Consider the following 57,671-nt stretch of genomic DNA (forward strand, 5'->3'; position numbering starts at 1 on the left):
CAACTGGGTGCAAAATGCCGGTCTACTCAGCCCGAGCGCGCAGGATCGCACTGGCGCATGATCGCGGGCAGGACCTTGAAAAGGCGCTCGCCTTCGGACTGAGAGACATTGAAGCGCAGGAAGCCGTTGGCCGTGCCGGCATGGCTGAAGACATTTCCGGGTGCCAGCACGATCTCCTGCTGCAGCGCCTTCTGCGCCACCTCGGCCGCGTCGATGCCCTCGGGCAAATGGCACCAGAGGAACATTCCGGCCTGCGGCTCGATCCATGGCTCGATGCCGATATCGCCGAGCCGAGCCGCCGTTTCGCTCATCGCCCGCGCCAGCCGCTGGCGCAGCGCCTCCATGTGCTTGCGGTAGCTGCCATCCTTCAGCATCGAAAAGACCAGGTCTGCCGCAAGGCTCGGCCCGCCGAAGGTGGTGGCGATCTTCAGGTCGATGAGCCCTTCTATCCAGTCGCGTGGTGCGGCGATGAAACCGCAGCGGATGGAGGCAGAAAGGGTCTTGGAGAAGCTGCCGATCTGCACGACACGATCGAGCCCGTCGAAGGCGGCGAGCCGCGGCGCCGGCGTATGCTCGAAATCCGCGAAGATATCATCCTCGACGATCGTGAGGCCCGCCTGCTCGGCAAGCTTGAGCAGGCGGTGAGCAATGACGGGAGATAGCGTGGCGCTGGTCGGATTATGAAGCGCGGAATTGGTAATGTAGATGCGCGGTCGATGCGCCGTCAGCACCTCGGCAAATTTTTCGAGGTCCGGCCCCGTGGGCGTATAGGGCACGCTCACCACCTCGGCCCGATGGGCGCGCAGCAAGGCGTGGAAGTTGAAATAGCAGGGATCGTCGACCACGACCGTATCGCCGGGCTCAATCAGGAAACGGCAGAGAAGGTCGATCGCCTGCGTTCCCGATTCCGTCAGGATGATCTGGTCGGGAGATGCTTCGACGCCATGTTCGCCGAGACGTCGTGCCAGAAGCTGGCGAAGAGGCCGATGGCCAAGCGGCGTTCCATAGTCGGTCAGCCCGCTTGCCTCCAGCTTGGCCGCGGACTTGAGCGCACGCCGAATGGCGGTCTCGGGCATCCAGCTCGGCGGCAGCCAACCGCAGCCCGGCTTCAACACGCTGTCGCCGGTTTCCAGCGCCTGGCGCGACACCCAGAGCGGATCGACCGCCCGGTCGAGCCGCGGCCCGATCTCGGCCAGCGACAAAGGCGCCAGCGGCGCAGCGACGAAGAAGCCAGCGCCAGGCCTCGAGCGAATGACGCCTTCGGCCACCAGCCGTTCATAGGCTTCGACGACTGTGGATTTTGAAACGCGCATGGTGTTGGCGAAGGTACGGATCGATGGAAGCTTCGCCCCGGGCGTCAGGACGCGCCCCGCGATCCGCTGCCGGATGGTCGCCATCACACCTTCGAGCAGCGTTTCGCTGCCGATCTCCAACTCCTGGATCGTCATCCGTACTGCTCATCCACCCAATACAGTTTTGCAAAATTGTACCGTATTGTCTCTGGCGAGGCCAGCCTCTCCGAACGATACAGACGAAAAAGGAGAATGCTATGGACAAGACGGCAGACGGTTGGATGAGCGGTTTTCTCGGGGTGTTGATCTTCAGCGGATCGCTCCCAGCAACACGCGTCGCGGTCATGGATTTCGATCCGGTGTTCCTGACCGTGGCGCGCGCGGCGATCGCTGGCCTGCTCGGGCTCCTGCTGCTTCTCGTTTTCCGCCAGCCGCGCCCGGCGAAGGCCGACCTCGTTTCACTGGCGATCGTCGCATTCGGCGTCGTGCTTGGCTTTCCGTTGCTGACCGCTCTGGCCCTGCAGCATGTCACCTCGGCGCACCTAATCGTCTTCGTCGGACTTTTACCGTTGGCAACCGCGATCTTCGGCGTGTTGCGGGCAGGAGAGCGGCCGCGTCCGGCCTTCTGGCTCTTTTCGTCCCTCGGAAGTGCTGCCGTCGTCGGCTTTGCGCTGGTACAGGGTTTTGCCGCCTCCCCCGTCGGCGACCTCCTGATGCTCGGCGCTATCATCGTCTGCGGCCTCGGCTATGCCGAAGGGGCCAGCCTTTCGCGCAAACTCGGCGGCTGGCAGGTGATCTGCTGGGCGCTCGTCCTGTCGCTGCCGATCATGCTCGCGCTCACGCTTTTCACGCTGCCAGCCTCCTTCGCGACCGTCACGAACGGCGCCTGGACGGGTCTTGCCTATGTCTCGATCTTCAGCATGCTCGTCGGCTTCGTTTTCTGGTATCGCGGCCTCGCGCTCGGCGGCGTCGCCGGCGTCGGACAGTTGCAACTGCTGCAGCCCTTCTTCGGCCTGTCGCTCGCCGCGACGCTTCTCGGCGAGCCCGTCAGCTGGAGCATGCTGGCTGCGACCGGCGCAATCGTGCTCTGCGTCGCCGGCGCCAAGAAATTCTCAAAGTAGGGGCGTCACGCCTCAAGGCGGAGGCAGGCAGAAAGCGGCCCTGCCCGCTCAGAGACGGTCGAGTTTCAGCCGCTCTGCGAGCAGATCGAGAAAGTAGCGGATTTTTGCCGAAGGGCTCCGCCCCTCCAGCCAGAGTGCATGGATCGGCACCGGGGCGGGCTCGAAGTCCTCCAGCACGAGCTCCACCTTGCCCGCGTCGATCAAGTGCTTGATCTGCCAGAGCGGTGAATAGCCAAGACCAAGTCCCTCCTCCACCGCCGAATAGATCGCGTTCATCGAGTTGGTTCGAAACGCACCACTCACCTTGATTGCACGCGCGCGGCCGTCGATCGTGAACATCCACGCACCGGGTCGCTCGTCACCGGTGCGGGTGACGCAACTGTGCTCAGCCAGATCCAGCGGATGCAAAGGCCGGCCGAAGCGGGCGAAATAGGTGGGCGAGCCGAAGACGACGCGACGAAGCGCGCCCAGGCGCTTGCCGGTCAAGCCAGAATCCTGGAGATCCCCGATCCGCACGACCAGATCGAGCCCACCCCCGGCGAGATCGACAAAGGCGTCGGACAGGTCGAGATCGACCTCCACCTCAGGATACTTCGCCATGTATTCGGCAATGACGGGCATCAGGAACCGCGGCGCAAACAGATTGGGCGCCCCGAGACGCAGGATACCTGATGGCTCGGAGCGGCGTTGTGCCGCTTCCTCGCGCGCCTCGTGGATCTCCTCGACTGCCGGCTTGATGCGCCGATAGAAGCTCTCGCCCGCCTCGCTCGGCATCGAGCGGCGGGTGGTCCGATGCACCAGCTCCACACCGACATCGGCTTCGAGCATCGCGAGCGACCGGCTGACGGTCTGGAGCGGACGCCCGAGCCGTTTCGCCGCAGCCGTCAGGCTACCCTGTTCGACGATGGCCAGAAAAGCTTCCAGGTCCTCGATGCGACTCATGGCGATACTCCCGATTTTCGGGAGAATAAATCACAGTGCGCGCCAATTGTCCGCTTTATTGCGAGTCATTAGCTTGAGGCCATCACCTCGATCGCACGAAAGGGCAGGCCCAGATGAACCCGCGCTCCAACACCATCCTCGTCGTCGGCGGCAGCGGCCGCTTCGCCGGCCTCGTTGTCCCTGAACTTGCGCGGCGCGGCGCTACGGTTCGCGCCCTGACCCGCGACGAAGCGCGGGGCGCGCTTGCGCGAGCGCTCGGCGCATCCGAGATCGCCATTGGCGATCTCCGCGACCGGGAGAGCCTCGACCGGGCGATGGAGGGCGTTAACGGGATCTTTCATATCGGGCCGGCCTTCGCACCGGATGAAGCGGCGATGGGCGTGTCGATGGTCGAAGCCGCCGTGCGGGCCGGCGTCAGGAAGTTCGTCTTCTCCTCGGTCATCCAGCCGACCAATGTGCGGCTCAAGAACCATGCGGCAAAGATCCCGGTGGAGGACGCGCTCTATTCCTCGCCGCTCGAATACACCGTCCTGCATCCGGCCAACTTCATGCAGAACTTGCGTGCGGGCTGGGCGAGCGTGCTTGCAACCGGCACTTTCGCCGAACCTTTTCCCGCGTCGACGCGCATTGCCCGTGTCGACTACCGCGACGTTGCAGAAGTGGCGGCAATCGCACTCACCGAGGATCGCCTTGCCTATGCAACGCTCGAACTTTGCGCCGAGGGGCGGCACGATCGCGAGGAAATCGCCCGGATGATGAGCGAGGCACTCGGGCGGCCGATCATTGCCGGAACCATCGGCTTTCATGAATGGGCAGCGCCGATCCGCAGCAAGTACAGCGACCATCAACTGGAACTGCTGGCAAAGGTCCACGCCCATTATTCGGACGTCGGCCTCGGTGGAAACAGCCTGACACTCGGCGCAGCGCTTCAGCGCGAACCCCGCAACCTCGAAAGCTTCATCCGCGAATTGGCGCAAGCCTAGCACAAGAACGGTCCGGCGCCATGCCGACGGACATTCCCATCCCTTCAAAGCCTGGAGTTCACCCGCATGTCAAAGAAGCTTCCACACCGATATCAGGCAATCGTCATGCCGCTGGTCCTGTCCGTACTGATGTCCGCCATCGTCTCCTTCGTCTCGACGGCGAGCGGCAGCGGCTTTCAATCGGACCTGCTGTCACTTTGGCTCAAGGCCTGGATCTTTTCCTGGCTGGTCGCGTTCCCGAGCCTGCTCGTGGTTCTTCCTGTGGTGCGTCGGATCGTGGCGGCGACCGTGGAGCAGTCGCGGTAGCTCCTGAGATGGCAATGCGACACTCGCCGTTCACCCTTGGCGACCTTCCGCCAAGGGCTTGCCCTCGCCGTCTCCGGCTGCCGCCGTCATCGCGGTTTTTAGGATATCTAAAATCGATTGACAGGAAATCCGGGCGCACCCTAGCTTGAGGAGAGACGATAAGGGGACAGACTGTGACGACGGAACATGCCAGCGGTGCATCGAGCGGCGAGGCTGAGGCGCCATCGCTCGGTGATCGCCTGCGCCAACGGCGCAAGACACTGAAAATGACGCTTCAGGAGGTCGCCAACGAGGCAGGCTTTTCCGTTGGCTTCATTTCGCAGATCGAGCGCGGCATTACCGTCCCCTCGCTGACCTCGCTGATCGCCGTCTGCCGGACGCTAAAGGTCGAGGCCGGCAGCTTCCTCAATCCGCCGAAAGTCGCAACACCTTTCACCCGCCGCGAACACCGGCCGATCTATGGGCTGGGTGGAGAAGGCCGCAACGCCGTCTCCTACGAGCGGCTCTCCGCCTCCTTTCCCGGAAATGTACTGAGAAGCACCATCATTCACGAGCCACCGGGCCATCGCAGCGAACCGATGTCGCACGAGGGCGAAGAGATCTTCTTCATTCTCCAGGGGGCGTTGACGCTGGAGGTTGACGGCGAGCGTGTGGTGCTCGAACCGGGCGATTCCGCCCATTTTCCTTCGCTGCGCACCCACACGATGTGGAACCACACGGGTGAGCCCACCACCATTTTGCACACCTGCACCATGGATGTGTTCGGCGACGGCGATCCGTCGGGAAGCCCTGCCGACAGCCTGGCGGTCACCCGCGCCGAGAACCGGCTGGGCGCATCCGGAAAAATCGAAGGCGACCAGGGAAGCTGAGTGGAGACCGGTGGCGACTCCATGCCGTGCCTGTCGCCGGGCACCCCGGCACTCGCCGCCGGATCGGCGCCAAGACGACAGCTTGGTGCGCCTAACGACGCCCGTTGATAATACCAGTTTAAAACCGACGAAAAATTTTGCATAAGGACTCATCTCGAAAAGGTGATCCTCATGAGCGATCAGGCAACTCTCGATTTTCTTGCGCGTGCCATGTCTGGCGATAGCGGCGAGCCGCTCTACCGTCGCCTCGAAGAGGCGATCAAGCAGGCGATCAATGCGTCGACATTGCGCCGCGGCGCAGTCATCCCCAGCGAACGGGACTTGAGTGAGGGCCTTTCGATCTCGCGCGTGACCGTGCGCAAGGCGATCGAAGGCCTCGTCGCCGATGGCCTGCTCGACCGCCGCCAGGGAGCGAAGACCGTGGTTTCCTCACGCGTCGAGAAGTCGCTGGCGACGATGACGAGCTTTTCCGAAGATATGCGCTCGCGCGGCCTTGAGCCCGGCTGCACCTGGATTTCGCGTGAAATCAGCCGCCCGTCACCCGCTGAAATGATGGCGCTCGGCATTCCGACGGGAGAAAAAATCGTACGCCTTAGACGCTTGAGAACCGCCAACGACACCCCGATCGCGATCGAAACGGCATCGCTGCCTGCCCGTTTCGTGCCGGATCCCGGTGCAATCGGCGCATCACTGTACGAGTATCTCGCCGCCCACGGCGCCCTGCCAGTCCGGGCGCTGCAGCGCATGCAGGCAAAGCCCGCCAGCGAGGAGGAGCGGCGCCTGCTCGAAACGCCCGAAGATACGAGCCTGCTGGTCATGGAGCGGCGTTGTTTCCTGGCTGACGGGCAGATCGTCGAGTTCACCCAGACCAAGTACCGGGGCGACGTCTACGACTTCGTCATCGAACTGATGCGATAATACCAGTATAATTCCTGTTGCAATCTGGTCTTACACTGCTACCGTGGAGCCTCCATTGGGAGAGCCTGCGTGACCTTCGACATCCATAGCCTCAAGCACGGCCTGATCGTTTCCTGCCAACCGGTGAAGGGCGGCGTCATGGACAATGCCGCCATGGTTGTCGGTTTCGCGCTGGCGGCGCTCGACGGCGGCGCAACCGCCCTTCGCATCGAATCCGCAGACTATGTTCGCGCCGTGCGCCAGGCGACCGATCGTCCGATCATCGGCCTCGTCAAGCGCGACCTGGAGACGTCGCCGATCCGCATCACCCCCTTCATCGAGGACGTCGATGCTCTGGCGGCAGCCGGCGCCGATATCATCGCCTATGATGCCACTGCCCGCGAACGGCCGGTCGCGACCAAGACGCTGATCGAGCGCATCCACGCCGCAGGCAAGATCGCCATGGCCGATTGCTCGGTCATTGCCGACGCCGAGCACGCGCTTGCCGAAGGCGCAGAAATTGTCGGCTCCACCCTTGCCGGTTACACGGGTCCGGTCGAGCCGACGGAACCGGACTTCGCCCTCATCGCCGCCATGCGCAACCTGACCCCTCACGTGGTCGCCGAAGGCTGCGTGCGCACGCCCGAACAGGCCGCTCAGGCGCTTCAGGCCGGCGCCTTCACCGTTGTCGTCGGCTCCGCGATCACGCGGCCCGAGCACGTGACGGCGTGGTTCAGGCAGGCGCTCGATGAAACGCTTGCCGGAAACGAGGCCTGAAAATGGCGCAGACCCAAACCGTTCTCGCGATCGATGTCGGCGGCACGAAGATGCTGGCCGCCCTCGTGCGGGGAACTGAAATCGTCGACACGCTGCGGATGCCGACGCCCGGCAAAGGCGATCCGGCGCAGTGGCTTGCCGCACTCTTTGGGGCGATCGCGTCCTGGCGCGGTGCCTACGGCTCGGTCGGCGCCGCGGTCACCGGCATTGTCGATAACGGCCATTGGTCGGCGCTCAACCGCAAGACGCTCGATATCCCCGATGCCTTTGCGCTGACGGAAACGATCGAGCGGCTGGCAGGCGTGCCGGTGCTGGCTGCAAACGATGCCCACGCGGCAGCCTGGGGTGAATATGCCTTTGGCGCAGGCAACCGCGAAGACATGGTTTTCCTGACGATCTCCACTGGTATCGGTGGGGGCATCGTCCTGAATGGGCGCCTGCTCGGAGGGCTCGCCGGACACTTCGGCCAGTCGCGCAGCGCCGAGTGGCCTGGTGACACCCTCGAAGATCACGTATCGGGCCACTGGATCGCCGGGCAGGCAGCGCCCCACCAATCGGGCGCCACCGCGCGGGACGTCTTCGCCGCCGCTCGCGACGGACACGACTGGGCCAAGCGCACTATCGAAACATCCGCAGGGCGAACCGCTCTGCTCTGCCGCAACATCCTGCTCGCGCTGGACCCGAGACGCATCGTCATCGGCGGCAGCATCGGTCTGGCCGAAGGCTATCTCGCCGCCGTCGAACGCGCACTGGAACCGGTGCCGTCACGACTTCGTCCATCGCTACATGCCGCCGCCCTTGGGGAGAATGCAGGGGTGATCGGCATTGCTGATCTTGCAGAGCGTCAACAAAACTTGAGGGAGAACCAAAGATGACATTTGCGACCACGACAAGACGTGCGCTGCTCGCGGCAGCGAGCATTGCGGGCCTGCTTGCCGCCACCCCGGCGCTTGCGGAAGTAACCGTACTCGGCTGGCCAGGCGGCCCGGAAGAAGTGGCGCTGCGCGCCGCCGCCGACGCCTACAACGCCAAGTCCGACGTTGCCGAGAACGACAAGGTCGAACTTCTGTTCTTCAACCGCGACGGCTTCTGGGACAAGCTGCAGGCCGACCTCGCCGCCAGCTCGAAGGCCTTCGATCTCAACCTGCTCGCCACCTATTCGATCGGCCGTTACGCACCGTTCATGGAGCCGGTCGAGCTCTCTAGCGAAGCCAAGGCGGTCTATGGCGACTCCGTTCTGTCGACCATGCAGTACCAGGGCAAGCAATATGGCGTGCCGACCGATCTCTCGCTGCACTTCATGTACTTCCGCAAGGACCTGATCGAGGCCCTGCTGAAGGATGACGCCGGCAAGGCGAAATATGCCGAAATCTCGGAGAAGTACCTCGGGAAGAAGCTGGAGCCGAAGACCCCGGACGAGTGGACCTGGGACGATTACGCCGCCACCGCGCTCTATTTCACCCAGGCCGTCAACCCGGACAGCCCGACCCGCTATGGCACGGTGCTGCAGCTCAAGAACCTGCTTTTCAACATCATGGTCTGGCAGTCGGTGCCGCGCGCCTATGGTGCGAACTGGATGGACGACAGCGGCAAGATCACCGTGAACTCCGATGCCTATCGCAAGGGCCTCGAGATCTACAAGCTGCTCTATGACAACGGCGCGACGCCGAAGGACTCGCTATCCTACGAGTTTGCCGAGGCGAACGCCGCCTTTGCATCCGGCCAGGTCGCCGCCATGTTGCAATGGAATGCGGCAGCCGGCGATCTGACCAGCAAGGAGAAATCCCCTGCCGTGGCCGATGTGACCGAAACGGTCGCGCCACCTGCAGGTCCGGAAGGACGCTTCACCCATATCCACGGCCTCGGATTCGGTCTCAACAAGAATGCCGAAAACAAGGAGGGGGCGGCCAAGTTCCTGAAGTGGCTTTCCTCCAAGGAAGCCGCGCTGATCTACGCCAAGAACAACGGCGCACCGGCCCTGACGCCGGAGGTGGTCGCCGAGGTCGCAGACGCCCGGCCTGACCTGGTCAAGCTCGGCGAATTCGCTGGCAAGTATGGTTACGTCATGAACGGCGCCACCTCAGCCAAGGCGTTGTCGGTCTACGAACTGCAGGCCAAGGAGTTCACCGGCTACTGGTCCGGCCAGCAGTCGATCGACGATGCGCTCGCCAATACCGAAAAGGGCATGGCGGACCTGCTGAAGTAAGTGAAAGGGTTGCGGCATCCACCAGGAAGCCGCAACCCTGCACGACAAGCGGGTACCGAGGGAAGCTTCTCCGCCCCTCATGCCAGTGCTCTACACGTGATCCAGGTGCGCCGCGTCCGCGGTGCGAAAGAGCCTTTTCAGCTCAAGGGTTTGGGTTGGCTAGGGCTCCTGTAACAGGCATGGGAAAGAGGGTCGAGGAAACACCTTCCGTCACCTTACCCGTCCGACAATAGACACAGATCGGTGCCATGACGACAGCCAGACCGCAATCCAATGCCCCTGAGTTCCGGCTGCTCGCCACGCCGCTCGTCCTCTTCCTGCTCGTGTTCCTGGGGTTCCCGGCGCTCGTCAATCTGATCTATTCAGTCTCCGAGGTCTCCTTCGAGACGCTGCGCCAACCGAAGTTCACGGGGCTCACGAACTTTCTCTCGGTCTGGAGCGATGCAGCCTTCTGGCAGGCGAGCTGGTTCTCGCTTCGCTTCGGCCTGCTGACCGCCATTCTCGAATGTCTGCTCGGCCTGTTTCTCGCGATCTTCCTGTCGCCGCTGATCGAAAAGCGCAGCTGGCTGATGGCGATCCTGATGCTGCCGCTAATGGTCGCGCCGGCACTGGTCGGCCTCATGTACCGCCTTGTCCTGCACGAATTCGTCGGTCCGGTACCGTATTATCTCTGGACCTATTTTGGGGCCAGCATCTCGTTCCTTGGGCCTGGCTCGGCCTTCTGGACCCTGGTCGTCGTTGAGACGCTGCAGTGGACACCGTTTACGCTGCTGCTTTTCTACATGGCCTATCAGGCGATCCCCTCCGAGATTGCCGAAGCATCCGCCATGGATGGGGCACGAGGCCTGCAGCGCCTGTGGTTCATTGAACTGCCCATGATGGGGCCGACGATCGCCGCAGCCTTGCTCATCCGCTTCATCGACGGCTTCCGGGTCTTCGACAACGTCTATGTGCTGACCGGCAGCGGCCCGGGGGGATCGACGGCATCATTGTCGATCTACATCTACGAAGCCTTCTTCAAACAGGGCGCCATCGGCAAGGCGGTTGCCGCCTCGGTCGTCCTGTTCGTCGCCTCATTCGCCGTGCTCTACGGCCTCAACGCTCTCGCCAGCCGGCGGAAAGGAGCCAAGCGATGATCTCAGCGCTCCGTTGGTTCGTTTTCGCCATTTCCGCCATCGCCTTGAATTTTCCGGTGCTAGTGACGCTTTCCACCTCGTTCAAGAGCGCGCGCGAGCTCTCCGGCAATCCCGGTCTCTGGGTACAGGCCCCGACATTCGATAACTACCGCACCGTCTTTGAGGTCTCCGACCGGCTGAACATCTTCCTTTATCTGTTCAACAGCCTCGCCGTGGCGCTGATGGGCACGATGCTTGCCGTGGCACTGGCGCTTCCGGCGGCCTACGCGATCGCTCGCGGCAGGATCGGCGAACGCACACTTCTGCCCTTCATCGTCAATCTGCGCGCCGTGCCGCTCATTATCTTCGCGATCCCGCTCTACATGATGTTCCAGTGGCTGGCGCTGCTCGATACGCGCCTCGGGCTGGGGCTGATCCTCACGATCGTCAACCTGCCGCTCGCACTCGTCATTCTCGTCAATGCTATCCGGGACCTGCCTGCGGAACTCGACGAGGCTGCCCTCATGGATGGCGCGAACCGCACACAGATCCTCATCAAGGTCGTGACCCCGCTCTGCCGGCCGGCGATCGTCACCAGCCTGATCTTCGGCTTCATCACCGCCTGGAACGAGTTCCTCTTCGGCCTGATGCTGACGACCTCCAAGGCGGTGCCGGTCACGGTCGGCGCATCCTTCTTCTTCGCCGCAAGCGGCGGTGGCGTGCAGTGGGGCGTCGCCTCCGCGGTGATGATCGTCGGCGCGCTGCCGCCAATGCTGCTCGGCCTTGTCATGTACCGCCAGATCAGCGGATCAATGACCGCCGGCGCGGTCAAGGGTTGATATTCCAGGAGATACGCATGGGTACAATTTCGCTGAGGAATGCCGGCAAGCGCTATGGCGCAGTGGAGACCATCCGGGAGCTCGACCTAGAAATCGCCGACGGCGAATTCGTCGTCATCGTCGGGCCTTCCGGCTGTGGCAAGTCCACGCTGTTGCGAATGATCGCCGGCCTGGAGGCGACGACCGCCGGGCAGATTCTGATCGATGGCCGGGATGTGACGTCCGCTTCGCCGGTCGATCGGCAGCTCGCCATGGTTTTCCAGTCCTATGCGCTCTATCCGCATATGACGGTCCGGCAGAACATGGGCTTTGGCCTGAGGCTCGCCAAGGTGCCGACGGCAAACGCCAAGGCCAAGATCGAGGCAGCGGCAGAAACGCTCAAGCTTACGCCATTGCTCGACCGCTACCCCAGGGAGCTCTCCGGTGGCCAGCGCCAACGCGTCGCCATCGGCCGGGCGATCGTCCGTGAGCCGGTCGGCTTCCTCTTCGACGAACCGCTTTCAAACCTTGATGCGGCGCTGCGGGTCGATATGCGACTTGAGATCGCCAAGCTGCATCGCACCCTCGGCGCCACCATGATCTATGTGACCCACGACCAGGTGGAGGCGATGACGCTCGCCGACAGGATCGTGGTGATGAAGGACGGGCGGATCATGCAGCAGGGTACCCCAAGAGACCTCTACGAAAAACCGGCGAACCTTTTCGTGGCGCAGTTCATCGGCAGCCCGAAGATGAACCTCCTGCCCTGCCGGCGCGACCAGGGCGGTCGCCTCGACCTGAGCGGCGAAGGCAATCTGACGCTTTCCATGTCGGGGATGGCTGAACCCGAGCAATTGGGGGCGCGACCCGAGCACCTGGCGCTGGTTGCACCGGAGAGCGGTCACTGCCGCGGCGTCGTCGAGGCGAGCGAATATCTCGGCGGCAATATGAGCGTCTTCGTTCGCGCCGGCCGGCTCGGCCTGATCAATGTCAGCGCGCCGGCCGACACACCTTTCCGCGTCGGCGAGGCCGTCGGGATCCGGATCGACGAAAGCCGGTCCTCCCTATTCGATGGTACGGGCGCCGCGATCGGCGCCCGTCACTAGGCCGCGGTTCGAATGCGCGATGGACACTGCCCGCGCTAAGGCAGCAGCACCATGGCGCCCGTCGTCTGGCGTCCCTCGAGCCGGCGGTGCGCCTCGGCCGCTTCGACCAGCGGCAGACGCGCGTGCACGGGGATCTTGACGGCGCCGCTCGCGACGACGTCGAAGAGATTCTTGCTCATCGCAAGCACATCCTCGCGCCGCGCCAGATGCGCCGGCAGCAGCGGCCAGGTGGCGTAAAGCGATCCCTTCTGCGCCAGCGTCGTGATGTCGAAGGGCGGGATCGGACCGGAAGCGGCGCCGAAACTCACGAAGTGACCGAAGGGGCGCAGGCTATCGAGCGACCCCTCGAACGTCGCCCTGCCGATGCTGTCATAGACGACATCGACCCCCTCGCCTTTGGTGATCTCGCGAACGCGGGCAGCGAAATCCTCGGCGTTGTAGTCGATGACATGGTCGGCGCCACTTCTCCTCGCCAGCTCGGCCTTTTCGGGCGCGCCAGCGGTGCCAATGACAGTTGCGCCGAGATGTTTCGCCCATTGCGTCAGGATTAGGCCAACGCCGCCGGCAGCCGCATGGACGAGGATGGTGTGGCCGGCCTCGACCCGGAAGGTCCGGCGCAGGAGATATTGCGCCGTCAGGCCCTTCAGCATCATGGCCGCACCCGTTTCGAAGTCGATATCCTCAGGCAGATGCACAAGGACACGCGCCGGCACATTGTGTTCCTCCGCATAGGCACCGAGCGCCTCGGAATAGGCGACGCGGTCCCCCGGCTTGAAGCCCTCGACGCCAGGCCCAACAGAGATCACCTCGCCCGCCCCTTCCTTGCCGGGGATGAACGGCAGCTGCGGCGGCGGGTAGGCGCCGTTTCGCAGGTAGACGTCGACGAAATTGACGCCGATCGCCCGGTTGCGCACGCGCACTTCACCCGGGCCGGGTTCACCGAGGTCGACATTTTCATAGGCGAGCACATCAGGCCCACCGTGCTGATACACGCGGATGGCTTTCATGGATCTGGTCCTCTGGTTGAGTTGGCTGCTCTTGGCAGCCTCTAGGCGACGGTCGATGCCGACCTGCCTGATGCTGCCCCACCTTCCTCGCTGGTCACATCTGATAGATAGCCACGCACGAGTTCCCGTTGTAGACTGATATCAATGACAACAGAGTTCAAGTTTCATGATATCTGATCAGGTCGGGATCGACCTCCTGCGCAGCTTCGTCGCGGTCTGCCGACAAGGCAGCTTGAACCGCGTCGCTACCCAGACCGGCCGCACCCAATCGGCGCTCAGCATGCAGATGCGCCGGCTCGAAGATCTGCTCGGCCGTCAACTCTTCACCCGCACCGGTCGCGGTGTCGTTCCGACGCCCGAGGGCGAACTGTTTCTGGGATACGCCACGCGCATGCTGGCACTCGGCGACGAAGCGGCGGTGCGTCTGCGACAGGCAGACTTGAGCGGTGGCGTGCGGGTCGGGCTTGCCGAGGAAGTGGCAACGACGGCGCTGCCCGAAGCGCTGGGGCGGCTGCGGCGCGGCTACCAGGAGATCCGGCTCGACGTGGTGGTCGAGCAATGCGTGGCGCTTGGAAAGACCTGGCCCGAAGGCGACCTCGACATCATGGTCGTGCCGACCTCGGTGGTCACGGCCGACGCCCTCACCACCTGGAACGTCGAACTGCAATGGGTCTGCGCTACGGACTACGCTTTCGACGAGACGCGGCCGATCGACCTCGTCGCCTTCGCGGCGCCCTGCCTCTGGCGCCGACGCATGATCGAGACGCTGGCGGACCAGGGCCGGGAACACCGGATCACTTTTACCAGCCAGAGCATCACGGCGCTTCAAGCCGCAATTGAAAACGGACTCGGTATTGGCTTGCTTCCGCCGGAAGCGATGCGCGCGGGCACAATGCGGGCGCTGCCTGCTTCGTCAGGTGTTCCGAAGCCGTTTGCCGTCCAGTATGGGCTCTTCGCCAGGGATCGGCGTACGGCCGCCGTCGATTGCGCGATCGGCGTGCTGCTCGAAGCCCTGCCGGCCACGTCAAGGACCTAGCGTGCTTCGTTGAAACGCTCGGACCGCCTGAGAACGTACCGCTCCGGGCGGCACTCAGGCGCCCCAGGTCGTCTCCAGCACGCGGATCCAGTTGCCGTGGCAGATCTTTGCGAGCGCGGCGTCGTCATAGCCGCGCGTGCGCAAGAGGTCGACGAGCAGCGGCAGGTCGGCCGCGCTGCGCATGGCCGCCGGGATAGTCGTGCCGTCGAAGTCCGAGCCGAGCGCGACGTGCTCGATGCCGATGCGATTGACGATGTAGTCGATATGGTCGACGAGCAGCGTCAGCGGCGTCTCCGGGTTCTTGACGCCATCCGAGCGCAGGAACAGGACGCCGAAATTGATGCCGGCGAGACCGCTGGTGTCCTTGATCGCGTCGAGCTGACGGTCCGTCAAGTTGCGGCTGTGCGGGCAGAGCGCGTGGACGTTGGAATGGGAGGCGACGAGCGGCGCTTGCGACAGCGCCGCGATGTCCCAGAAGCCCTGCTCGTTCATGTGCGAGAGATCGAGCATGATCTTCAGTTCGTTGCTCGTCCGCACCAGATCCTTGCCGGCCTCGCTGATGCCCGGACCGATATCCGGCGAAGAGGGAAAGCGGAAGGGAACACCATAGGCGAAGATGTTCGGCCGGCTCCAGACGGGGCCGAGCGTGCGGAGACCCGCGGCATGAAGCACATAGAGCGCGTCGAGATCGGCACCGACGGCCTCGATGCCCTCTATGTGCAGCACCGAGGCAAAGGCGCCCTTGGTCATGGCGTCGCGGATATCGGCAGCACTGCGGCAGATCTTCAGCCGGCCCTCGGATTGGCGCTCGATCCGCATCAACAGGCTCGCCATGCCGAGGGTGGCCTCGAGAGCGGTTTCCTGATCCGGCGTCGCAAAGTCGCCGCTGCCGTCCTTGGCCAGGCCCGGCGAGCCCACGTAGACGGCACAGAGACCGCCGGCAAGACCGCCCGTCTCCGCCTTGTCGAGGTCGATATGTCCGGTATCGACGCCATCGAGGAAGCGGCGTTCCGGCGCGCCACCCGGCGAACGCCAGAGCCGCGACAGCACGTCGTTATGTCCGTCAAAGACCGGGATTTTCGCTGGGGTCGCCAATTCTGGATCGCCTTCTCAACCTGTTGTCCTGTGTGCGACTCATGGATAGTCGCGGACGGACCATAGACATTGGGTGCGCGAACCGCACCCTTTTTCCCTGCCGGCCTAACCCAATGCAGGCCGGCCGGGCAAATGCAAACCATGCATGGACCCTGCCGGAATCGGAATTGGCAGCACAAGGTACTGTCGTGCTTAGACCGAAATACGCGCGGGAAACCGCCGCGGCCAGAATGGAGAATGGATATGACGAAGCCGGCATCGCTGGATTGGCAAGCCGCCGAAGCGACGACGAGACGCCTCACCGCACAATGGGGGGCCGACGAGCCAGGCGGCGCCGTCATTGGTTTCGACGCATCCGGAATCTGCTTCACGCATGCGGCCGGCGTCGAGAGCCTCGCGACGTTTGCGCCCTTCACGGTCGACAGCGTCGTGCGTTATGCTTCGCTCACCAAGCACGTCTTCTCAGCGATGGTGCTCGCCCATGCCGACATCATCGGGCTCGGCGATCCGCTCGGTCAGCACCTTCCGGAATTGCGCTCGCCGCTTGCGGACGTAACGGTTGGGCAGGCGCTCGACATGAGCGGCGGCCTGCCGGATACCCGCGAATGCCTGTCGTTGCTCGGCCTTTCCGTCTACACGGAAACCAAGGCCGGGCCGCTGCTAGAATACCTCTCGCGGCTGGAGCGACTGAACTTTGGTGCCGGCACCGAGGTCTCCTATTCGAACACCGGCTATCGCCTCATCGAAGCGGCGTTGGAGCGCAAGGGCTTCCGCTTCGACGATTTCATCCAACGGGAAATTGCCGAGCCGCTCGGCATCGCGCTGAAAGCGCCCGATGTCTGGAACGACCCGGTGAAAGGCCTCGTCCCCGGATACTGGAACTCGGGCGAAAACTGGCAGCTTTCGGCCGCGGGCCTGCACATTTCCGCGTCGGGCAGCCTCACCGGCAGCGCCCGGGCGCTTGCCATCTGGTTGCAGGCGCTGCTTGATGATGAAGGCCGCTTTGCGGGTCTCCTGCAGAAATTGCAGGAGACCCGGTTTCTGGCGGATGGGCGCCCGACGGGCTACGGCCTGGGCCTGCGCAGCTCATCGCTCGGAGGACACGAATTCGTCGGCCACGGCGGCTCGCATCCCGGCTACAAGACTTATTTCCTGCTCGATCCCGAAACGCGTGCCGGCCTCGTCGTCGTCTCCAATCGCGAGGACACAAACGGCTACAAGATCGCGCTTGAGAGCATGGCGGCGCTCACCGGCCTTCCTCTACCGCTACCCGCAGCCGATCTTGGCGACGGTTGCTATGTGACGGAAACCGGCCCTTGGTGGATCGAAATCAAGGGCAGCACCTGCACCTACCTCGATGCCGACGAGACGCTCTATGACGACGGCGAGGGCTGGGTCTCGTCGCGCTCCGCCTCATCACCTCTCCGGCTTCGCCGCGATGGCCCGGCGCTTGTCGGCGAGGCCGGCCACGCGGCTCGGCGCTTCCTTTCCGCGGCGACGCATGTGTCGGTTCCGGCATCGCTTTCCGGCATCTGGCGCTCGGACGAGGGTGCGGAATTCACGATCGAAAACGGCACAGTCTTGATGGGGGTCGGCCCGGTGCGCCAGGCCGTGACGCTGACTGCACTCGGCAGTGGCCGCTTCCTGTTCACCCTGGTCGATGGTCCCTGGGTCAAGCGCGTCTGCCTGCATCTCCTCGGGCCTGACCGTCTCGAGCTGGTGTCGAGCCGCGCCCGCATGATCGAATATCGTCGCCGCGCCTGATTTTTCTTGATGACGCGCGGGCGCTGCCGCAAAGAAGCCTGTCTGCCGGCGAATGGCTGAGCGGACTGGGCCTCCGGAGTGCATGTCTTGGAAATCAAATGGCTTGAAGACTTTCTGGCGCTCGCCAGCACGCTGAACTTCTCCAAGGCGGCGGATGAGCGTCACGTGACCCAATCCGCTTTCAGCCGCCGCATCCGGCAACTGGAAGCTTGGCTCGGCGCAACGCTCGTCGACCGGGCGACCTACCCTTCACGTCTCACCGAAGCCGGCGTGAAGTTCGTGCCGGTGGCGCAGGAAACGCTGAAACAGCTCTATCAGGCGAGGCGCAACCTTCAGCAGGAAGAGGGCTCCGACGCCCGCACCATCAAGCTGACGGCGCTGCACACGCTTTCCTTCACCTTCTTTCCGGAGTGGATGAGCCGCGTCAATGCCAAGATCGGGCCGCTCTTCTCCCGGCTTCGGCCGGACTCCGGCAGCATGGAAGAGAACCTCAATTCGCTCGTCGACGGCGAATGCGACTTCCTGCTCACCTACGCCCATACCCAGGTTCCGCACCTGCTCGACCCACAGGCCTTCGAGCATCGTGTGCTCGGACACGAGCGCATCATCCCCGTCTCGTCCGCGAGCAAATCAGGCGCGCCTATGCATCTGCTCGAAGGCGGAGCGAAACCCTTTCCGCATCTCAGCTACGAAAAATCGTCGTTCTTCGGCCAGCTCCTCGATGAGCTCATAAGCCCCAACCTGCCGCCGGCGCAAAGGGTGCACGAAGGCAGCATGTCCGTAGGACTGAAGGCCATGGCGGCTGCCGGTTGGGGCATCGCCTGGGTTCCCGAGAGCCTGATGACGGACGAGCTGGCGAACGGCTCGCTGGTCAGGGCCGCCGACCCGCGCTGGGACGTCAGCGTCGAAATTCGGCTCTACCGCGCCAAGGAGAACCGTCGGCCGGTCGTCGGCCGCGTCTGGCAGAGCGTTGGGGCTGTCGCGTAGGCGACAACCCGAACTCCCATTGACGAGCTAGATCGCCGTTCGCCGCGCGTGCTCCAGATAGAGTTCGCGCAGGCGTTTGACGACCGGTCCCGGTGCACCTGAGCCAACCGGCTTGCCGTCGATCCGGGTGATCGGTGCGACGAAATTCGAGGCGCTGGTGAGGCAGGCTTCGCGGGCGTTGAGCGCCTCTTCGAGCGAGAAGGGGCGCTCTTCCAGCGTCATTCCCTGCTCGGTGGCGAGTGCCAGTGCGGCCAGACGTGTGCAACCCGGCAACGTCTTTTGACTGTTGCCGCGCGTGACGATGCGGTTGTCCGCAGTCACGATGTAGGCGGTCGACGATGCGCCTTCGGTCACGAACCCGTCCTCGATCATCCAGGCCTCATCGCAGCCTTCAGCCTTGGCGATCCGCTTGGCGATCACCTGCGGCAGCAGGCATACGCTCTTGATGTCGCGGCGCGCCCAGCGCTGATCGGGCACGGTCTTGACCGACAGCCCCTTGGTTGTGGCGGTTCCGTTCACCAGCGTCTTTGCCTGGGTGAAGAGCACGAGCGTCGGCTTGATATCCTCGGAGAACAGAAAGTTCCGGTCCTCCGCACCCCGGGTGAGCTGCAGATAGACCATGCCCTCGACAAGGCCGTTCTCTTCGACCAGCCGCTTTTCGATGGCGACGATTTCGTCGGTCGATACCGGCAACGGCACATCGATTTCACGCGCCGAGCGTTCCAGCCGCGCCATATGCGATGCACTGTCGATCAGCTTGCCCTCGAGCACGGCGGTGACCTCATAGATGCCATCACCGAAGAGGAAACCGCGATCGAAGATCGAGAGGCGTGCTTCGTTCTCCGGCAGAAACTCGCCGTTGAGATAGACGGTGCGGATGGGCGGATGGGACATATGGGCTCCGTAAGAATTGGTTTGGCATAAGCGCGTGGACCGCAACGCAGGCGCGATCCACGGGCGCAAAGTCAGTGTTCGCTGAGCGCGCGAAGCTGTTCGAGCGAAATCGCCTCGACCGTGCTCGGCTTGCCGTTCGCGGCGTTGAAGCCATGCGTCGTGCGGGCCATGGTCAGCGAATTGAGGATGGCCTCCTCCGTCGCCTCGATGGCCGCTTCGAAGAGCGGCGACATCAGGTCGTTCGGAAGGTCGGGATATTCGGCGATCGCCGCCCGCCGCGCCTTCGTGCGGCGCACGGCAGAGGCCGTCGAGAAGGCGAGCGCATAGTCACCGGAGCCGTTGCTGAGCGCTGCGCCGGTGCGGGCAAGGCCGCCGAAGGCGCGCTCGGCAAGGCGCTTGAGATTGCGCGCAGAGAGCGGCGCATCGGTCGCGATCACGATGACGATCGAGCCATCCCGGTCATGTGCCGCCTGCGCTTCGTAGGCACGGCCGCAGACGGTGAGCCGGCCGCCATAGTTGGATTGAACCAGCACGCCGAGGGTGAAGACCTCCCCGGCCGTCTTGACGCGGCGCGAACTCGTGCCGATGCCGCCCTTGAGACCGAAAGCCACCGTGCCGGCGCCGGCACCGACAGCGCCTTCGTCCACGGGACCGGTCTTTGCGGCGACGAGCGCTGCGCCGATCTCGTCGATCGTCGGCCGACCGGCGCGGATGTCGTTGAGGCGGGAATCATTGGTCTCGCCGACCACCGCATTCAGCGACACGACCTTCTCGTTGCCCGGTTGCGCCAGCGTCCAGCTGACGATCGCCTCGATGGCGCGACCGGTCGCCAGCGTATTGGTGAGAACGATTGGCGTTTCCATTTCGCCGAGCTCTTCGATCTGGGTCGAGCCCGCGAACTTGCCGAAGCCGTTGAGCACGGCGAGTGCGGCCGGCACCTTGTCCTGAAAGAGGTTGCCTCCATGCGACAGGATGGCGGTGACGCCGGTGCGGATGCGTTCACCGTCGATCACGGTGGCATGACCGACCGCAACGCCCTCGACGTCGGTGATCGCATTCAGGGGGCCGGTCTCATAGGAGCCCGGCCGAAAGCCGAGGTCTCGAAGGCGCAAACGTGTGTCGTCGGTCATGGGGCTCCCACAGTCGTCACCTGTCATCTATCACGGAGCAGGCATTTCGTCGCAGGGACCCTACCCTCGCCGCGGACAAAACGGCATTTCAAAAATGGAATAGTTTCATGAGAAGCCTGCAACGCCGACCACCACTGAGTACCGACAATCCGCCGACGTCACTGGTCCGCCAGCCACGCGCCCCCACACCCTCCGCGCGCGTGAGCTGAGAACGATAAAGCAGCTGCAATCGTAGGATTCTGTTCATAAGGTCGCGGGGTCCTCGGTAGTGGAACGACCCCATCCATGACGAAGCCGCGTGATACGACCGCCGGCAGAACTCAGGAGATGACGGCGCCGCGGCCGAGCCTCGGCATCGGGGCCTGCTCAGCGCTTGTGGTCGGCAGTATCATCGGTTCCGGTTTCTACCTGTCGCCCGCCGCCTGGCACCTTATGGTGCAGCGGCCCTCGTCGGCTGGATCGGCATGGCGATCGCCGCCATGTGCCTCGGGCTGGTCTTTGCCCGGCTCGCCGGCGTCAAGCCCGCCACTGGCGGCCCCTATGCCTACAGCCGTATGGTTTTCGGGCCGTTTGCCGGTTTTCTGGTCGCCTGGGCCTATTGGATTTCGATCTGGGCATCGCTGCCGGCGATCGCCATGGTCTTTGCCGGCTATCTCTGCGTGTTTTTCCCCAACCTCCAGCACGTGCCCGGCGGCTTTACCGTCGTGTCCCTCGCCGCCATGTGGCTGGTCGCCCTCATCAACATGTTCGGCGTCAAGAGCGCTGGCCGCTTTCAGGTGGTAACGGACGGCCTGAAACTCGTTCCTTTCATCGCCATCGCGCTTCTCGGCCTCTTCTGGAGCCGAGAACCTGACACCCGTCAATCCGAGCGGCCTCTCCCTGCTTGGCCCCATTTCCGCATCCGCGCCRCTGACGATGTTTGCCTTTTTCGGCATCGAATCGGCGACGGTACCGCCCGGCGATGTCGACGACCCGAAGCGGACGATCCCGCGGGCGACGATCCTCGGCACGCTCTGCTGCGGGCTGATCTTCATCCTGGGTACGCTGGTGGTGATGGGCACCGTGCCACGCGAAACGCTGTGCTTTCCTCCATCGGTGCGCTCAACGGCTGGACGCTGCCGATGGCGCAGGTGCCGATGGCAGCGGCGCACGACGGGCTGTTCCCGCCGGTGTTCGACCGCCTCTCCAGCCGCGGCGTGCCGCAGCGGGGCATCATCGTCTCGATGCTTCTTGCCTCGGCCCTTCTTGTTCTGCAGACCTCCGGCGTCTCCGGATTGAGGGCGGTCTACAGGTTTGCCGTCGACCTTTCGACCACGGCGGCCATGGTGCCCTACGTCTTCTGCATCCTCGTCGAAGGCGCACTGTTCCTGACACTGATGCGCCCTCGGACGACGAATGGGCCGGCATCCGCATCAGCCCCTATCGGCCCTATGCGCTCGTCACCTTCGTCTTTTCCCTTTGGACAGTCTACGGCAGCGGACCTCAAGCGGGCCTCTGGTGCCTGCTGCTGCTCGTGGCACTGCCCGTATACCTGTCGGTTGAGAAGAGGGAGCCGTCCGCGAACTGACAGACAAAAATACCCCCCCTGCACCTAGCACCAAACTATGGAGAGGAATGGATATGAGCACGTCAATCAGGGGTCACCGCCGTCTCGGCATGAAAGCACTCGTTCTTGACGACGAGATCAGCGAGGAGAGCACGGCGGGTCGCGCCGTCCGGTCGCTGATCGCGGAACTGGAGCGCCGCCAGATCGAGGTGGTGACCGCAGAAAGCGCCGATGACGGCATTGCGGTAATCCGCTCCGACCCGACTCTCCAATGCGTGCTCGTCGACTGGGACCTCGGGCCGGAAGGCCATGAGCAGTCAATCGGGGTGGTAGCGGCGCTGCGCAAGCGCAACGGTGCCGTCCCGCTGTTCCTGCTTGCCGACCGCAGCGTTGCCTCCATCGTTCCCGCCGACATCATGGCGAAGGTCGACGATTTCGTCTGGATGCTCGAAGACACGATGGACTTCGTCGGCGGGCGCATCCAGGCGGCGATCGAGCGCTACCGCTCCACGGTGCTGCCGCCGATGTTCAAGGCACTCGTCCAGTTCTCGCAGGTTCACGAATATTCCTGGCACACGCCGGGCCACACCGGCGGCACCGGCTTCCTGAAGTCGCCGCCCGGCCGCGCCTTCTTCGAGTTCTTCGGCGAGCCGCTGCTGCGCTCGGATCTTTCCATTTCGGTCGGCGAACTCGGGTTGCTGCTCGATCATTCCGGGCCGATTGGCGCCAGTGAGAAGTATGCCGCGCGCGTCTTCGGTTCGCACCGCAGCTACCATGTCACCAACGGCTCCTCTACCTCCAACCGCGTCATCCTGATGGCGAGCGTCAGCCGCGACCAGATCGCGCTGTGCGACCGCAATTGCCACAAGTCCGCCGAACACGCGACGACCATGTCCGGCGCCGTGCCGACCTATCTGGTGCCGACCCGGAACCACTACGGCATCATCGGCCCGATCCCGCCGGAACGCCTGACGGCGGTGGCGATGCGCAAGGCGATCGACCAGAACCCGCTTGCGGCCGACCTTTCGGACAAGGAGCCCAAGCATGCCATCATCACCAACTCCACCTATGACGGCCTCTGCTACAACGTGACCCGCGTCGAGGAACTGCTCGGCGCCAACGTCGACCGGCTGCATTTCGACGAGGCCTGGTACGGCTACGCCCGCTTCAACCCGATCTATCGAGACCGCCACGCCATACACGGCGATCCGAAGGCGCATACGGCGGACAAGCCGACGGTCTTCGCCACGCAGTCGACGCACAAACTGCTGGCGGCACTTTCTCGGGCCTCCTTCATACACGTGCGCGACGGCCGCAAGCCGATCCCGCACGGGATCTTCAACGAGACGTTCATGATGCACGCCTCGACCTCGCCGAACTACGCGATCATCGCCTCGAAGTTTCGGCGGCGATGATGGACGGACCTGGCGGGGCGGCGCTCACCAATGAATCGATCGAAGAGGCCGCCTCGTTCCGTCTGATGATGTCGCGGCTTGCCAATGATGCTGCCGAGCGCGGCGACTGGTTCTTCGATTGCTGGCAGCCGGATACGGTGCGCGATCCGAAGACCGGTCGCACCAGCCCCTTCCATGAAGCCTCACCGGAATCGCTCTCGACCGATCCGTCCTGCTGGGTGCTGAAGCCCGGTGCCGCCTGGCACGGCTTCGGCGAGATCGAGGACGGCTATTGCATGCTCGACCCGATCAAGGTCTCGATCGTCACCCCGGGCGTTACGCCCGGCGGCGGGCTGATGCCGGTCGGCATTCTCGCAAGCCTCGTCACCGCCTTTCTCGACGCCAGCGGCATCGTCGTCGAGAAGACGACCGACTTCACCATCCTCTTCCTCTTCTCGCTCGGCATCACCAAGGGCAAGTGGGGATCGCTCGTCAGCGCGCTCTGCGACTTCAAGCGTGACTACGACGCCAACCTCACCCTCGAAGTGGCGATCCCGTCGCTGATCGAGGACCATCCGGAGCGCTACGCCGGCATGGGCCTCAAGGACCTCGCCGACACGATGTTTTCGGCGATGGACCAGCTGAAGACCACGGCGACCATGGCCGCCGGTTTCTCCGTGCTGCCGCATCCGGACCTAAGCCCGTTACGCGCCTATGAGCGGCTGGTGCGTGGCGAGGTGGAACAGGTGACGCTCGATCAGCTGGCCGGCCGCACCGTCGCAACGGGCGTCGTGCCCTATCCGCCGGGCATTCCGCTTCTGATGCCGGGCGAAAATGCCGGCCCCGCCGGCGGGCCGGTCCTCGGCTATCTCAAGGCGCTCGAAACCTATGACCTCCGGTTCCCGGGCTTCACCCATGACACGCACGGAGTCGAGGTCGAGGACGGCCTCTACCGCGTCTATGTCTTGACCCGTTATACCGGCTTCAGGAGCGACGAACATGGCTGCTGTCGATAGCGCTTCCAAAACCATCTCCGCGGGCGTCGAGGAGTCCGCCAAGATCGGCCTCGTTCCCGCGACCCTGATGGTCGCGGGCAGCATGATGGGCTCCGGCGTCTTCATGCTGCCGGCAAACCTTGCCGCGGTCGGATCCATCGCCGTCTTCGGTTGGCTGATCACCATTGCCGGCGCGATTGCGCTGGCGCTGACCTTCGCCAAGCTGGCGGCGATCGATCCTGCCGCCGGCGGGCCCTACGCCTATACGCGCAAGGCATTCGGCGACTACATGGGCTACCAGACGAACCTCATCTACTGGCTCGCCAACGTCGTCGGTAACGTCGGCCTGGCGGTTGCCGGTCTCGGCTACCTCACCGCCTTCTTCCCGATGCTACGGGATCCGCTGGTCTCGGCGCTGGCGCAGGTGGCGCTCATCTGGTTCTTCACCTACGCCAACATTCTCGGGCCGAACGTCGTCAGGCGGCTGCAGTCCTTCACCACCTCTTTCGCCCTGGTGCCGATCCTCGGCATGGCGATCTTCGGCTGGTTCTGGTTCTCGCCGGCGATCTTCTCCGAAGGGTGGAACGTGTCCGGCAAGGACAGCTGGGCAGCGATCATGACGACGCTTAACTTCACGCTCTGGGCCTTCATCGGCGTCGAAAGCGCGTCTGTGTCGGCCGGCGTCGTGCGTGACCCGCAGCGCAACGTGCCGATCGCAACCGTGGGCGGCGTCATCCTCGCCGCCGTCGCCTATATCCTGTCCTCGACGGTGATCATGGGCATGATCCCAAACAAGGAGTTGATCGCTTCCTCTGCGCCCTTTGCCGATGCCGCGCGCCTGGCGCTCGGCGATATGGCAGGTGCGGTTGTCGCAATCTGCGCAGCGCTTGGCTGCCTCGGGTCGCTCGCCGGCTGGACGCTGCTTGTCGGGCAGACCGCGAAGGCTGCGGCCGATGACGGACTCTTCGGCTCGATCTTCGCCAAGGTCAATTCCAAGGGCGTGCCCTCGGCAGGCCTTGCGGACGTCGCCGCGATCATGACTGTTCAGGTCTTCGCGACGATGTCGCCGACGGCCAGTGAGCAGTTCGGCAAGATCGCCTCGATCGCCGTGATGATGACGCTGCTGCCCTACATCTACTCGGCGATCTCCATCAAGATGCTCGGCGACAAGAAGATGCCGGCGAGCACCTACAACTGGTACGTGGTCATTGGTCTCGCCGCGGCCATCTACAGCCTGGGTCGCGCTCATCGGTTCCGATGGCGAGCAGACGCGCTGGTCACTGATCTTCGTGATCTCCACAATCGTGTTCTACTCGGCCGCGATTACCCGCAAGCGCGAGATCGACGAGAAGCACATCGACCCCGGCGGCCACGCTCCGACCTGGATCCGCTATGTCACCGTGACGGTGACGATCGCCGCCCTCGTCGCGCTGTTCTGGGTTTCGGTCGGCCGCCACCGTGCCGAGACGCTGCGCACGCGCTCGCCGGTCCCGCTGGCCGAAAGCACCGTACAACCCGCCGCCGGATCGCCGGCGGCCGTGCTGCCGGCAGATGGCCAACCGGCGCAGTAGGCAAGAAAAGAGGGGCGGCAGGTTCATCCGCCGCCCCCTTCTTTCGGGCGCTTCCAACAGTCGACGTATGCCGACCGTTCGAGCGGCACGCGCCGGTTACAACGCCACGGCCGACAAAAGACGATTTCCTGCAGCGAAATACGGCATCTGCCGTATTTTCCGGATCAGCCATGGGGGCTAGCCTCCACGCGCCCACGCCGTGAATTTCCGTTTTCCATCAATACCCTGCGCCACGGATGCGCCGCGCTGCCGGGCATCGGGGAAATGCCTTGCAAATGAACTGCCGCACCGCCATCCACCTCGCCCTGCGCATCTTATCGACCGCATTGTCATCCATGGCATTCGCCGCAGACAATGGCGATCCCAGCGATCCTAAGACATGGCGCACTGCGGAGTTCAACGCACAATGACAATTGCATTAGCTGAGTAAAGGTAGAAAGTTTAACTTCTAATACGCATCGAACGATATGAGAACGCCGCAGGTACGAAAGTGGTCGGCTAACCCGTTCGAATTAGAGAAACCTCGAACAATTGGCCGGTTGGGGAACAACGGCCTGTGACGCACGTTGCCGTACGCTGAGTGAATACGGGAAAACGAGATGCGAATAATACTGGTAGCAATAGTCGCCTCGATCATGAGCATACTTGCGTTCAAATATGCAGACGGCGCCTTTGGCAACGCTAACCTGGTGGCGACGGCCGACGAACTGTCAGAAAACTGACGTGCGTCGCCTGGCACCGCAACTATTCTCGGACGCACCGTTCCTCACAGATGAGGCCTTGCCGCCGCCCGAACGTCACGCAGCGCGAGCCGGTGCGCTCCCAAGAAACCGTTGCAGTCGAGGAGAGACGAAATCGAGGAAGACCCTGACGCGTTGCGGCAAGCGCCCGCCCGCAAGGAAGAGCGCGTGGATATCTTCCTCGTCCTCTGCAACCACGTCGCTCAGAACTTCGACGAGACGGCCTTCCTGGATATCCGCCCGAGCATGGTAGTCGCCGAGCCGCGCGATACCGACACCGGCCACGGCCATGCGCCGGACCGTTTCACCATTGTTGGCAAGCAGCGCCCCATGCACCGCCCGATCGACGATACGCCCGCTCTCCTTCATCGGCCAAACCGGTGCGGAACGGCGAAAATTGAAACCGAGGCAATTGTGCTGCGCCAGATCATCGACGGAGGTCGGCGTTCCATGTCGGCTCAGATATTCGGGCGCAGCCACAATCTTCCGTCTGGCCGTCCCGATCTTGCGTGCCATCATCGTCGAATTCGGCAACGGCCCAATGCGGAACGCCACGTCGGTACGATCGAGATAAAGGTCGACGATTTCGTCGGACAGCGACAGATCGACAACGACGTTCGGATAGGCCTTCCAGAACTCGGGCAAGATCGGCTCAAGCCCGAGCACGCCAAAGGCAACGGAAGCATTCACCCGAACAGTCCCGCCGGTGCTCGACGCCCCCTGCGAAAGCTCTCGTTCGACCTCATCGAACTCGTTCAGCAGCAATTGGCCGCGCTCATAGTAGATCCGCCCTTCGGTCGTGAGCGCAAGGCGACGGGTCGATCGCTCGAAAAGCCGCACTCCGAGGCGGGTCTCCAGCCTTGCGATCAGCTTGCTGATCGTCGATGGCGTCATGCGCAGCAGGCGCGCCGCTTCCGAGAAGCTGCCTGCATCGACGACGCGGACAAAGACCTGCATTTCCCCTGTGCGATTATCCATGACGAATCCTACTTGTGAAAAACTTTCACAGAAAATGTGGAATGACAGCGACTTATCAAGCGGATCGCCCCCGCATATCTGTTCGCCATGTCAAAAATCTCAGCTCTCAACCTGATCCGCAAGCCGGATGTTATGACCCTCGGCATCGAATTGCCGCTCGACAACGATTGGTCGCCCGAGGGCTTGGCGCGAGCGCGCGCCACCGGCCGACCCCATGGCGTACCGGATATGTCGTCGCAGACGGATCTGATACGGCGAGCGGACGCGCTTGGCTTTGCCGCCACCTGGGCCCGCGACGTGCCAGTCTTCGACCAGGTCAACATGGGCGATGCCGGTTCGGTCTACGACGTCTTCACTCTGCTCGGCTTCCTCGCCGGCGTAACCCGCCACATGGCGCTGGGCACGGCAGCAGTCGTGCTACCGATCCGCCATCCGCTGCTGACGGCAAAGGCCGCCGCCTCGGTAGACGCACTGTCGGGAGGACGGCTCCTGCTCGGCGTTGCGTCCGGGGATCGTCCTGTCGAATACCCGCTGCTCGGCCTCGATTTCGACGGCCGCGGCGAGCGCTTTCGAGAGGCCGTTGGCTACATGAGACAGGCCTGGCAGCCGGGCGGCCTGCCGGTCGACGGCCGACGTGATCCGACACTCGATATTCTTCCGCGCCCGGCGCAGGCAAGCATTCCGCTCATTGTCGCCGGCCAAGCACGCCAGGACGACGCATGGCTTGCCACCAACATGGACGGCCGTTTCGCCTATCCCGGAAGCCTCGAAAAACTGTCCCTTCAGACGAAAGCCTGGTCCGATGCGACAGCACACAAGGGCGCGTTCATCAGCGCCTTTCATCTCGATCTGCTCGAGGACCCGAGCGCACCCGCTCAGCCGATCCGCTTCGGTGCCCGCCTCGGCCGCAAGGCTTTGGTCGAACACTTTGGCGCGCTCGCCCGGGTCGGCGTCGATCACATAGCGATCAACCTTCGCCAATCAAGCCGCCCGCCGGCAGAGGTGATCGAGGAGCTTGCTTCCGATGTGATGCCGCGGCTCGGCAAAATTCCCGCAACTCATGCTGTTTGAACCCATGGAGAAACCTATGAAATTCGTCAATTCGCACGGAGCCACCATTCCTTCGCTCGGCTTCGGCGTGTTCCGCATGTCGGACGCCGAAGTGGAGAGCGTCGTTCCTGCCGCGCTGGAAGCGGGCTTCCGCCACTTCGACACTGCACAGATCTATCAGAACGAAGCTGCCCTCGGCCGCGCCCTGCAGAAGGCCGGCGCCCGCCGTGAGGACCTTTTTCTGACCACGAAGGTCTGGGTGGACAACTATAGCCCGGAGAGATTTGCTGCGTCCGTCGAGGAAAGCCTCGACAAGCTCCGGGTCGATCACGTCGACCTGCTGCTTCTCCACTGGCCGGCCGATAAAGTGGCGATCTCCGGCCAGGTCGACTTGCTGAATGCGGTCCAGGCCACAGGCAAGACCCGCTTCATTGGCGTCAGCAACCAGAACATCGCGCAGATGAACGAATCCATCGCGCGCAGCGCTGCCCCCATCGTCACCAATCAGATCGAGGTGCATCCCTATCTCGACCAGAACGCGGTGGCGGAAGCGGCCAAGTCCGCCGGTGTAGCCATCACCGCCTATTACGGCATGGCAGACGGCGAAGTGCCGCGCGATCCGGCTTTGCAGGCGATCGCCGGAAAGTACGGCAAGACGGCAGCGCAGGTCGGCATTCGCTGGCTGATCGAGCATGGCTACGTCGCTCTCTCGAAAACCGCCAAGCCGGGACGCGTTGCCGAAAATTTCGATGTGTTCGACTTCGAACTCAGCGCCGAGGACATGGCCGCGATTTCCAAGCTTGCACGCCCCGATGGTCGGTTGGTCAGCCCTCCCGGACTGGCGCCTGTCTGGAACAAATAACGGAGAACTCGCAATGAGTGCTACAAACGCACAGGAAAGTGCGGCGCCGGCGGCTGGTTTCAACTGGCCGCTTCTCGCGCTCGCGATCGGTGCCTTCGGCATCGGCACCACCGAATTTGCGCCGATGGGCCTCCTGCCCGTCATTGCTGATTGCGTCGGCGTATCGATTCCGACGGCCGGTCTCCTCGTCAGCGCCTATGCCATCGGCGTAATGGTCGGTGCGCCGATCATGACGCTGGCCTTTGGCCGCTTTGGCAAGCGGACGGCGCTGATGCTGCTCATGGGCATCTTCACGCTCGGCAACATTCTCTCGGCCTTCGCGCCCGACTATTGGACCTTGCTCGCGGCCCGGCTCGTGACGAGCCTCAACCACGGGGCTTTCTTCGGCCTCGGTTCGATTGTGGCGGCAAGCATCGTATCGCCGGAAAAGCGCGCAAGTGCTGTCGCCACCATGTTCATGGGCCTGACGATCGCCAATATTGGCGGCGTTCCTGCAGCGACCTGGATCGGCCAGCAGATTGGCTGGCGCATGTCGTTTGCCGGAACGGCGGTTCTCGGCGTCGTCGCCATCACCGCCCTGTGGCTGTCCCTGCCACGTGGCGAGGCGGGCAAGATGCCGGACGTCGCAAAGGAGTTGAAGGTGATCACCCGCTCGGTCGTGCTGCTGGCCATGGCGACAACGGTCATGGGCGCCGGGGCGATGTTCACGCTCTACACCTATGTCGCGCCCGTGCTGTCTGAGCTCACGCACGCATCCGAGACCTTCGTCACGCTCGCACTCGTCTTGATCGGCGTCGGCTTCACCATCGGCAACGGCCTCGGCGGCCGGCTGGCCGACTGGTCGCTGGATGGGGCAACGAAGATCTTTCTTGCCGCTCTCGCCGTCATCATGCTGCTCCTGCCCTTGGCTCTGACGACCCATGTCGGCGCGGCGATCGGGCTCCTCGTTTGGGGGGCGGCCACCTTCGCGATCGTGCCACCAGTGCAGATGCGGGTCATGCAGGCGGCGGCCGAGGCGCCGGGTCTCGCCTCGTCGATCAATGTCGGCGCATTCAACCTCGGCAATGCGGTGGGAGCGGCAGTCGGTGGCGGCGCCCTCAGCGCGGGCCTCGGCTACGAAGCCGTTCCGATTGCCGGCGGCTTGCTGGCAACTGCCGGCCTGGTTCTGGTGCTCATCGGAACCCGCGCGAAAAACGCGGCGCCGGCACTTCGATAAGCGGTGCAGGACGTTGGGAAACCCAGATAACTTACTGACGGAGATGAGAAAATGACCGAGGCCTTTCCTCACGCTGGGAAGCGTTTTGAAGTCGACTACGGCGATTTGGTGGCTATCAACGCCTACAGCACCGACGGACGCACGCTCTATTATGAGATTACGTCCGGTCCGATGACGGGCGCATCCGGCACCGTTGAATTTCAATGGCGCCGGCTCAGCGAAGAGATCTATGCGATCTCCTGGCAGGAAGCGGACGGCTCGACCGTCGTCCACGTCGATGACTTTCAGGCAGGGCGATCGCTTTCCTTCTTCACGACCCTTCAGGGGCAGTTCTTCCGCCTCGAGGGAAGTTTGCGGCACTCGCCCGAGCGGTAATCGCGGCTCGGGGCTTGTCGCTCCGGCTGTCAGCCTGGCGCCATCCGACACCGGGTCAACGACTACCGCCTGAGAAACGGAGGCGGCGCAACGAGAGCGCGCGCCGCCTCCTCAAAGCGTAATCAAACTTTCATTTTTCCATCATGCAGATTGGCAAGGACTGTCACACTCAACTGTTAGCAAGCGCCCGGCTTCATTCGTGCCACCGATCCTGGTGTCCGCCAATCTGCAAGGAGCGTTTTGCAAATGAGAGTCTCCGTCACTACGTCCGTATTTATCGGCCTGATGGCCAGCGTCGCGTTTGGCGCGCCGGCAGCCGCAGCCGAGAAGACGAAATTCGAATTCTGGTACGGCCTTTCGGGTGATCTTGGCGAACGCGTCCAGGATGCCTGCAAGAAGTTCAACGACAGCCAGTCCGAATTCGAGATCGTCTGCACCTCTCAAAACGGTTACGACACGACCCTGCAGAACACGATTGCCGCCTACCGTGCCAAGAAGCAGCCGGCAATCACCCAGATCTACGATGCCGGCACGCTCGACATGATGCTCTCCGGCGCCTTCGTGCCCGCCAAGAAGCTGATGGCCGACAACGGCTACACCATCGACTGGAACAATTATTTCGGCGGCATCGCCAACTATTACGCAACGGCAAAGGGCGAGTTGAACTCCTTCCCGTTCAACTCCTCCACCGCGATGTTCTATTACAATGTCGACGCCTTCCAGAAGGCCGGCATCGACTTCAAGCCGGACACCTGGGAACAGGTCGAGGAGGCAGCCCGCAAACTGAAGGCGGCCGGCTTCGAGTGCCCGCTGGCGTTCAACTTCGACACCTGGCCGCTGATGGAGCAGTTCTCCGCAATCCACAACCAGCCGCTTGCCACGAAGGGCAATGGTTACAATGGGTTGGACGCTGAACTTGTCGTGAACAAGACCAAGTTCGTGGATCACGTTAAGTTCTTCAAGAAGATGGCCGACGAGAAGCTCTTCGTGGTCAAGACCAAGCAACTCGGCATGGATATCGTCCCGGCCTTCACGTCCCAGACCTGCCAGATGATCCAGACCTCGGTCGCCGACCACGGCACGATCGGCAAGACCCTTCCCGAGGGCGTGAAGTGGGAAGTTGCCATGTTGCCCGTATGGAAGGGCACGGAGCGGCAGAACTCGCTCGTCGGCGGCGCATCGCTCTGGGTGCTCGCCGGCCGTCCGGAGGCGGAATACAAGGGCGCTGCCGCCTTCCTCAACTACCTTGCGACGCCGGAGATGGCCGAGTGGTGGTCGACGGTGACGGGCTACATCCCGGTGACCAAGACCGGCTTCGACGCCATGAAGGCCAATGGCTTCTACGACAAGGCTCCCTACAAGGGGCGCGAACTCGCGATCCAGAGCCTGTCGTTCACCCCGACCTCGGAAAACACCCGCGGCATTCGCCTCGGCGGCTTCACGCAAATCCGCAAGGAATTCGCAACCGCCCTCGAAGCGATCTTCATGCAGAACGCAGACGTACAGGCCKAACTCGACAAAACGGTTGAACGCGGCAACGCCGTTCTGCGCCGTTTCGAGAAGACCTACGCCGGACAGACGCTGAACTGACATCTGATCCGCCCGGAGCCCGCCGCAATATCGGCGGGCTCCGATCTCTGTTCTTGCGCATTGGAATTTCGACATATGGACAAGCGCGCGGCCTTTCGCAGCTGGTGGCTGCCCAGCCTCTTCGCCCTGCCGCAGATCATTTTGATCCTGCTCTTTTTCTACTGGCCAGCGGTCGCCGTGTTGCGATGGGCCTTCACGCTGGAGCCGCCGTTCGGCGGTGCCGCCGAATTCGTCGGCCTTGCCAATTTCCAGGAAGTGTTTGCCGATCCGCTCTACTGGAACTCCGTTGGCATCAGCCTCGCATTTGCCCTTTGCGGCACGCTTGCCACCATTTTCATCGGCCTTGTTCTTGCCCTTGCTGTCGACCGGCAATTGCCGGGCTCTGCGCCGTTCCGGTTCCTCTACATTCTGCCCTATGCAATTGCGGGGCCCGCAGCCGGCATGGCCTTCCGCTTCATCCTGTCGCCGGAGCGCGGGATGATGGCATCGGTCAACGCCGTCTTTCCTGACTTCTGGAACCCGGCCAAGTATGGCAGCCACGCCCTCATCCTCGTCATTGTCGTCTTTGCCTGGAAGTGGGCGGGCTACACCTTCATCTTCCTGCTCGCCGGCCTGCAGTCGGTTCCGCGCGCGCTCATCGAGGCGGCCGCGATGGACGGCTGCGGCCCGATCCGCCGCGCGGTCGATATCCAGATACCTTTGCTGGCGCCAACGCTCTTCTTCCTGCTGGTCATCATGATGACCGAGGGCTTCGTCGGCGCCGATACCTACGGCATCGTCGCCCGCACGACGGATGGCGGCCCGAACCACGGCACCGACGTGATGGTCTATCGCATTGTCGAGGAGGCGTTCCGCGGCCTGAACTACTCCGGCGCGTCGGCCCAGAGCCTCGTGCTCATCGGCCTCATCATGATCTTCACCTTCATCCAGTTCCGCTTCATCGAGCGCCAGGTCCATTACAAGTGAGACTCCCATGATCCAGCGGACCCCCTTTGCCAACGCGCTGACCTATGGCGTGATGATCTTCGGCTTCCTGCTGCTGATCGGCCCCTTCATCGTCATCGTGTCGGGCGCCAGCCAGACATTCCAGCAGGTCAACGCCATCCCCTTCAGCTTCGTGCCGCAGGATCGCCTCTTCGAGAACATGCGCGCGGCCTGGTCGCGCGCCAGCCTCGGGACGGCGATGCTGAATAGCTTCGTGATGGCGAGCCTCGTCACGGTCGGCAAAGTGGCGCTGTCAGCGCTGACGGCTTACGCCATCGTGTTCTTCCGAACACCGCTCAAAGGCTTTTTCTTCTGGATGGTGTTCATCACCCTGATGCTGCCGCTCGAAGTGCGCGTGGTGCCAACCTATGCGGTTGCCGCCGATCTGTTCCAACCAATCCGATTGCTGATTTCCGCCGTCACCGGCTTCGAGATCTCCGTCGACTGGAACCTTCTCAATTCCTATGCCGGCCTCACATTGCCGCTGATCGCCACGGCGACCGGGACCTTCCTCTACCGCCAGTTCTACCTGACCCTGCCGGACGAACTGGCGGAGGCGGCACGCATGGACGGTTCTGGCGCGATCCGCTTTTTCATCGACATGCTGCTGCCGCTCTCGCGCACCAACATGCTGGCGCTGACCACGATCATGTTCGTCTACGGCTGGAACCAGTATCTCTGGCCCCTCCTGATGGTGACGGACCCGCAGTACAAGACCACGATGATGTCGCTGGTTGCGCTCCTGCCCGCCGACAACGGTACGCCGGACTGGAACGTGACGCTCGCCGGTTCTCTGATCATCATGCTGCCTCCGCTCATCGTCGTCGCCGTCTTACAGCGGTGGTTCGTTCGCGGCCTCGTGGCGACGGAAAAATGACCCCGCTTTCCCCAAACAGAACAGACAGAGAGGTCCGCGCTCATGGCTGACATCGCAATTCGCGCCGTGCGTAAATCCTACGGAAAATCCCCTACCCTGCATGGCATCGACCTCGCCTTCGCGTCGGGAGAATTCGTCGTGATCCTCGGCCCGTCCGGCTGCGGAAAATCGACGCTTCTGCGTATGATCGCGGGGCTGGAGGACATCACCGCCGGTGAGATCGCCATCAACGGAAAGGTCGTCAACAGGCTCGAACCGCGCGAACGCGGCTGCGCCATGGTGTTCCAGAACTACGCCCTCTACCCGCACATGACCGTGGCCGGAAACATCGGCTATGCCCTGAAGGTGGCCGGCGTAGTGAAGGCGGAGCGCCTGCGTCGGATCGAGGAAACAGCCAAGATCGTCGGACTTTCCGACTATCTCGATCGCAAACCCGCTGCCCTTTCCGGCGGTCAACGGCAGCGCGTCGCCATGGCGCGCGCGATCATTCGCGAGCCGAACGTGTTCCTGTTCGACGAACCGCTGTCGAACCTGGACGCCAAGCTTCGCGTCACCATGCGGGCCGAGATCCGCAAACTGCATCAGCGCCTCCAGGCAACGTCCATCTTCGTCACCCACGACCAGGTGGAAGCGATGACGCTGGCCGACAAGCTGGTCGTGATGAACAAGGGCGTGGTCGAACAGGTCGGCCAGCCGCTCGACATCTACCACCGTCCTGCAAGCATCTTCGTCGCATCCTTCATCGGCTCTCCGGCTATGAACCTTTTCGATGCCTTGGTCGACGTCGACAACGCCTGCCTCACTTTCGGCGGCACGAAGATGCCGATCGACAGAGGCCTGGCCACCCGACTGGGCGCAAGACAGATCACGGTCGGCATTCGCCCGGAACAATGCGTCGTTGCGCCTGAAGGCGTCTCGATCAAGGTGGATTTCATCGAGGAACTCGGCTCCGGCCGTGTCATCCACTCGGAATTGAACGGCTATCCCTTCGCGGCCACAGTCGACGAGCACACGCGCGTGCGGCCGGGCGAGAGGATCAGCCTGGAACTGCCGCTCGCGCACCTGCACCTCTTTGACAAGGAGACCGGCCGAAGGATCGAGGTCGATCTGGAGCCGCGCACTGTCCGCAATTCCGCCAGCCAACCGACACTCCAAGCAGTCTGATCACTTCAACAAATCAGGAGAAACCGTGATGAACGATATCATTTCCGCCGTCGGATTCTGCAACCGGACGGGCAAGGGCGACCTTTCGACCCTTGATGCCTCTCTGCGCGAAGTTGCAGAGACGGGCGCCGACGCCTGCGAGATCGGGATCTATGGAGAAGAGATCGTCAGCGGCGGCCGCATCATCGAAGACCGCGTCCACCGGGTCGCCGAGATCACCAAGAAGTACACCTTCAACAAGCTTTCGCTGCACGGCCAGATCGTATCCAACTTCATGGATCGCCAGCACCACCATCTGCAGAAGAAGGTCGTGCGGGCGATGCTCGAACTGTGTGACAGGCTCGGTGCGGGGATCCTCGTCCACCACTCCGGCGCAGCACAGCTTGCCGCCGGAGAGAACGCCGCTGATCTCGACAGGATGGAACGCGACGCGCTCGCGGAAATGGCCGAGGTCGCCAAAGGTTACGGCGTCCGCATCGCACTCGAGAACATCTTCACGACGGAAAGCGGCCAGTACCGGCAGACGCCGAGCCAGGTCGCCGAAACGGTGCGGGCGATCGGTTCGAACAACGTCGTCGCACTCATCGACTTCTCGCATGCCTATATCGAAGCAACGCATCGCGGGCTGGATTTCCGCGACGAACTGAGGGCGATGGCGCCGGTGACGGGTCACCTGCACGTTCATGACAGCTTCGGCCTGCCCTACTCCATGAACCGCTTCTATCACCCGGCCGAAGCGACCGCGCTTGGGATCGGCGACCTGCACCTGCCGATCGGCTGGGGCGACATTGCCTGGGATGACATCTTTTCCGAACTGACCTTCCTTCCGGACACGACGCTGATCATGGAAATCGGCGCCGAGCGCTTCGCCGATCAGCAGCCGGCATGCCTCGAGCGGGCAAGACGTCTCGCGGTCGCGGTCGGACAGCGTTCCGCTGCATAATGTTTCCGGTTGCCCCACTGAACGTTCGGTGGGGCAGCCGTTCAAAGCGCAAATTCCCGCCGCCTGGACCGTTCTCAAGGAAGCGCTCTTTCCGCTCTCGGAAGACCGGCGCGCGACAGCATCTCCAGGAAGCGCGCGTGGTGATGATCCTTCACGTAGCGCGGCATGAAACCCGGGCAGACATTGCCGAGGTTGAGATGCGGGAGCTGTGAGAGGCAATGATGCATGGCCCGGGACGCTTCTTCCGTGTTTCCGGTGGCGGCAGCGGCGGCGGCCCAATAGAGCGCGCCACGAACGAAGCCGGGCTTGGTCCTGACAACCTTGCGGGCAACCTCCAGGGCACGCCGATCCTTACCGCCGGCAAACAGCGCCACGGCCATGCTGTGGTGGCGCCAGAAATCGATCACGTCATGGGTCCCGAGACGGATTGCTTCGCTCGCTTCGTGCAATGCCTCGCTCACCTGCCCGCGCAAGGCATAGAGTTCGGCAAGATCGCCCCGCGCACTGGGATAACTCGGGTTGAGACCGATTGCATGGCGACACTCGACAATCGCTTCATCGATCCGGCCATCCGACAAAAGGGCGAAGGAGAGGATGACCCGGGCAATTTCGTCATCCGGCACCGCGCGCACCGCAGCTTGCGCCAGCTCCAACGCACGTTCCAGGTATCCCTGCTTTGAGGGAAGGGCGCCAAAGGCAAGGGCCATGGTCATTGCCACGGACAGCGTGCGCTTTGCGCGGGCGTTGTGAGGTTCGATTGCGAGCGCCATCTCGACAAGCTCTATCGCCGTCAGCAGCGAATCCCGCGTCATCTCGAAGTACTTCATCAGAGCTTCGTTCACGAGCCGGCGCACCTCCGAGCTGCCGGGAGGGCTCTTGTCGCGCACTTTCCAGTTCGTCATCTGTAGTTCGAGGATCACGGCCAGCACGACCGCCTGTGCGATGCGGTCCTGGAACCTGAGTGCATTTTCCGAGTGGCCGTCGAATTTCTGGGCCCAGACGTTGTGGCCGCCGGAGACATCGACAAGCAAGACGTTCACCCGCAGGTCATCACCGGATCTCTGAATGCTGCCGCTAAGCACATAGCGAGCCCTGACCGCCGTTTTCGGCTCATCGCCCGGAACGGTCTTGTCCTGGGGCGAGGGTCCGGCGAGCACGACATAGTCCGCAACCGCGGTCAGGGCCGTGGCGATATCCTGCACGAGACCTCTCGCGAAGTAATCGTCTCCCCCCTCGCCCGTCAGATTGACGAATTCTGCAACGCTGATCGACGGGCTTCCGTGGTGTTGTCCGACCGCGCCTCCATTTGCCGACTGTGGACGAACCGATTTCGAGGCGGGCGCCACGATGGCGTCCGACAGCGCCCGGGTCTCCGGGCTGACCCCGACACCAAACTCCTTCTTCATGACGCTGCTGCACAGCTCGTATGCGCGCATCGCCTGGTCGCGGCGGCCACAGGCGATCAGCAATTCGATCTTGAGCCGGTAGGATGCTTCCCGCGTCGGCTCCACGGCCAACAGGCGATCGACCAGAACCAAGCCGGTCTCCACATCCACGAGACGCGCAAGCTTTTCATACGACTCGATTGCGCGGTTCTGCAACCTCTCTCGCTCGGAGGCTGCCCAATCGTCGAAGGAGTTGCTGTCCAGGTAGAAGCCATCGAGAAACGGCCCGCCGTAATGCGCCAGGGCCATCTCGAGCTCCTGCGGCGAGCGGGCCATCAAACCCGCTTCAAAGTCCTCGACGTCAATGTCGATGGCGGTCGTCTTCAGGCCGATCGTATCATTTTGCGCCTGGATCAAATCCACGCCTGCCCGACTGAAATCGCGCCGCAAAAGGCTGAGCGTTTGCCTCAGGCTGTTGCGCGAATGGTCGCTGTCGCTATCGCTCCAGAGCAGACCGGCCAGTTTCTCCCTGGACGCAGCCATGCCCGGACATCGGGCAAGATAGGCAATGATGGCCTGAACTCTTTTGCCGGTCAAAGGGACCTGACCGCGTTGCTCCTCCTCGATCCGGAAGCCGCCGAGCAAAGAAAGTCTGAGTCTGGCCATGCCTTGGTCGGTCGTCATCGGGCGTCTGGCACCGTTAAATAATGAAACGCTAATGCAAATATAACGCTAGCGTCAACCAAACCGCCAACCATTCAAGCTCGCCGTGACGGTCGATCGACTAAGCCTAGTGAAGTGCCGGACACGGCATCGATGGAACCAACCGACCGGGGGCTCGTCATGGGGAGCAATTCATTCTTGAGATTGGCGGGAACACTTGCCGCCGCACTGCTTGGGCCGCTGCCGGCACAGGCCGCCGACTTTGACGTCGCCATCGTGTTCGCCGTCGATTTTTCGTCCTCGGTCGATGCGGACACCGCCAACCTGCAACGCAACGGCCATGCCGCAGCGCTCACGTCGCCGGAGATCATTGCAGCCATTACCCGAAACTACTTCGGCTGCGTCGGCGTCGCTTATTTTGAGTGGGCAAGCCCCGGGCGCCAGAGAATCGTGCTGCCATGGACGAGGATCTGCGGACTGGAAGATGCCGAAGCCGCCGCCGACGTGATCAGAAGAAACGGCGATACCGGCTTCACCCGCGGCGGCAGAGGCGGGACATCCGTGTCCTCTGCCATCGATGCCGCGAGCCTGCTTCTCGACCAGTTTCCGGGCAAGGCCGAGCGGAAAGTCATCGACATCTCCGGCAATGGCGAGAACAACGACGGCCTCCCCGTTCGGTCAAGCAGACGGAACGCGATTGCAAAGGGATACACCATCAACGCGATCGCCATCCCGGCAAGCGACGAAAATCCCGGCTATCACCTGGCGTCCTATTTTGCCGACAATGTCATCGGCGGTTCGGGAGCCTTTGTCGTGACAACGACGGGCCCAGGCGACTACGCGACCGCCCTTCGGCGCAAACTGGTCATGGAAATCAGCATGAACCTCGACCCACTGGGGCTGACAGAGGTGCAGCCGGTAGAGACGGCAATCCAATAGCATTCTATATTGCGCACAATAATTAAAATAAATGTATACAAACTAGCGCCATTCCTGTCGACATGACCTTCACTTTCGCAGACACTTGCGAAATAACTTGGCCATCGAAGGCATTTCGAGGATGGGGTGGGACAGCATGGACGGGACGCTCGCTAGGCGCGACAGCAATTTATTCGACAAGCTCGAAGGGATCATCAACAGACTGCCCGAGCCCTTCACGCTGCTGCTGGCGCTGGCGGCACTGACGGCGCTGGCATCTTTCCCATTGGCGCAAGCGGGCGTATCGCTGGCTTTCTCGACCGTGGATCCGGCCACGGGCCAGGCCATGGCGAAGACGGTTGCGATCGAGAACATCCTGACGCCCGCCTACTTCGCCAACCTGATCGTCGAATTTCCGAAACTGCTCGTCGGCTTCCCGCCGATCGCCCTCACGCTGGTCGTGATGATGGGTATTTCGGTTGCCGAACATTCCGGCTTCCTCTCCTCGGTCATTCGCGGGCTTCTGCGGCGCGTTCCGAAATTCGCGATCATCAGCGTCGTCTCGTTTGTGGCGATCAATGGCGACCTCTTCGGCGACGCGGCGATGTTCGTGCTGATGCCGCTCGCAGCGACGCTTTTCTACCAGATGGGCCTCAATCCCTGGCTCGGCATCATCCTGGTCTTCGTCGGCAACACCGCCGGTTTCTCCGCTTCGCTGGTCATCAACCAGACGGATACGGTGCTCTCGGGCATCACCGCGAGCGTTCTACCGCCGGAGGCAGCAGCCAACGTCTCGCCGATCATGAACTGGTATTTCAACGCGTTCAGCGCGTTTACCGCGACGGCGGCGATGCTGCTGATCACCTACTTCTTCGTCCCCTCCAAGCTCGCGCCGAACCGCGTGAGCGAACTGGAGATCGAAACGGAAGTCGTTGAAGAACCCGGCACCGGTCATGGCCGCGAGGGTCGAGGCCTTGTCGCAGCCGGCATCTTCACGGTTATATATCTCGGGCTGATCCTCGCCTCCCTTATGCCGGAAGGCGGAGCGCTGCGCGGCGAAGGCGGTCAAATCGTGCCGAAGTCCCCCTTCATGGGCGGCATCGTTGTTCTGATCTCGCTCTATTTCGCGCTGTCGGGCATTGCCTATGGCTGGGCTTCCGGCCGGCTGACGTCGCTCGGCGAGGCGGCGGAATGGATGAAGAACGGCATCTCGTCGATGTCCTATTTCCTCGTGGTTTCCGCAGCGGCTGTAATCTTCCTGAAGCTCTTCAACGACAGCCATATCGGCGAGTACATCGGCAGCTACGGCGTGGTGATGCTGCAGGGCACACAGGCGTCGCCGGGTGTCGCGATCTTCCTCTTCCTGTTGCTCGTTTCGGTATCGAACCTCTTCATCATTTCCGGAAGCGTTCTGTGGATCATGTATGCGCCGATCTTCGTGCCGCTGATGCTGGCGCTCGGTTACAGCCCGGCGGCGACCCAGATGATCTATCGTATCGGCGATGCACCGCTGAACGCGATCTGCCCGGTCAACCCCTTCCTCATCCTCGTCATCGGCCTGCTCAACAAGTGGCGCCCCAAGGGCACCGAGGCGGTCAAGGTCGGCACGCCGCTGATGCTGGCCATGCCCTATGCACTCGCCATCCTCGCCGTTCTCGCGCTGCAGCTCGTGTTCTGGGTGCTGTGGGACCTGCCGCCAGGCCCGGGCGCAACGCTGATGGCACGGTGAGCCACCATGCGCTTCCTCAGTGAAACCAAGGTACTGGCTTGTCACGAACTGCGACGCGAGGGCGCGCGTCGTTGGCTGCGGCTGGAAATTTCTGGCCTTGCATCGGTTAGCCCCGGCGAGACCGTGCTCTTCTCGGAGGACCGGCACAGCCCTCGCTGCCGGATCGCGACGGTCGAGACGTTTGCGGACGGCCGTGCTGCGCTGGTCGCAAAGTTCGAGGCAGATGACCTCGAACCCGCGGCGGGCAACGCGCTGACAGTCTGGTCGAACGAAACCGCTGCCGTGTCCGTGGGCGCCGGTTCGCTCATCGTCACTACGCCGGCCTTCCTCTACCGCGTCGCGCCCTTCGAGCAGCGCGGAGCGACAGTGCTCGTCACCGGGGCGGATGCGGACCTCTGGCAGAATCTACGCCAGCGCGTGGAGGCTGGTCTCGCATGGACGTCCGTCTTCCTCGCACTCGAACCCGCGCGGCTTCAGGCCTTCATCGTCGAGTTCCCCGACGCCAATCCCTACCTCTTTGCCAACATGGACATGAGTTGCGGCGTTGGCGCCTGCCGGAGCTGTCACGTAACGGTTTCGGACAACATGGACGGCGAGGCGAGCTGTCGCGTCGGCCCCTGGTTCGCGCTCAAGCGGGTCAACCTCGTGCGCCTGCAATTCGCCTCCGCCCCCTTCATTTGAGGATCGCCGCCATGGACCTTTCCGTAACCGTACCAATGGGCACAGGCAGCGTGACCTTCAAGAACCCGGTCATGTCGGCCGCAGGCACGTTCGGCAACATCGTCGAGTATCTCGATGTCTTCGACATCACCCGGCTCGGCGGCGTCGTCGCAAACTCCTTCCTTCCCTGGCAGGGTGAGCCGAACCGCTGCCGCCGCTTTGCCCATACGGAGAGCGGCTATCTCTCCGCCTTCGGCATCAACAACATGACGCTCGACCGTTTCATTGCCGAGGCGCTGCCGCGCCTGCCGGCGGAAGAGGTGCCGATCTTCGTCAACATCAAGGCGCCGACGCGCGCGCAGTTGGTCGAGATGATCCGCGCCTGTGTCGAAAGCGGCCGCATCGCCGGCGTCGAGGTCAATGGCAACTTCCCCTATGCCGGCCGCGGCGAACCCTCCTACTGGGACAATCCCCAGCAGAACGAGGAGATGTTTCGCGCGCTTTCGGCGGCCGCCGAGGGCAAGGTGCTGCTGTGGTCGAAGGCGGCCACGTCAGCCAAGATGATCATCGAGGATTTTGTTTCCGCCTCGGAGCGAGGCGGCGCGGATGGAACGGTGCTATTCAATGCCATTCCAGGCGCACGCATCGACATCGAGCGGCGCACCTTCGTCTGCGGTTCCACCGGCTTTGGCGGTTACTCCGGCTCCGGCGTGAAGCCTTTCGCGCTTTGGCGCTGCGTGCAGGCTGCGAGCGTCGCCAAGCGCCCGGTGATCGGGGCCGGCGGCATCACCACGGCGGAGGACGTCGTGGAGTTCATCATGGCGGGTGCCCATCTCGCGCAGATCGGCGCCGCCAGCATGAGCCGGCCGGATTACTTCCCCCGCCTCCTCGACGATCTCTACGCGCTCTTGGAACGCCTCGGCGTGCGCTCGCTCGAAGAAATCCGCGGATGTGCCCGCGCAGAGGCCGCCCCGGAGACGTGAGCCGCAGCCCTTATGATGGCGGCGCCCGGCATGGAACCGCCGTCATCGCCCCGCCTTCCAGTACGGGTTGTCGTGCTTCAGGATCACCATGGTCGTGGTTTCGGCGACGGCCGGGATCGACTGAAGCACATCCCGAATAAACGTCCCCAGCGCATCGAGATCGCGCACCCAGATGCGCAGAACATAATCGACGTTGCCTGCCACCAGCAGGCATTCTGTGATCTCCGGGCGTTTGGCGATCGCTGAAAGGAACTGCTCCGTTCCTTCGGTGCCGTGCCGAGCCAGCCGCACCGAGCACAGCACACTGACAGTCAGCCCGAGCGCCACCGGATCGATCCGGGCGGCATAGCCCTTGATGATCCCCGCATCTTCCATGCGCTTGACGCGACGGCCGCATGGCGTGGCCGAAAGGCCAACGCGCTCGGCAAGATCCAGCATCGAGATGCGCCCGTCCCGGCGCAAGACGTCAAGGATCTTGTGATCAATCAGGTCGAGATCAGGCATGAGCGATAAACTCTCAAAATCTACTTATTCGTAGTGATATCACGCGCACAATAATGGGTGAATGCCCGAGATCGCCGAGTTGTGCTAAGAATATCGGGCTACTGTCTCCGTGAAATTCAGAAAACGGGAGAAGCGACCGTGCCTGCCTACTTCGTATGCACCATGAACATTCACGACCCCGAAACCTACCGCAAATACACGGCACTCACGCCGCCAACACTGGCGCGCTACGGCGGGAAGTTCCTCACTCGTGGCGATACGGTCGAGACGGTCGAAGGCGGTCCGGCCTTCGCCGAGCGCATGGTTCTCCTGGAGTTCCCGGATCGGGACGCAGCGTTGGCCTGGTATCGGGATGCCGACTATCAAAGCGCGGCAGAGTTCCGGCGGTTGGCCTCTTCCGGGCGAATGCTGCTGCAGGTGTCGCGCGACAACACCAAAGACCCGGACCCGAAGGTCTGACATGGATCTGCAGCTGAAGGGAAAATCCGCCCTCGTATTCGGCGGGTCACGTGGACTGGGCCGGGCGATCGCAGCGGAACTTGCGCGCGAAGGCGCCCGGGTCGTGATCGTTTCGCGTAACGAGGCCGCCCTGCGGCAAACGGCCGACGCGACGGGGTGTCTGCCGCTTGCGGGTGACCTTTTTGCCCCTGGAGCGGGCGGTGAACTGGTGACTGCGGCGAGCACGCTTCTTGACCGCCCTGTCGACATCCTGGTCACCAACACTGGCGGACCGCCCACCGGCAGCTTTCAAGCCACCGATGCGGCGGCCTGGACCAAGGGTTTCCAAGGCTTGTGGATGAGCACGGTGGACAGCATCCAGGCCGTCCTTCCGGCGATGAAAGCGAACCGCTGGGGGCGGATCCTCGCCGTGACTTCGGTGGCCGCGAAAGAGCCGCAACCGGGCCTGGTCATTTCCAACGGCCTTAGAGCCGGACTTTTGGGAATGCTGAACACCTTGTCGCGCGAGGTTGCTGCAGCCGGCATCACCGTCAACGCGCTGCTGCCCGGCTACACCAACACCGACCGGATGGCCGAGCTGGGTGTCGACAATGGGACAATGGGACCGAAGATACCAGCGGGGCGACTGGGTGAGCCCGAGGAGTTCGCGGCGCTCGCCGCCTTTCTCGCCTCGACGCGAGCATCCTACATCACCGGCCAGGCCATCGCGGTTGATGGCGGTCTACTGCATTCGATCTGAGGAGCGATCATGGAGCATTCCGCCCGGCGTCCGAAATTTGCAAACTGGCTGGCTGAAAGCAACGATGTCACGCAGATGTTCCTGTCTGCCGGCCAGATCCCCGGCCTTATCAACATGGCAGGCGGCCTGCCTGATCCGTCGACATGGCCGGTCTCCGACCTCTCAGTCTTGGCGGCGAGCGCCGTGGCAGATCACCCGCGCGAGGCGCTGGCCTATAGCCCGATCGAGGGCCTGCCCGGACTGCGCGACCTGATCGCGACGCGTTTCAGCGCGCCGGGGCTACGCCTTTCGCGCGAAAACGTGCTGATCACCACCGGCGGGATGCAGGCGTTGGATCTGATCGGCAAGGTGCTTTTGGACCAAGGCGGGCTGATCGCGGCGCAAACCCCGGCCTATCTGGGCGCACTGGATGCCTGGAAACCTCGCTACCCGACCTATCGTCCGATGCGGCTGGAGGCTAGTGATTTCAACCCTGGCGCGGCAATGAGTGGCGCGCAATTCGCCTATACGGTGCCCAATTTCTCGAACCCAACAGGCCGGCTTGTCGGGGTCGAGGATCGGCACGCACTTGTCACAGCGGCCGCTACCGCCGGGACCTGGCTGATCGAGGACGATCCCTACGGCACGCTCTACTACGACGGCACTCCCTTGCCGCGCATGCTCACCCTTTCCGGCAAAGATGAGACGGTCTACGACGGCCCGGTCGTCTACCTCGGAACGCTGTCGAAGGAATTGGCGCCCGGCTTTCGTATCGGCTGGGCCATCGCCGCCCCCGATATGATCAGGGCACTCGTCGGCGCCAAGCAGGCTTCGGACATGTGCAGCTCGGGTTTGTCTCAGCGCATTACCCAGGACGCTTTCGCCGCCGGCCTTCCCGAGCGCGTGCTGCCGGGTATCCTTGCGCTTTATCGCGCTCGCCGGGATGCGCTTTGCGCGGCCATGGAAAGGCATCTGGGCGAATTGTTCGAATGGGAGAAACCGACAGGCGGCATGTTCGTCTGGGCCACGGCCCGGGACCCGGCATTGAATACCGATGCTCTCTTGCGTGAAGCGCTTGGACACGGCGTCTGTATCACGCCGTCCAGCGTCTTCGATCCCGAGGGCCGAAATTGCCGCTCGGTCCGGATCAATTTCACATTGAACGCGCCCGAAAAACTCGAGGAAGGGGTGCGCCGGCTGGCCGAAGCGACCCGCGCCACCATCGCCCGAGCAGCGTGATTTGAAGGCGAGTGCGGCCTTCGAACATGCCGCAACAGTTGGCGCGGGAGTGCCGGAGGCCTGGCTCAGTGGGTGGTGGCGATATCACCCGACTTGTCGCGGGGATAGGCATAGGCACCGGCTTTTGACGTTCGAAAGCCGCCGCCCGCCAAGGCCTCGGCGAGCTTGACGGCCGCCACCACGCCATCGATGACCGGTACACCGGCTTCACGCGAGAGCCAATCGCACAGCTCCGCCATACCGGCACAGCCAAGAACGATGGCATCGACGCCGTCGTCGCGTATGGCCGCCCGTGCTTCGCTGAGGAGTTTCCGCCGCGCACTTTCCGGGTCGGCCTCCAGCGCGAGAACCGGCAAGTCCACCGAGCGCACGCGGCGGCAGCGCGACGCAGCACCATAGTGCTTCACGAGATCCTCGATCACCGGCACCGACCGCGGCAGCGTGGTAATCACTGCAAAGCGGGTCGCCACCGTCATTGCCACCTGTACCGCCGCTTGGCAGATACCGATGACCGGACCGGTCGCCACTTCGCGCGCGGCCGCCAGACCTGGGTCATCGAAACAGGCGATCACGTGCGCCGATGCACCCCGTTTCTCCGCAACGCGGATTGCCGCCAGCATCGCCGGGACGGCCATCGCCTCGTCCGAGTAGCCTTCGATCGAGACGGGCGTGCCGGTTGCGGTCTCCGCATCGATGACGGAACCTTCCGATCGCACAGCCTCGGCCGCCCGTGCGATCTGCTCGGTCATTGACGCGGTCGAGTTCGGATTGATGACATGGATGCGGATCATTGAGCGGCCCTCTCCGGCCTGGGGTTCACTTGCGCATGTTCCAGAGGCAGGAGGTCCTCCGGCTTTTTAAGTTCGAACTGTCGGTCTGACGTGATGTAATTGTCGGCATGAAGCCGCGCGATCGGCTGATAGGTCTCGGGGTTCGCGTAGCGCCCCTGCGGATCAAGACACCGGTCCTGAATGTGCATGTGCACGACCCTGCCGATGACCAGCACACGCTTGTGATAGTCGAGGATCTGCTCGACCCTGCATTCGAAGCTGCAGGGACTTTCGGCGATGCGGGCGGCATCGATCTGTTCGCACGCTATCGGCGTCAGGCGGGCAAAATCGAGCTCATCGACTTCCGAGGCGAAATTGACGCCACAGACGATCATCGCGTCGGCAAGCGCCATGTCGACCATGTTGACGACGAATTCGCCCGTTCGACGGATGTTGGCGACGGTGTCCTTCTCGTCGCCATTGCCACGGTTCTGGATCCCGAGCACGACCAGTGGCGGCTCATGGGAGAACACGTTGAAGAAGCTCATCGGCGCTGCATTGTTATGGCCGGCGACGGAACGCGTTCCAACAAGGGCGATCGGACGCGGGCCGATGAAGTTGGTCAGCAGTCGATAGCGGTCCGGAGGCGGAAGCGTGGTGAAATCGATGTTCATGTCCGGATCTCCTGGCTGCCTCTTGAAAAACTCATCGCTTCAGCGCTGCGACTGCACACACGCTCGCCGTCGACCACACTGGGGACCGACGGCGATGCGCGGCAAAGCGCGGCCGCGCAGATAGCACCGACACCGGTATATCTCTTTCGGTAGGAACGATCGCTTTTCAGGAAAGCATCGCCGGCTCTCCGGCCGGCAAAACGTACGTTGCGCATGCTGCCCTCCCCGACAGTGCCAATCGCCGATATAGAGCTATATTGCATCCACAATTATGTCAAGATCGTATCCAATAATCGCATACAATCTTGGGGGAAATCGAGATGGACAGGTCAATCTCCAATAGGGTCAGCAAGATTTCTACACGAATCTTGACGAAGAATCAGAAGCTTGACGAGATGGTAGGCGTCGAACGGAATAAGCCAACTCCGCCGCGCGGTCACTGTGGAGACGTGCCTCACGCGGTCGAAGCATCAGATTGATTGCATACGAACTGCGCGCATGCATCTGGGGACGCCCCGCAGCAAAACAAGCAGCGCATCAGAGCGCATTACAGCCCCTCTTCTTTCGCGTAGGTAGCAAGCAGATCCGGCAGGCCGTCCTCGGCGTTGCATTTCAGTAGGGCCCGGGCCGTGATAGCCCCGATATGATGGCCGATCAGTTCGCATGCCTTTTCTCGATCTTTGCGCGTAAGCGCGGCGATCAGGGCGCGGTGTTCGGAGACGGCGCAATCGGAAGAATGGGGACGCCCATAGAGCGACAGAATCATCGAAGAGCGCGAAACGAGTTCCGTGACGTACCGCAGGAGAATCGCGTTTTCCGTCAACCTTGCGAGCAGGACGTGAAACTCTCCAGCGAGCTGAATCGAGATCGCTGGATTGCTGACCCTTGCCTTGTCCTCGGCATCGACATGCGCCTCAAGCTCCTTGATCTTCGGCGGCGTCAGCCTGCCGATCAGGCTATCAACGACCAATGTCTCCAGCGACCGCCGCACCGCGAAGATATCGTGCCCGTCCTCAAGGCTGGGATGACTGACGCAGGCACCCTTGTTCGGACGCAATTCGATCAAGCCCTCGCCGTTCAGCCGGGCCAGCGCCTGGCGCACGATCGTACGGCTCACACCCAGCCGCTCGCCGATCGAATCCTCGGGAAGTTTCGTTCCGGCGGGAAATGCCTGGTCGAGGATTGCGCGCCTAAGGATGCGATAGACCAAGTCCGATTTGGAGGCCGCGGATTTTGAATTGCTATCACTGGGATTGGACGTCATGACGAACCTGAAGAATAGCGGGCGTGCTGTCGAAAGAGACTGCCAAGGGACCGAGCACAGTCAATTATCACCCCCTCCGAAGCGGCAAAAGCGCGGCCTGCCACTGCGGACCGGCCGTTCCTGCGGCTGCCAGCCGACCTTTCGGACGGTCGATCTCCTCTTTCGCTCGCCCGGCTCCCCGCCCCATCGTCATTCGATGATCGGCAGGTCACCCGCCAGTTCGCCACGATCCACGACCACACGACCCCGCCTGATGACGGTGCGTTTGTGCGGGGTCAGCGCGACAGCCTCCGCCAAGGTGCGGGCCGGCACCAGCACCAGATCACCGAAGCGGCCATCTGAGAGACCATAACCGTCGAGCCCGATGGCTTCCGCACCACCGAAGGTACAGACGCGAGCCGCATATTCGAGATCGACATCATTGGCCATTCCATTGCGCTGTGCCAGGTACCGTGCCCGCTCCAGCATGTCGCCATTTCCGTAGGGCTCCCAGGTGCCTTGAATGCCGTCGTTACCGGAAGCGACAGCGAGACCGCTCTCACGCATCAACCTGAGTGGCAATGCGGGCGCCGAAGGGCTCCCGACGGTCATGACGGCAATGCCTTCCGCAGCCAGCCGGCCGATCAAGGCAGCCTGTCGTGAAACATCGAGCATTCCCAGACAATAGCCGTGGCTTACCATCACCCGCCCTTGCAACGACAATGCGCGCGTGCGCTCGATGATCAGTTCGAGACAGAACGCACCGAGGTCACCGGGCTCGTGCAAATGAATGTCGATCGGCTTTGCATGACGATCGGCAAGGGAGAAGATTGCATCGATATGGCGCACCGGATCACGCTCGATGGAAGCGGGATCGATGCCACCGACGATATCGGCGCCGGCCCGCAGTGCCGCATCCATCAGTTCGAGCGTGCCTTCGCGCGGCAGCATGCCACTCTGCGGAAATGCCACGATCTGTACATCGACCAGATCGCGCATCGCCTCGCGCGTTTCGAGGACGCCTTCGATATTGGCAATGCCGATCTCGGTATCGACATCCACATGGCTGCGAATGCTCAAGACGCCGTAGGCAAGCGTCTGCATGATCTGACGGGCAGACTGCCGGCGGGCATTGATGCCGAGTTCGCGCTTGGCGTTGCGATCAGCCAGGATCCGGTGGTTGCGGGTCGGACCGACCCGGTTTTCGAACCAGTCCATGCCGATGAGTGTCTTGTCGAGATGTGTATGGGCTTCGACAAGCCCCGGCAGGGCGACTTGTCCGGCGGCGTCGATCTCGATGGCCACACGCCCGCCATCTGCCGCAACAAACCGGCCGTCGCGGATGCAAAGGTCTTGGAGGGGACCGCCGAAGGGACGGGCATTGCGGATGAGTAGGTCTGCAGTCACCTTGATATCCTCGCTTTTCACGGTGTCAGCTGCGAACGCCCAGTCCTGCGCGGGACATGGCGATCTCAAACGCACGCAACGCACGATCCAGGATCGCATTTTCGTCGTGGCCGACGAGGCGTCGACCACGCATCAGCACCCGTCCACCGACGATGGTCGTGTCCACGTCGGCGCCATTGGCGAAGCGTGCAATGCGCTGCACCGGGGCGTGCGGCGGCCAGAGGTGGGGCTGGCGCATGTTGATAAGGAGGATATCGGCGCGCTTGCCCGCCTCAAGCGAGCCGAGTTCGTCTTCCATCATCAGTGCGCGGGCGCCCTCGATCGTCGCCATCTCAAGCAACTGCAAAGGCGGCAACACCGCATCGTCTCCAAAATGACGTGCGTGGTAGCGGTGCGCCTGGAACAGGTTGCGGAACATGTCGAACGGTCGATCGGGTGCCGCGGCATCGGTGCCAAGCGAAACGGTAACGCCGTCCGCCATCAGTTCCGGAGCCGGGCAACGGCCATAGACCGACATCAGTGCACTCGGATTGTGTGCGACCTTGGCACCGGTTCGCTTCAGCACCGCCCGGTCGGCATCGGTCAGGTCTATGCAGTGGGCCAGAAGCGACCGCTCGTCAAAGAGGCCGAGTCTCGCGTCATTGGCAGTAATGGATCCGTCCCGGTGGCCATCCTGCACCAGAAGGCCTTTTCTTGCGCGCACGCGATCGCGCACCTTGCATGCGATCCTGTATACCGTTTCGTCGCGCAGTTCCTGCTCATCGAATACCGGCAGAGAAAAGACGACCTGCAGCCGCTCGTCGCGTCCGTCCCAGGCGTCGACCAACTCGGTCGCCACATCGATCTGCCGGTCCGGATCGACGACGATGTCGGTATGGGACGTTGACGTATACTGGCGATAGACATGATCCTGTCCGGGACGGTTGGGGCCGACGGCAAGAACCTCACGCACGCCCATGGCGGCGATCGAGGCCAGGTGCGCTTCCGCCGCCTCGGGCGTCTCGCTGCGCATGATATCCGGGCCGCCGCCAAACAGCAGCGCCGCAGTCGTCGTGCCACACTTGATCCTCTCGGCCGCCGACAGCGCTGCTTCTGCCGCCCAGAATTCAGGATCGGTCGCGGTTGCGTAGATTCGCCCGGTCACGGACATCCAGTCTTCGGTGTCGGTGCCCAGCCCCTTGGTCAGCATATGGCCGGCATGGGCATGGGTATCGATCAATCCGGGCATTGCGACCATGCCGGCGGCGTCGATGCGCTCGGCATTCGTTTCTCCAGCAAGGCTTCCGTCGCCGATCTGAGCGATGCGCCCATTCTCGATCAGGATGTGGCCGCGATCGAGAATGTGCCGCCCCGAATCCATCGTAACGATCGTGGCATTTTCAATCAGTAGTGCGTTCGTCATGGAAGGCTCCCTCTCCGGCTGCCGGTTTTGGCGCTCTTTTTTGACAAAGCGCGCCAAATCGACTTTCGCCATCTTGATATTGTTTGCATCAGATGTACACTATTTATGGGAACATTCGTATCCAATAGCAAAGACAATATGTATACGTTAAACGGGAGAAACCAGTGAAGACCTCTATAAAGACCCTTTTGGCCGGACTCGCCCTCATGGCGCCTCTGTCTGCGCCCGCATTTGCCGAGACGCTGCGCTGGGCATCATCCGGCGACGTCATTTCCTACGACCCGAACGCACAGGTCGACAGCTTCACCCAGAGCGTACACCACATGGTTTTCGATCCGCTGGTGCGCCGCAACAAGGACCTGAAGCTGGAGCCGGCACTCGCCACTTCCTGGGAAGTTGTCGAGCCCACCCGTTGGCGCTTCAAGTTGCGCCAGGGCGTGAAGTTTCATGAAGGCCAGCCCTTCAACGCCGACGACGTCGTAGCGACGATCCAGCGCCAGATCGATCCCGGTGCGCGCAACCGCGAGAACCTCTCCACCGTCGTCGGTGTCGAGAAGGTGGACGAGTATACCGTCGACCTGATCCTGCGCGCACCCTATCCGCTGCTCCTCAACGACCTTGCCGCCATCTACATCATGAGCAAGCCGTGGATGGCAGAGCATGACGCATTGAAGCCGGGCAACGCTTCGACTGGCGTCGTCACCTATGCCAGCAACCATGCCAACGGCACGGGCGCCTTCAAGCTGAAGGCCTACGAGCCGGATTCGCGCTCTGTCTTCGAAGTCAACAAGGACTGGTGGGACAAGCCGCAGCACAATCTGGACGAAGTCGAGTTCCGTCCGATCGCCTCCGACGCGACCCGCGTCGCAGCACTGCTGTCGGGTGAAGTCGACATGATTGCGCCGGTGCCGCTGCAGGACATCGACCGCATTTCGGCCACCGATGGGCTGAAGGTCGTCGAAAACCCGTCGCTGCGCACCATCTTCTTCGTCTTCAGCTACCGCCCGGAACTTCACGCGACGCCGGGCCAGCCCAATCCGCTGCGCGATGTGCGCGTACGCCAGGCTCTGTGGCACGCAATCGACACCAACACGATCCAGAAGCGCCTGATGCGCGGCAAGTCGCGCACGGCCGGCATGCTCGTCGCACCGGCGGTGACCGGTTACGACGAATCGATCGACGTGCCGCTGCCCTATGATGTCGCCAAGGCCAAGGCTCTGCTCGCCGAGGCCGGCTATCCGAACGGCTTCAAGACTGGCCTCGCCTGCCCCAACGACCGCTACATCGCCGACGAGCAGATCTGCCTTGCAGTTGCCTCCATGTGGGCGCAGATCGGTGTCCAGGCCAATGTCAGCGTCGAGAGCAAGACGACCTATTTCCCGAGGACCGACAAGGGCGAGTTCGACGTCTACCTTCTCGGTTGGGCTTCGCTGCCGCCGATGGACGGGTTCAGCCCGCTGCAAGCGCTGCTGGCAACCAATGACGGCACCTTCGGCGGCAGCAACGCCGACGGCTTGTCCAACCCTGATATCGACAAGCTGGCTCATGCCGCCGCAAGCGAGCTTGACGAGACCAAGCGCGTGGAGATGCTGAAGGATGCCTTCCGCATCACCCATGACCAGGTGCTCTACCTGCCGCTGCACCAGCAGCCGGTCGCCTGGGCAATGAGCAGCAAGGTCGACATGCCGCAGTTCCCGGACGAGTACGTGCGTCCGTGGTTCGCGCAGATAAAGAAGTAAGTCGGGATACTCCCGAGGCCGGTCCTGGCGCGCGCAAGCGGGCCGGGACTGGACCGCAAACCGGGTCAACCCCTCCAGGACCGGAAACGGCGCGGAGGACGCGGGAGCGCACAACCCGGTGGCCGCCCTTTGGGCAAGATCGCTCCCCGTAAGGACTATCCGATGATCAGACTTCTTTCAGTCAGGCTGCTTCAGGCTATCCTCGTGATGGTCGCGGTGACGGCCATAGCCTTCATCATGTTCCGCTTCGTCGGCGACCCCGTCGCCTCGATGGTTCGCGAGGGCGCGACCCAGGCAGAAAAGGATGCCGTGCGCGCTGCGCTCGGCCTCGACAAGCCGGTAGTCACCCAGTTCGTCAAGTTCGTAGGCCAGGTGCTGACCGGCGATCTCGGCACAAGCTATCGCTACCAGCAGCCGGTCACGACGCTGCTGCTCAGTCGCCTTCCCGCCACGCTGGAACTGGTGATCGTTGCCACAGTGCTGGCCCTGTCGCTCGGCATCCCGCTCGGCGTGCTCTGCGCACTGAAGCCGCACGCCTTCTTCTCGCGACTGACCCAGTCAGCAACCCTCGTCGGCATCTCCATGCCCACCTTCGTCACCGGCCTGCTGCTGATCCTGGTCTTCGCCGTGAACCTCAGATGGCTGCCATCCTCCGGACGCGGCGATCTCGTCGATATCGGGTTCTGGCAGACGGGCTTCCTCTCGCTCTCGGGCCTGAAGTCCCTGATCCTGCCGTCGATCACACTGGCATTGTTCCAGCTAACACTGATCATGCGGCTTGTGCGGTCCGAAATGATCGACGTCCTGTCGTCGGACTACATTCGCTTCGCCTTCGCGCGCGGCCTGCCCAGGACCTATATCTACGGCCGCCTCGCGCTGCGCAACGCATTGATGCCGGTCGTTACCGTCACGGGCCTGCAGATCGGCCAGCTCATCGCGTTCGCGATCGTCACCGAGACGGTGTTCCAGTGGCCCGGCATGGGCCTGCTGTTCACGAACGCCGTCGGTTATCCCGACGTGCCGGTGCTGGCCGCCTATCTCCTCTTCGTGGGCTTCCTGTTCGTGATGATCAACATGATCGTCGACATTCTCTACACCTTCATCGATCCGCGCCTGAGGACACGATAATGGCCACGCAATCCCTGATGCGCCGGCTTCCGCCGGTTTCCGTGATGATCGCCGGTGTGGTGCTCGTCGTCATGCTGATCCTCGTGATCTTCGCCCCGATGATCGCGCCGATGGACCCGCGCGACGTCTCGTCCTATTCGCTGATGGACATGGAGATCCCCCCTGTTTTCATGGAGGGCGGTGATTCCCGCTTCCTGCTCGGCACCGACAACCAGGGACGCGATCTCGTCTCCGTCATTCTCTTCGGTTTGAGGATCTCCGTCATCATCGGTCTCGGCGCAGTGGTCTTTGCGGCCGTGCTCGGCGTCGTACTCGGCCTCGTTGCCGGCTTCTTCGGCGGCGTGGTCGATGGCGTCGTGATGCGCATCGCCGATGTCTTCGTCAGCTTCCCGACCATTCTCGTAGCGCTGCTCATCAGCGGCATCGCCCGCGCGCAGCTTAGCGCCGATACGATGCTCGCCTGGGCGCCGCTGGTGCTCATCTTCTCGATCGCCATCAACGAATGGGTGCAATATGCGCGAACCGTGCGCGCCTCGACCATGGTGGAGATCGCGCGAGACTATGTGCGCGCCGCCAAGGTCATCGGCCTGCCGTCCGCTCGCATCATGGGCCGCCATATCCTGCCGAATATCATGAGTTCGGTGATGGTCATCGCCACGATCAACCTTGCCGGCGCGATCCTGACGGAGGCGACGCTTTCCTTCCTTGGTGCAGGCATGCCGCCGACCTATCCCTCACTCGGCACTTTGATCCGCATCGGCAACCAGTTCCTGTTTTCCGGTCTCTGGTGGATAGCCGTGATGCCGGCGACGGTGCTGGTGATCCTCGTGCTGGCCGTCAACGTGATCGGCGACTATCTGCGCGACCATTTCAACCCGAAACTGATGGCGAGATGAGATGACCGAAACAACGCGCCCCGTCCTCGACATCCGCAATCTTCGTGTCGAGTATCCCCTGGCCAACGGCAGCACGCTGACGGCCGTCAAAGACATTGACCTCACGATCCGCCCCGGGGAAATCCACGCCCTCGTTGGCGAATCCGGCGCCGGCAAGACCACTGTCGGCAATGCGCTGATGGGTCTGCTTCAGGCACCAGGCAAGATCGCCGCCGGCTCGATCGTCATTGCCGGCAAGGAGATCAACCTTCGCACCGGTCGTACCGAGGGCATCGTGCCCGGGCGCGACGTCGGCGCGATCTTCCAGGATCCGATGACGAGCCTCAACCCGCTCTTCACGGTGGAAAGCCAGCTTTGCGAGGGCATGCTCACGCACCTGAAGCTTTCCGCCAGAGAGGCGAAGGCCCGCGCGCTGGAATTGATGAAGGCCGTCGGCATTCCGGAGCCTGAACGCCGGCTCGGCAGCTATCCGCACCAGCTTTCCGGCGGTCAGCGTCAGCGCGTGGTCATTGCCACGGCGCTTGCCTGCAATCCGCAACTGATCGTTGCCGACGAACCGACGACGGCGCTCGACGTCTCGGTGCAGGCCCAGATCCTCAAGCTCATCCGTGACCTTGCCGATGAGCGGGGCGTCGGCGTGCTGCTCGTCACCCACAATATGGGCGTCGTTGCGGAGATCGCCGACCGCGTCACCATCATGCAGAACGGTGCGGTCGTGGAAAGCGGCCCGACCCGTGAGGTGCTGACGGCACCCAAGGCGCCCTATGCCCGCACGCTGATCGCGGCCGTACCGCCGATCGATACGCGCCTCGATCGCCTGCCGGTGCCGAGCGAAGAAACGCAGGTGACGCTCGACGCGCGCGCTTCGGTGCGCCGCAAGAGTGCAAAGAGCGAGACCGGCAGTCGCGACGAGGTGGTGCTCTCGGTGCGCGATCTCGCCGTGGAGTATGGCGGGCGCGGCTTGCTTCGCAAGGCAGCGGCCTTCAAGGCCGTCAAGGGCGTCTCGTTCGATGTCCGGCGCGGCGAGATTTTCGGCCTCGTCGGCGAATCCGGCTGCGGCAAGACCACGGTTGCCAATACCATCGCCGGTCTCGTCACCCAGAGCGCCGGCTCCATCGATTTCCAGGGAACGGCGCTCGGCGCCCGACGCGAGAAATCGATCCGCCAGTCGCTTCAGATGGTGTTCCAGGATCCATACTCGGCGCTCAATCCGCGGCTGCGCATCAACGCTGCTATTGCTGAACCGATCCTCTTCTACAAGCTGGCCTCCAATGCCGAGGAAGCCCGGCAGGACGCCAAGACGCTGCTCGAAGCAGTCGGCCTTCCCGCCGACGCCGGCGCGCGCTTCGCGCACGCCTTCTCCGGCGGCCAGCGCCAGCGCATCGCCATTGCCCGCGCACTCGGGCCGCACCCGTCGCTGCTCATCTGCGACGAGCCGACCTCGGCGCTCGACGTCTCGGTGCAGGCACAGCTCCTCAACCTTTTGAAGGATCTGCGCGACCTTGCCGGTCTTTCCATGCTGTTCATCAGCCATGACCTCGCCGTGATCCGCCAGATGTGCGACCGCGTCGCCGTGATGAAGGCGGGAGAGATCGTCGAGCTTGCGGATACCGAGACCCTCTTCACCACGCCGAAACACGAGTACACGCGCGAGCTTCTCCGCCTTGCCCCTTCCGTCGAGCGCATTCTGGGGCGGGAACTGGCTTCGGCCTAGCAGTGGCGGACATAGACCAATACGGATTTCCCGCATCTCGCCGGCCAGGGCCGGCGGGATCGGGGGCCGATCACCGACACCCCAGTCAGCATGCCGCTGGCCTGACTGGACTGATCGCCCTGGAGCTCATGCCCATCGCGAAAGATTGATGCGCCACCGCGCAAGTGCCCTCCGGGGCCTCAAAAACAAGAAGAAGACGTAAAGGAAATACCCGATCATGCCCAAATCATCAGAGCCCACGACGGGCCGCCAATGGATGCTGCTCATTCTCGTCGTGCTGGTCGCCGTCAACCTTCGGCCGTTTCTCACCGCTCCGGGGCCAGTGCTGGCCGAGATCGTCGCCGATACCGGCATGGGATATGGCAGTCTGGCGCTGCTGACACTGCTGCCGATGATGCTGATGGGCGTGGGCGCCTTCATTTCCCCCTCGCTGCAGGCCATGATCGGCACGCGGCGCGGAATTCTCATTGCCATGCTGGTGCTGGCGGCCGGCTCGCTGCTCCGGCTCGTCGCACCGGGTGGCGTGGCCCTGGTGATGACGGCTGCACTTTGCGGCGCCGGCGTCGCCTTCATCCAGGCCGCTTTCCCCGGAATCATCAAGGCCGAGTTTCCGCGCAGCATACCCGTCGTTACCGGACTTTACTCCGCGGTCCTGATGGGTGGCGGGGCGCTTGGCGCACGGCTGACGCCATTCCTCGTCAGTGCCGGTTACGGCTGGCGCCCGGCCCTTGCCTGGCTTGCGGCCCCCGCGATCGTCGCTCTCGGCGCCGCGTGGCTGATCCTGTCGGATTCGCGCAGCGAGCGGCCGGA

50 protein-coding genes and 3 pseudogenes (1 of these 53 only partly in view) are annotated in these 57,671 nt (G+C 63.0%); 39 read left to right on the forward strand and 14 right to left on the reverse strand.

Annotation, left to right across the window (positions count from 1 at the left end; all coding sequences use genetic code 11):
• Positions 1-26: 26 nt before the first annotated feature.
• The gene (locus AB4Z53_RS18850; RefSeq protein ID WP_441597089.1) at positions 27-1,448 is read right to left on the reverse strand and encodes an aminotransferase-like domain-containing protein; all 1,422 of its coding nucleotides are present in this window, start codon (positions 1,446-1,448) and stop codon (positions 27-29) included.
• A 101-nt stretch (positions 1,449-1,549) separates the two neighbouring features.
• Between AB4Z53_RS18850 and AB4Z53_RS18855 the strand changes: the two genes are divergently transcribed.
• Positions 1,550-2,413 (forward strand): DMT family transporter, encoded by an 864-nt coding sequence (locus AB4Z53_RS18855; RefSeq protein WP_441597091.1) that lies wholly within the window; start codon positions 1,550-1,552, stop codon positions 2,411-2,413.
• Between the two features lie 48 nt (positions 2,414-2,461).
• Here the strand turns inward: AB4Z53_RS18855 and AB4Z53_RS18860 are convergent, their stop codons facing one another.
• Positions 2,462-3,355: a LysR family transcriptional regulator gene (locus AB4Z53_RS18860; protein WP_441597093.1), complete on the reverse strand. Its 894-nt coding sequence runs from the start codon at positions 3,353-3,355 to the stop codon at positions 2,462-2,464.
• Positions 3,356-3,468: 113 nt separating this feature from the next.
• Here AB4Z53_RS18860 and AB4Z53_RS18865 point away from each other — a divergent pair, with 113 nt between their 5' ends.
• From AB4Z53_RS18865 to AB4Z53_RS18910, 10 genes are all read left to right on the forward strand, one after another.
• A complete protein-coding gene (locus AB4Z53_RS18865; protein WP_441597095.1) occupies positions 3,469-4,338 on the forward strand; it encodes an NmrA/HSCARG family protein in 870 nt (289 codons plus the stop codon).
• A 66-nt stretch (positions 4,339-4,404) separates the two neighbouring features.
• Positions 4,405-4,644: a DUF2798 domain-containing protein gene (locus AB4Z53_RS18870; protein ID WP_291149805.1), complete on the forward strand. Its 240-nt coding sequence runs from the start codon at positions 4,405-4,407 to the stop codon at positions 4,642-4,644.
• A gap of 173 nt (positions 4,645-4,817) precedes the next feature.
• Positions 4,818-5,513 (forward strand): helix-turn-helix domain-containing protein, encoded by a 696-nt coding sequence (locus AB4Z53_RS18875; RefSeq protein WP_291149802.1) that lies wholly within the window; start codon positions 4,818-4,820, stop codon positions 5,511-5,513.
• Between the two features lie 171 nt (positions 5,514-5,684).
• The gene (locus AB4Z53_RS18880) at positions 5,685-6,431 is read left to right on the forward strand and encodes a GntR family transcriptional regulator (RefSeq protein ID WP_441597097.1); all 747 of its coding nucleotides are present in this window, start codon (positions 5,685-5,687) and stop codon (positions 6,429-6,431) included.
• 69 nt (positions 6,432-6,500) lie between these two features.
• A complete protein-coding gene (locus AB4Z53_RS18885) occupies positions 6,501-7,187 on the forward strand; it encodes an N-acetylmannosamine-6-phosphate 2-epimerase (protein WP_441597099.1) in 687 nt (228 codons plus the stop codon).
• Positions 7,188-7,189: 2 nt separating this feature from the next.
• A complete protein-coding gene (locus tag AB4Z53_RS18890) occupies positions 7,190-8,062 on the forward strand; it encodes an ROK family protein (protein WP_441597101.1) in 873 nt (290 codons plus the stop codon).
• Positions 8,059-9,393 (forward strand): extracellular solute-binding protein, encoded by a 1,335-nt coding sequence (locus tag AB4Z53_RS18895; RefSeq protein ID WP_441597102.1) that lies wholly within the window; start codon positions 8,059-8,061, stop codon positions 9,391-9,393. The genes AB4Z53_RS18890 and AB4Z53_RS18895 overlap by 4 nt, the downstream gene beginning before the upstream one ends.
• A 248-nt stretch (positions 9,394-9,641) precedes the next feature.
• A complete protein-coding gene (locus tag AB4Z53_RS18900; RefSeq protein WP_441597104.1) occupies positions 9,642-10,529 on the forward strand; it encodes a carbohydrate ABC transporter permease in 888 nt (295 codons plus the stop codon).
• Positions 10,526-11,347, forward strand: a complete 822-nt coding sequence (locus AB4Z53_RS18905; protein WP_441597106.1) for a carbohydrate ABC transporter permease — start codon at positions 10,526-10,528, stop codon at positions 11,345-11,347. Before AB4Z53_RS18900 ends, AB4Z53_RS18905 begins: the two co-directional genes overlap by 4 nt.
• Before the next feature lie 17 nt (positions 11,348-11,364).
• Positions 11,365-12,432 (forward strand): ABC transporter ATP-binding protein, encoded by a 1,068-nt coding sequence (locus AB4Z53_RS18910; RefSeq protein ID WP_441597108.1) that lies wholly within the window; start codon positions 11,365-11,367, stop codon positions 12,430-12,432.
• Positions 12,433-12,467: 35 nt separating this feature from the next.
• Here AB4Z53_RS18910 and AB4Z53_RS18915 read toward each other — a convergent pair whose 3' ends face one another.
• Positions 12,468-13,439 (reverse strand): quinone oxidoreductase family protein, encoded by a 972-nt coding sequence (locus tag AB4Z53_RS18915; RefSeq protein ID WP_441597110.1) that lies wholly within the window; start codon positions 13,437-13,439, stop codon positions 12,468-12,470.
• A gap of 166 nt (positions 13,440-13,605) precedes the next feature.
• On the opposite strand from AB4Z53_RS18915, the gene AB4Z53_RS18920 reads away from it, so the two are divergent.
• On the forward strand, positions 13,606-14,475 hold the full coding sequence (locus AB4Z53_RS18920; RefSeq protein ID WP_441597112.1) for a LysR substrate-binding domain-containing protein: 870 nt from the start codon (positions 13,606-13,608) through the stop codon (positions 14,473-14,475).
• Between the two features lie 54 nt (positions 14,476-14,529).
• On the opposite strand, the gene AB4Z53_RS18925 is transcribed toward AB4Z53_RS18920, so the two are convergent.
• On the reverse strand, positions 14,530-15,570 hold the full coding sequence (locus AB4Z53_RS18925; RefSeq protein WP_113541208.1) for a dipeptidase: 1,041 nt from the start codon (positions 15,568-15,570) through the stop codon (positions 14,530-14,532).
• A gap of 243 nt (positions 15,571-15,813) precedes the next feature.
• On the opposite strand from AB4Z53_RS18925, the gene AB4Z53_RS18930 reads away from it, so the two are divergent.
• Both AB4Z53_RS18930 and AB4Z53_RS18935 read left to right on the forward strand, forming a co-directional pair.
• The gene (locus AB4Z53_RS18930) at positions 15,814-17,334 is read left to right on the forward strand and encodes a serine hydrolase domain-containing protein (protein ID WP_441597114.1); all 1,521 of its coding nucleotides are present in this window, start codon (positions 15,814-15,816) and stop codon (positions 17,332-17,334) included.
• Positions 17,335-17,421: 87 nt separating this feature from the next.
• Positions 17,422-18,321, forward strand: coding sequence for a LysR family transcriptional regulator (locus AB4Z53_RS18935; RefSeq protein WP_441597116.1), 900 nt, complete (start codon positions 17,422-17,424; stop codon positions 18,319-18,321).
• Positions 18,322-18,348: 27 nt separating this feature from the next.
• On the opposite strand, the gene AB4Z53_RS18940 is transcribed toward AB4Z53_RS18935, so the two are convergent.
• Together AB4Z53_RS18940 and AB4Z53_RS18945 are read right to left on the reverse strand one after the other, a co-directional pair.
• Positions 18,349-19,215: a D-amino-acid transaminase gene (locus tag AB4Z53_RS18940; RefSeq protein ID WP_441597118.1), complete on the reverse strand. Its 867-nt coding sequence runs from the start codon at positions 19,213-19,215 to the stop codon at positions 18,349-18,351.
• 71 nt (positions 19,216-19,286) lie between these two features.
• The gene (locus AB4Z53_RS18945; protein WP_441597120.1) at positions 19,287-20,345 is read right to left on the reverse strand and encodes a DmpA family aminopeptidase; all 1,059 of its coding nucleotides are present in this window, start codon (positions 20,343-20,345) and stop codon (positions 19,287-19,289) included.
• A 479-nt stretch (positions 20,346-20,824) separates the two neighbouring features.
• Between AB4Z53_RS18945 and AB4Z53_RS18950 the strand changes: the two are divergent.
• The 4 genes and pseudogenes from AB4Z53_RS18950 (at position 20,825) to adiC (ending at position 26,054) form a co-directional block, all read left to right on the forward strand.
• A pseudogene (locus AB4Z53_RS18950) lies at positions 20,825-21,940 on the forward strand (amino acid permease).
• 61 nt (positions 21,941-22,001) lie between these two features.
• Positions 22,002-22,382 (forward strand): annotated as a pseudogene (locus AB4Z53_RS18955) (Orn/Lys/Arg decarboxylase N-terminal domain-containing protein); the annotation flags it as partial.
• A 33-nt stretch (positions 22,383-22,415) separates the two neighbouring features.
• Positions 22,416-24,301, forward strand: a pseudogene (locus tag AB4Z53_RS18960) (lysine decarboxylase).
• Positions 24,285-26,054 carry an arginine/agmatine antiporter gene (gene adiC, locus AB4Z53_RS18965; RefSeq protein ID WP_441597122.1) on the forward strand — a complete coding sequence of 590 codons (1,770 nt, stop codon included), beginning with the start codon at positions 24,285-24,287 and terminating at the stop codon, positions 26,052-26,054. Before AB4Z53_RS18960 ends, adiC begins: the two are co-directional and overlap by 17 nt.
• Before the next feature lie 594 nt (positions 26,055-26,648).
• On the opposite strand, the gene AB4Z53_RS18970 is transcribed toward adiC, so the two are convergent.
• A complete protein-coding gene (locus AB4Z53_RS18970; RefSeq protein WP_441597124.1) occupies positions 26,649-27,569 on the reverse strand; it encodes a LysR family transcriptional regulator in 921 nt (306 codons plus the stop codon).
• An 87-nt stretch (positions 27,570-27,656) separates the two neighbouring features.
• Between AB4Z53_RS18970 and AB4Z53_RS18975 the strand changes: the two genes are divergently transcribed.
• From AB4Z53_RS18975 to AB4Z53_RS19015, 9 genes are all read left to right on the forward strand, one after another.
• On the forward strand, positions 27,657-28,640 hold the full coding sequence (locus AB4Z53_RS18975; RefSeq protein WP_441597125.1) for a TIGR03571 family LLM class oxidoreductase: 984 nt from the start codon (positions 27,657-27,659) through the stop codon (positions 28,638-28,640).
• A 16-nt stretch (positions 28,641-28,656) separates the two neighbouring features.
• Complete coding sequence (locus tag AB4Z53_RS18980) at positions 28,657-29,481, forward strand: aldo/keto reductase (RefSeq protein ID WP_441597127.1); 825 nt, start codon at positions 28,657-28,659, stop codon at positions 29,479-29,481.
• A 13-nt stretch (positions 29,482-29,494) separates the two neighbouring features.
• Positions 29,495-30,697 carry an MFS transporter gene (locus AB4Z53_RS18985; RefSeq protein ID WP_441597129.1) on the forward strand — a complete coding sequence of 401 codons (1,203 nt, stop codon included), beginning with the start codon at positions 29,495-29,497 and terminating at the stop codon, positions 30,695-30,697.
• Positions 30,698-30,748: 51 nt separating this feature from the next.
• Complete coding sequence (locus AB4Z53_RS18990; protein WP_441597131.1) at positions 30,749-31,072, forward strand: MoaF-related domain-containing protein; 324 nt, start codon at positions 30,749-30,751, stop codon at positions 31,070-31,072.
• Positions 31,073-31,318: 246 nt separating this feature from the next.
• A complete protein-coding gene (locus tag AB4Z53_RS18995; RefSeq protein WP_441597133.1) occupies positions 31,319-32,662 on the forward strand; it encodes an extracellular solute-binding protein in 1,344 nt (447 codons plus the stop codon).
• Positions 32,663-32,737: 75 nt separating this feature from the next.
• Positions 32,738-33,628 carry a carbohydrate ABC transporter permease gene (locus tag AB4Z53_RS19000; RefSeq protein WP_441597135.1) on the forward strand — a complete coding sequence of 297 codons (891 nt, stop codon included), beginning with the start codon at positions 32,738-32,740 and terminating at the stop codon, positions 33,626-33,628.
• 7 nt (positions 33,629-33,635) lie between these two features.
• Complete coding sequence (locus AB4Z53_RS19005; RefSeq protein WP_441597137.1) at positions 33,636-34,523, forward strand: ABC transporter permease subunit; 888 nt, start codon at positions 33,636-33,638, stop codon at positions 34,521-34,523.
• A 42-nt stretch (positions 34,524-34,565) separates the two neighbouring features.
• Positions 34,566-35,687, forward strand: coding sequence for a sn-glycerol-3-phosphate import ATP-binding protein UgpC (locus tag AB4Z53_RS19010; RefSeq protein WP_441597139.1), 1,122 nt, complete (start codon positions 34,566-34,568; stop codon positions 35,685-35,687).
• A 28-nt stretch (positions 35,688-35,715) separates the two neighbouring features.
• Entirely contained in the window at positions 35,716-36,630 is a 915-nt protein-coding gene (locus AB4Z53_RS19015) for a TIM barrel protein (RefSeq protein ID WP_291159888.1), read from the forward strand.
• Positions 36,631-36,704: 74 nt separating this feature from the next.
• On the opposite strand, the gene AB4Z53_RS19020 is transcribed toward AB4Z53_RS19015, so the two are convergent.
• Entirely contained in the window at positions 36,705-38,681 is a 1,977-nt protein-coding gene (locus AB4Z53_RS19020) for a BTAD domain-containing putative transcriptional regulator (RefSeq protein WP_441597140.1), read from the reverse strand.
• Between the two features lie 150 nt (positions 38,682-38,831).
• On the opposite strand from AB4Z53_RS19020, the gene AB4Z53_RS19025 reads away from it, so the two are divergent.
• The 4 genes from AB4Z53_RS19025 to AB4Z53_RS19040 all read left to right on the forward strand — a co-directional run bounded on the left by AB4Z53_RS19025 (position 38,832) and on the right by AB4Z53_RS19040 (position 42,968).
• Positions 38,832-39,617 (forward strand): DUF1194 domain-containing protein, encoded by a 786-nt coding sequence (locus AB4Z53_RS19025; RefSeq protein WP_441597142.1) that lies wholly within the window; start codon positions 38,832-38,834, stop codon positions 39,615-39,617.
• A 136-nt stretch (positions 39,618-39,753) separates the two neighbouring features.
• Entirely contained in the window at positions 39,754-41,325 is a 1,572-nt protein-coding gene (locus AB4Z53_RS19030) for an AbgT family transporter (protein ID WP_441597144.1), read from the forward strand.
• Positions 41,326-41,331: 6 nt separating this feature from the next.
• Positions 41,332-42,006: an iron-sulfur cluster-binding protein gene (locus AB4Z53_RS19035; protein ID WP_223729394.1), complete on the forward strand. Its 675-nt coding sequence runs from the start codon at positions 41,332-41,334 to the stop codon at positions 42,004-42,006.
• A gap of 11 nt (positions 42,007-42,017) precedes the next feature.
• Positions 42,018-42,968, forward strand: coding sequence for a hypothetical protein (locus tag AB4Z53_RS19040; protein ID WP_441597146.1), 951 nt, complete (start codon positions 42,018-42,020; stop codon positions 42,966-42,968).
• A 42-nt stretch (positions 42,969-43,010) separates the two neighbouring features.
• On the opposite strand, the gene AB4Z53_RS19045 is transcribed toward AB4Z53_RS19040, so the two are convergent.
• Positions 43,011-43,472, reverse strand: a complete 462-nt coding sequence (locus AB4Z53_RS19045) for an Lrp/AsnC family transcriptional regulator (protein WP_113541228.1) — start codon at positions 43,470-43,472, stop codon at positions 43,011-43,013.
• 138 nt (positions 43,473-43,610) lie between these two features.
• Here AB4Z53_RS19045 and AB4Z53_RS19050 point away from each other — a divergent pair, with 138 nt between their 5' ends.
• From AB4Z53_RS19050 to AB4Z53_RS19060, 3 genes are all read left to right on the forward strand, one after another.
• On the forward strand, positions 43,611-43,931 hold the full coding sequence (locus tag AB4Z53_RS19050) for a DUF1330 domain-containing protein (protein ID WP_441597148.1): 321 nt from the start codon (positions 43,611-43,613) through the stop codon (positions 43,929-43,931).
• Position 43,932: 1 nt separating this feature from the next.
• Positions 43,933-44,670, forward strand: coding sequence for an SDR family oxidoreductase (locus AB4Z53_RS19055; protein WP_441597150.1), 738 nt, complete (start codon positions 43,933-43,935; stop codon positions 44,668-44,670).
• Between the two features lie 75 nt (positions 44,671-44,745).
• Positions 44,746-45,888, forward strand: coding sequence for an aminotransferase-like domain-containing protein (locus AB4Z53_RS19060; RefSeq protein ID WP_441597152.1), 1,143 nt, complete (start codon positions 44,746-44,748; stop codon positions 45,886-45,888).
• Between the two features lie 65 nt (positions 45,889-45,953).
• On the opposite strand, the gene AB4Z53_RS19065 is transcribed toward AB4Z53_RS19060, so the two are convergent.
• The 5 genes from AB4Z53_RS19065 to AB4Z53_RS19085 form a co-directional block, all read right to left on the reverse strand.
• The gene (locus AB4Z53_RS19065; protein ID WP_441597318.1) at positions 45,954-46,676 is read right to left on the reverse strand and encodes an aspartate/glutamate racemase family protein; all 723 of its coding nucleotides are present in this window, start codon (positions 46,674-46,676) and stop codon (positions 45,954-45,956) included.
• Positions 46,676-47,332: a flavin reductase family protein gene (locus tag AB4Z53_RS19070; RefSeq protein ID WP_113541232.1), complete on the reverse strand. Its 657-nt coding sequence runs from the start codon at positions 47,330-47,332 to the stop codon at positions 46,676-46,678. Before AB4Z53_RS19070 ends, AB4Z53_RS19065 begins: the two co-directional genes overlap by 1 nt.
• A gap of 547 nt (positions 47,333-47,879) precedes the next feature.
• Positions 47,880-48,542 (reverse strand): GntR family transcriptional regulator, encoded by a 663-nt coding sequence (locus AB4Z53_RS19075; protein WP_441597154.1) that lies wholly within the window; start codon positions 48,540-48,542, stop codon positions 47,880-47,882.
• Positions 48,543-48,785: 243 nt separating this feature from the next.
• Positions 48,786-49,982 carry an amidohydrolase gene (locus AB4Z53_RS19080; protein ID WP_441597156.1) on the reverse strand — a complete coding sequence of 399 codons (1,197 nt, stop codon included), beginning with the start codon at positions 49,980-49,982 and terminating at the stop codon, positions 48,786-48,788.
• Positions 49,983-50,007: 25 nt separating this feature from the next.
• Complete coding sequence (locus tag AB4Z53_RS19085) at positions 50,008-51,384, reverse strand: amidohydrolase family protein (protein ID WP_441597158.1); 1,377 nt, start codon at positions 51,382-51,384, stop codon at positions 50,008-50,010.
• Positions 51,385-51,548: 164 nt separating this feature from the next.
• On the opposite strand from AB4Z53_RS19085, the gene AB4Z53_RS19090 reads away from it, so the two are divergent.
• From AB4Z53_RS19090 to AB4Z53_RS19110, 5 genes are all read left to right on the forward strand, one after another.
• A complete protein-coding gene (locus AB4Z53_RS19090) occupies positions 51,549-53,123 on the forward strand; it encodes an ABC transporter substrate-binding protein (RefSeq protein WP_113541235.1) in 1,575 nt (524 codons plus the stop codon).
• A 162-nt stretch (positions 53,124-53,285) separates the two neighbouring features.
• Positions 53,286-54,251 carry an ABC transporter permease gene (locus AB4Z53_RS19095; RefSeq protein ID WP_441597160.1) on the forward strand — a complete coding sequence of 322 codons (966 nt, stop codon included), beginning with the start codon at positions 53,286-53,288 and terminating at the stop codon, positions 54,249-54,251.
• The gene (locus tag AB4Z53_RS19100; protein ID WP_441597162.1) at positions 54,251-55,147 is read left to right on the forward strand and encodes an ABC transporter permease; all 897 of its coding nucleotides are present in this window, start codon (positions 54,251-54,253) and stop codon (positions 55,145-55,147) included. Before AB4Z53_RS19095 ends, AB4Z53_RS19100 begins: the two co-directional genes overlap by 1 nt.
• Position 55,148: 1 nt before the next feature.
• The gene (locus tag AB4Z53_RS19105; RefSeq protein WP_223729405.1) at positions 55,149-56,861 is read left to right on the forward strand and encodes a dipeptide ABC transporter ATP-binding protein; all 1,713 of its coding nucleotides are present in this window, start codon (positions 55,149-55,151) and stop codon (positions 56,859-56,861) included.
• Positions 56,862-57,078: 217 nt separating this feature from the next.
• Positions 57,079-57,671, forward strand: partial view of a cyanate transporter gene (locus tag AB4Z53_RS19110; protein WP_441597164.1) — the 5' portion only. Its footprint extends 604 nt past the window's final position; only the first 593 of its 1,197 coding nucleotides appear in the window; its start codon is at positions 57,079-57,081; its stop codon lies beyond the right edge, outside the window.

The sequence above is a fragment of the Ensifer sp. 2TAB8 genome (assembly GCF_052115125.1).
In the GTDB taxonomy this organism is placed as follows: Bacteria; Pseudomonadota; Alphaproteobacteria; order Rhizobiales; family Rhizobiaceae; genus Ensifer.

Bases quoted from the DNA above. Each gene is read 5' to 3' on its own strand.
- adiC (WP_441597122.1), top strand. From the start codon at position 24,285: ATGGCTGCTGTCGATAGCGCTTCCAAAACCATCTCCGCGGGCGTCGAG.
- AB4Z53_RS18990 (WP_441597131.1), top strand. From the start codon at position 30,749: ATGACCGAGGCCTTTCCTCACGCTGGGAAGCGTTTTGAAGTCGACTAC.
- AB4Z53_RS19035 (WP_223729394.1), top strand. From the start codon at position 41,332: ATGCGCTTCCTCAGTGAAACCAAGGTACTGGCTTGTCACGAACTGCGA.
- AB4Z53_RS19085 (WP_441597158.1), bottom strand. From the start codon at position 51,384: ATGACGAACGCACTACTGATTGAAAATGCCACGATCGTTACGATGGAT.
- AB4Z53_RS18975 (WP_441597125.1), top strand. From the start codon at position 27,657: ATGTCAAAAATCTCAGCTCTCAACCTGATCCGCAAGCCGGATGTTATG.
- AB4Z53_RS19005 (WP_441597137.1), top strand. From the start codon at position 33,636: ATGATCCAGCGGACCCCCTTTGCCAACGCGCTGACCTATGGCGTGATG.
- AB4Z53_RS19045 (WP_113541228.1), bottom strand. From the start codon at position 43,472: ATGCCTGATCTCGACCTGATTGATCACAAGATCCTTGACGTCTTGCGC.
- AB4Z53_RS19020 (WP_441597140.1), bottom strand. From the start codon at position 38,681: ATGGCCAGACTCAGACTTTCTTTGCTCGGCGGCTTCCGGATCGAGGAG.
- AB4Z53_RS18850 (WP_441597089.1), bottom strand. From the start codon at position 1,448: ATGACGATCCAGGAGTTGGAGATCGGCAGCGAAACGCTGCTCGAAGGT.
- AB4Z53_RS19025 (WP_441597142.1), top strand. From the start codon at position 38,832: ATGGAACCAACCGACCGGGGGCTCGTCATGGGGAGCAATTCATTCTTG.
- AB4Z53_RS18855 (WP_441597091.1), top strand. From the start codon at position 1,550: ATGGACAAGACGGCAGACGGTTGGATGAGCGGTTTTCTCGGGGTGTTG.
- AB4Z53_RS18910 (WP_441597108.1), top strand. From the start codon at position 11,365: ATGGGTACAATTTCGCTGAGGAATGCCGGCAAGCGCTATGGCGCAGTG.
- AB4Z53_RS18945 (WP_441597120.1), bottom strand. From the start codon at position 20,345: ATGACCGACGACACACGTTTGCGCCTTCGAGACCTCGGCTTTCGGCCG.
- AB4Z53_RS18905 (WP_441597106.1), top strand. From the start codon at position 10,526: ATGATCTCAGCGCTCCGTTGGTTCGTTTTCGCCATTTCCGCCATCGCC.
- AB4Z53_RS18970 (WP_441597124.1), bottom strand. From the start codon at position 27,569: ATGGATAATCGCACAGGGGAAATGCAGGTCTTTGTCCGCGTCGTCGAT.
- AB4Z53_RS19105 (WP_223729405.1), top strand. From the start codon at position 55,149: ATGACCGAAACAACGCGCCCCGTCCTCGACATCCGCAATCTTCGTGTC.
- AB4Z53_RS19000 (WP_441597135.1), top strand. From the start codon at position 32,738: ATGGACAAGCGCGCGGCCTTTCGCAGCTGGTGGCTGCCCAGCCTCTTC.
- AB4Z53_RS19095 (WP_441597160.1), top strand. From the start codon at position 53,286: ATGATCAGACTTCTTTCAGTCAGGCTGCTTCAGGCTATCCTCGTGATG.
- AB4Z53_RS18895 (WP_441597102.1), top strand. From the start codon at position 8,059: ATGACATTTGCGACCACGACAAGACGTGCGCTGCTCGCGGCAGCGAGC.
- AB4Z53_RS19055 (WP_441597150.1), top strand. From the start codon at position 43,933: ATGGATCTGCAGCTGAAGGGAAAATCCGCCCTCGTATTCGGCGGGTCA.
- AB4Z53_RS19100 (WP_441597162.1), top strand. From the start codon at position 54,251: ATGGCCACGCAATCCCTGATGCGCCGGCTTCCGCCGGTTTCCGTGATG.
- AB4Z53_RS19040 (WP_441597146.1), top strand. From the start codon at position 42,018: ATGGACCTTTCCGTAACCGTACCAATGGGCACAGGCAGCGTGACCTTC.
- AB4Z53_RS18890 (WP_441597101.1), top strand. From the start codon at position 7,190: ATGGCGCAGACCCAAACCGTTCTCGCGATCGATGTCGGCGGCACGAAG.
- AB4Z53_RS18900 (WP_441597104.1), top strand. From the start codon at position 9,642: ATGACGACAGCCAGACCGCAATCCAATGCCCCTGAGTTCCGGCTGCTC.
- AB4Z53_RS18860 (WP_441597093.1), bottom strand. From the start codon at position 3,355: ATGAGTCGCATCGAGGACCTGGAAGCTTTTCTGGCCATCGTCGAACAG.
- AB4Z53_RS18940 (WP_441597118.1), bottom strand. From the start codon at position 19,215: ATGTCCCATCCGCCCATCCGCACCGTCTATCTCAACGGCGAGTTTCTG.
- AB4Z53_RS18985 (WP_441597129.1), top strand. From the start codon at position 29,495: ATGAGTGCTACAAACGCACAGGAAAGTGCGGCGCCGGCGGCTGGTTTC.
- AB4Z53_RS19015 (WP_291159888.1), top strand. From the start codon at position 35,716: ATGAACGATATCATTTCCGCCGTCGGATTCTGCAACCGGACGGGCAAG.
- AB4Z53_RS18915 (WP_441597110.1), bottom strand. From the start codon at position 13,439: ATGAAAGCCATCCGCGTGTATCAGCACGGTGGGCCTGATGTGCTCGCC.
- AB4Z53_RS19060 (WP_441597152.1), top strand. From the start codon at position 44,746: ATGTTCCTGTCTGCCGGCCAGATCCCCGGCCTTATCAACATGGCAGGC.
- AB4Z53_RS18980 (WP_441597127.1), top strand. From the start codon at position 28,657: ATGAAATTCGTCAATTCGCACGGAGCCACCATTCCTTCGCTCGGCTTC.
- AB4Z53_RS18930 (WP_441597114.1), top strand. From the start codon at position 15,814: ATGACGAAGCCGGCATCGCTGGATTGGCAAGCCGCCGAAGCGACGACG.
- AB4Z53_RS18870 (WP_291149805.1), top strand. From the start codon at position 4,405: ATGTCAAAGAAGCTTCCACACCGATATCAGGCAATCGTCATGCCGCTG.
- AB4Z53_RS18880 (WP_441597097.1), top strand. From the start codon at position 5,685: ATGAGCGATCAGGCAACTCTCGATTTTCTTGCGCGTGCCATGTCTGGC.
- AB4Z53_RS18865 (WP_441597095.1), top strand. From the start codon at position 3,469: ATGAACCCGCGCTCCAACACCATCCTCGTCGTCGGCGGCAGCGGCCGC.
- AB4Z53_RS19010 (WP_441597139.1), top strand. From the start codon at position 34,566: ATGGCTGACATCGCAATTCGCGCCGTGCGTAAATCCTACGGAAAATCC.
- AB4Z53_RS19070 (WP_113541232.1), bottom strand. From the start codon at position 47,332: ATGAACATCGATTTCACCACGCTTCCGCCTCCGGACCGCTATCGACTG.
- AB4Z53_RS19030 (WP_441597144.1), top strand. From the start codon at position 39,754: ATGGACGGGACGCTCGCTAGGCGCGACAGCAATTTATTCGACAAGCTC.
- AB4Z53_RS18920 (WP_441597112.1), top strand. From the start codon at position 13,606: ATGATATCTGATCAGGTCGGGATCGACCTCCTGCGCAGCTTCGTCGCG.